The sequence below is a fragment of the Fibrella arboris genome (assembly GCF_041321095.1).
GTDB lineage: Bacteria > Bacteroidota > Bacteroidia > Cytophagales > Spirosomataceae > Fibrella > Fibrella arboris.
Genome location: NZ_JBGGWE010000007.1, coordinates 57,672 through 115,342, shown reverse-complemented (window position 1 = coordinate 115,342; position 57,671 = coordinate 57,672). Strand labels below are relative to the sequence as shown.

The window sequence follows — 57,671 nt, the reverse complement described above, 5'->3', positions numbered from 1 at the left end:
AGGACGTGTAATCTGCGTTTTCTACCGTTTCGAGCGCCTTTTTGATCAAGGTGTTCTTCACTACTACGTATTCGATACCCCGTTCGAAGCACTGACGACGCAAATTGTTCGTCTCGGCTACTGACATGCCACTGGCATCGGTAATATAGAAATACGGAATAGACTGGAACTTCTGACTCAGGTCGTCAATGATCGCGCCTTTTTCTTCTCTTGTCATCGTTTACAGTCCGGCAACGGTTCCTTTATCAATACTAACACTAGGACTCATGGTGCTCGACAGATAAATCGTCTGCACATAGGTTCCTTTCGATGAAGATGGTTTCAGACGTATCAGCGTAGAAATTACTTCCTGCGCATTCTCAGCCAGTTTCTCAGGGCTAAACGACACTTTTCCAATGCTGGTGTGAATGATACCGGTCTTGTCAACTTTAAAGTCGATTTTACCAGCTTTCACTTCCTTCACGGCTTTACCTACTTCCAACGTAACCGTACCCGACTTAGGGTTCGGCATCAGACCACGTGGCCCCAGAACACGACCCAAACGACCAACTTTAGCCATCACTGTCGGCATCGTGATAATCACGTCTACGTCGGTCCAGCCTTGTTCAATCTTCTGAATGTAATCGTCTAAGCCTACGTAATCTGCACCAGCTTCCTTCGCTTCTGCTTCCTTATCAGGAGAGCAAAGCACCAGAACCCGTACCGTTTTGCCTGTACCGTGGGGCAGTGTTGCTACACCGCGAACCATTTGATCAGCTTTACGCGGATCAACGCCCAGACGTACGTCAATGTCTACAGAAGCGTCGAATTTGGTGTACGAAATCTCTTTCAGGATTTCGGCAGCCTTTTCGAGTGAATACACCTGCGTAGCATCATACTTCGCCTGCGCTTCTTTTTGTTTCTTTGTCAACTTTGCCATGATGTCGTTAAGATGCCTAAGGCAAGTTTGCTAATTATCCCAAGGGGCTACACCTGAAACCGTAATACCCATGCTGCGAGCCGTACCAGCGATCATCTTCATAGCTGATTCAACTGTGAAGCAATTTAGATCGGGCATCTTGGTCTCGGCGATGGTTTTTACTTGATCCCAGCTAACTGAACCAACTTTGTTCCGGTTAGGCTGTGCTGATCCACCTTTCAGTTTAGCAGCTTCCATCAGCATAATTGGAGCAGGCGGGGTCTTGATGACAAAGTCGAAAGACTTGTCTTTGTAGTACGTAATCAGTACCGGCAAGACCATGCCCATCTTATCCTGCGTACGGCCATTAAACTGCTTGCAGAATTCCATGATATTCAAACCCTTGGAACCCAGCGCAGGACCGATTGGAGGAGATGGGTTGGCCTGGCCACCCTTTACCTGCAACTTAACGTAGCCAGCTACTTCTTTTGCCATTGTTAATACTTATTTACAAGTCATTTGCAGCAACCTCTCAATCTATCAGTGTCATACCTGACATACTGTTCATCTACTGCCAGCGGACTGGTTGGTTGCCCGGTGTCTCGATGGGAAGCATCGACCCATGGGCATGAGCGTCAACGATTTGTTAACTCTCTTTATCTACTTGTGCGTAACTCAATTCAACGGGTGTACTCCGACCGAAGATCTTAACAACTACATTAAGCTTCTTCCTATCATCGAACACTTCCTCCACTGTGCCAATGAAACCACTAAATGGCCCATCGACTACTTTTACTGACTCACCTTTCAAGTAGGCTATAGTAGGCGTTGCAGCTTCCTGCGTTTCTTCCTCTACCTTACCCAGAATACGGTTTACTTCAGCTTCCCGCAGCGGAACGGGAATTTTTGAGTTTCCTGAACCTGTGTTGCCCAAAAAACCAATTACGCCAGGCATCGTAGTGATGAGTGCCAGAGCGCGTGCATTAGACAAATCAGCCGATATCAAAATGTAGCCAGGGAAAAAGGATTTCTCACGAATTCGTTTCTTCCCGTTTCGCATCTCGTACACCTTTTCTGACGGAATTAATACTTGAGGTATTATCTCTGTCAGTTGCTGGCGATGAATTTCATTATCCAGATACGACTTGACTTTCTTTTCCTGCCCAGAGACGGCCCGGATAACGTACCAATTGATACCGTTGACCATACGTAAAAGTTGCTTGTCTGTTTGCTTATTTGTTTATTCAACCTGACAACAAACAAACGGCCAAACAACGTGTTAGAATGACTGGTAGAACAAATTCAGGCCGTTTTCAAACAAATAGTCGATCAGACCGACCATCAGCGCAAAAATCAGTGAAGCGATCAGCACCAGTGATGAGCTAGCCTGTAAATCATTGAATTTAGGCCAGGTTACATTATGCTGAACTTCTTCCCAAGAATGTTTGAGGAAGGTGGTTACCTTTTCCATCGTTTGTCAAGATTGGCACGGGTGGAGAGATTCGAACTCCCATCAACGGTTTTGGAGACCGCTATTCTACCCTTGAACTACACCCGTATTGAAACTGATTTTGTACCCTTTTACTATACTCCCGCTGAAACGGACTGCAAAGATCGCAAAAACAGATCAAAAAACAAGTGCATCCCTTCACAGAGATGCACTTGTTTCAAAATCAATCAATTAGTCGAGGATTTCAGTCACCTGACCAGCACCTACGGTACGGCCACCTTCACGGATAGCGAAGCGGAGACCTTTCTCCATAGCGATCTTATTGATCAGCGTTACTTCGATAGTGATGTTATCACCTGGCATTACCATTTCAACACCAGCGGGCAGGATGATCTCACCTGTTACGTCAGTGGTGCGGAAATAGAACTGAGGACGGTACTTGTTAAAGAATGGCGTGTGACGGCCACCTTCTTCTTTCGACAGTACATACACCTCGGCCTTGAACTTAGCGTGTGGGGTTACTGAACCTGGCTTGCAAATAACCATACCACGACGGATATCAGTTTTTTCAATACCACGCAACAGCAGACCTACGTTGTCACCGGCTTCACCACGGTCCAGAATTTTCCGGAACATTTCAACACCAGTTACAACTGATTTCAGGTTTTCAGCACCCATACCCAGGATCTCAACAGGCTCACCTGAGTTGATCACACCGCGCTCAATACGACCTGTAGCTACTGTACCACGACCCGTGATCGAGAATACGTCTTCTACGGGCATCAGGAATGGAAGATCTGTTTGACGTGGAGGCAGAGGAATGAATGAATCAACGGCATCCATCAATTCTTCGATCGTTCCAACCCATTTAGCGTCGCCGTTCAAGCCACCCAGAGCAGAACCCTGAATAACTGGAATGTTATCGCCGTCGAATTGATAGAAGCTCAACAACTCGCGGATTTCCATCTCAACGAGCTCAAGCAGTTCAGGGTCATCCACCATGTCGACTTTGTTCATGAAGACAACAAGTTGGGGTACACCTACCTGACGAGCCAGCAGGATGTGCTCACGCGTTTGTGGCATAGGACCATCAGTTGCAGCAACAACCAGGATGGCACCGTCCATCTGCGCAGCTCCCGTCACCATGTTTTTCACATAGTCGGCGTGACCTGGGCAGTCAACGTGTGCATAGTGACGGTTGGCCGTCGCATATTCTACGTGTGAGGTATTGATCGTGATACCACGCTCTTTTTCCTCTGGGGCATTATCAATCGACGAGAAATCCCGCATTGCAGCCAGACCTTTCCCGGCGAGTACTTTCGTAATGGCTGCCGTCAGCGTCGTCTTGCCGTGGTCAACGTGACCAATCGTACCGATGTTGACGTGCGGTTTCGAGCGGTCAAAATTCTCCTTTGCCATGTCTAAAAACGCTTTAGTTAACTATAGTTAGTGTTAGTTGATTTGCCCTTACGCAAAAAGTGCTCCTTGCAGAGCACCTTATCAAAGCCGCCTCAACAGAGCAACATCTGGCAGCTTAGAGCCTTCTATCGGATTTGAACCGACGACCTCTTCCTTACCAAGGAAGTGCTCTACCACTGAGCTAAGAAGGCAAGTACAGTGTAATCGAATAAGGATCAGCACAGGACCTATTACAAATCCTTGAACTATTCCCAGGTACGTCGTTGAGCGGGAGACGAGGTTCGAACTCGCGACCTATAGCTTGGAAGGCTATCGCTCTACCAGCTGAGCTACTCCCGCTTACTTTACATTACTGGTGGGGAGTGGAGGATTCGAACCTCCGAAGGCGTACGCCAGCAGATTTACAGTCTGATCCATTTGGCCACTCTGGAAACTCCCCAAGTCAATCTAAAAAGAACAATTCCCGCCCTGCTTCTGAGTTTGGAGTTGCAAAATTACAAGGTTTTTGCGCGTTGTCAACATTGGAGTTAAAAAATCTTTTTCTTCTTCGCATAAATTAGCCCTGCCAGCGCTTGCTGACAGGGCTAAGCTCAATCTAATTTTGAGTTAAATCGTTATGCCAAAGCTAAGTGGGTGTACCGAAGGCCCTCGTCCGTCCTGAAAGCTGCTGTTCAAATTATATTTCACGAAGAAGTTGAAATTTGCTAGTCCGATCGTTCCCTGTAAGCCATATTGGAGGTTATTCAGGTAGAAACCGGCATGGTCATGAAATTTGTCTCCGTTCTCTTGCTTGATCTTAGTGTAACTATCTACACGATAGCCTACGAATCCGCCAAATCCAATATTAAATGCCCGTTTACGGCTACTGTTATAGAAAGAGAATTGGGGCATTAGTGGCACCTCTACGTTACAAACCGTCAGTTTGCTTTTAGTCAGATGTGTTGGGTATGGGTTAAACTGGATACCATCCGGCCCTTTTTGTGCAACAACGCTCTCTTGAAACATAAAGTTGTTCCAGGCTACCTGAAGGCCATATCGGACACTCAACTTAAACTTGTTGGTCCTGACGATGGCCGGATTCTGAGTGGCGCTGATAGCAAAGTAGCGCGAGCCAAGGGGATCGAGTTCATAGGAGTTCCCGCCATATGTCTGCACGGTCGGTCCTCCAACCCATGTGTTGAGACCAAGGTGAAAATCAGTATTTACCTTCCAATTATTCCGGGTTGAGTTATTCGTTCGTTTGTTGGTCTGAACCCGCTTTTCGGATTGGTATGTTGTGTCTACATCATTGCCCTTTACGGTGACAGTAATGGTACCTTTCGATTTTTGTACCACTAGTACAGTGTCGCGCAAATAGCGTTGACCATCATTAACATCAATGGCAAAGACCTGCCCCTCTGGTACCGAATCCAACTTCGTAACCATCTCTTTGACAATACGATTGAGATCATATTTAGTAATCCCTTTCAATTGATCTTTTGTTGGTGCATAAACAGCAATTCGACCTTTAGCTCCAAAACGAATGATGAGCGAGTCTGCGGGTGCGCAAAGAGCACATAGCGCGCTCAGAAGCAGGCTAATAGATAAGATGAGCGTTTTCATTATTCAAGTGTCGTTTCATTTTTCAAACTCTCTTTTACTTCATTGAAGACTCGGCCAAATCGATTTTTATGATTCACCTGGCTGTCTTCAGTCAATGTGGCCTTAGCCAATACTTCACCGTTTTTTAACTGTTTCAGCTTACCAAACAAGCCTGACAAGCCTTTCTGATTTCCTTGCCTATTCATTTTTGAGGCATCATCATGAGCAGCTACATGTACAGCCGTCTGATTGTCTTCTATTGTGAGAATGATTGTTCTTTCAACTGCTTGGTTTGGTTTCATGCTGATCCGATCGACCTTATCAATAGTTGTTGAAGCCAAAGCCAATTGTGGCGTTGGGGTTCGTCTATCCTCTTGATCAACAGTCGCTGTAACTTCGGTTGCCCGTTCCTGCTGCCGTTCTGCTAGCTTATTACGCAGCATTGATTTTTCAGACTCGAGGGCTACAGTTACTTGGCTTCTGTCCTTTTTGTGTAGCATTCCTGATTGCAGAGCCAGGTACGTTGCTTTTTCTGCATTAGTTGTTGGTCGAGCCGATTCATTCTGTTTTTTGATCTGTTGCTGTTGACTTTTTGCCAGTTTACTCGTTGAACTGCGCGCTGTCTTATCACTGCTTGTTTGCACAATAGTATGACTTTGGCTGAGCTGGACGTCCGCTTTATTGAGGTTGTAAACAAGTCCTATAGCTAAGATCAGACAGGCTGCAGCAGCTATTTGCCACCACCCTACCACCTTCTTATGGACAGGAAGAGGCTTCACGCCCATTCGCTGCTCTAGCTGATTGAATACATCAGCACTGACTTTGGTCTCAGCGTCGCGTAGTTTGCGAGCGAAAAGATCATCAACTGGCTGCTTTTCCATATATCGTAGCCGACTTCATGTCGGTTTCAAGCGTTTTTATTTTTTGCTGTAATAATGCCCTGGCACGTGACAGCTGCGATTTCGATGTTCCTTCTGAAATACCAGTTAAAGCAGCTATTTCTGCGTGACTGTACCCTTCAATGGCGTACAAATTGAATATGGTTCGATATCCGTCTGGTAATTGAGCCACCAATCTCAGCAAGTCATCGACTTGTAATGTTTCATCAGCCCACTGATAATCTGGCGTTTCCAGTACATCATCCAGTGGTATTTCCTGACGGAGAGATTTGTGCTTTCTCAGGAACATCAATGACTCTGTTACCATAATTCTACGAATCCATCCCTCAAAGCTTCCCTCACCTCTAAACTGGCTGATCCGTTCAAACACTCGCAGAAACGCTTCGATCAATACGTCTTCGGCATCTGCCTGATTCGCTACGTACCTGATACAGACACTCATCATCTTACCAGCATATTTTTCGTAAGCAATTTTTTGAGCACGTGCTTCTCCCCGTTGCAATGCAACTACCAAGTGGCTTTCTGATAGGTAGTATGGTATAGACAGGGCCATTCCTTACATCATTTACTGGCAAGATGCAGATACGTTTTAGCTGGTTGCATTAAAAATAAAAAATCCCGACCTGGCAGGTCGGGATTAGTGTGTAGCAGTAGTCTTCTACACAGCAGGGTTGTATTGTATCCCTGCCACGTAATGTAGCCAAATGACCCTCGATAATCGATAGTTTATAGCTGATATCAGAATTACAGCGATTGATATAACCAGCGAATAAACCCAACCAGGTGGATTACCCGCTAAATAGAATAGGGCGAAGCCAAGAATAAGCGCCAGCCCACCAGAAAAGGCATAGCTTACATACATAGCCCCTATGAAATACCCTGGCTCTACTTCAAACCTCATTCCACAATGCGGACAAAACTCATTCATTTTGCCAAAACCTATTGGCGCGTAGAGTGGAGTTTTGAAAATTTTACCTTGCCTGCATTTGGGACATAGCCCCGCGGATACGGCTTGAAATTTTGATACGTTGGGCATGTTCTTTTTTACTAGTGCGATACCACAAATAGCTGATGGCAGCCACAATCAGATAAGGCGCCGCCAGTAAATAGAGAATTCCAAGGTTTAAATCAGACGCAACTACACTTCGTCCGTTACTTACTGTGCTTTCAACAGTTGCCCGACACATTGCGCATTGGGCTAGCGCTTCTGGTCCAGTACTTACGATTGCGACTAGTACAATCACACACATCCATTTCTTCATACGTTCGTTGATTAATGCGTATAATATGGCTTGATCAGTAAATACACAATTACCCCTGTGGTACTAACATATAACCAAATTGGTAAAGCCCAACGGGTCATTTTCTTATGCAGGGCAAACTGTTTGGTCAACGCGAAATAGACAGCTCGTAACACGAACCACAACACAACCACAGATAACGCAATATGCGAAATCAATAAAAAATAGTAGACAGGCCTGATCCAGCCCTGCCCACCAAAGGGAGTTGATTCATTCGATATGTGATAAAGTACATAGCTAACCAGAAACAAAGCCCCCAGCGTGAAGGCAGAAAGCATTGTTCTTCGATGCGCTTCCACGTTGCCCTGTCGTATGAAATAATAGCCTACTACCAACAACACAGAAGTTAGCGAATTAATTATGCCGTTGATGTGCGGTAAGTACATTGTCCAGGAGCCTATATCAAATTTTTGCCGTACTCCTAATATCAATGCTACGACAACTGGTATCACAATCGAAACGACATTGATAAGTCGATTAGCCTTTTTCTCTTTCCCAATAAGTGAAGTAGCTTCCATACGTTACGTTTGCTTACTATATATATCGAAGAGCACCCGAATTTCGGCAATTAGACGGTCAACATCTTTCTTGTCAGTTCCATCGTAAAACCCTCGGATAATCCCCTCTTTATCTACTAAAACCAACTTTTCACTGTGGATAAAAGTTTCGTCAGGTTTTCCATAGCTTACTCCATGATCCACCACAGGTAAGAAGTAGCCCCGTTGGGCAAGGTTATAAATTTGTGCCTTATCCCCCGTTAGCAGATACCACATTCCTGCTTTTGCCTTCATTTTGTCGGCATATGCTTTAAGCTGAGCAGGCTTATCGTTTTCCGGATCGACTGAATAAGATAGCAGGATCAGATCGTTTCGATCCTTGAATAGCTCCTGGACCCGACTTAAGCTAAGCTGAATTTTCGGGCAGATTGTACCACAACGAGTGAAGAAAAAGTCAGCTACATGAATTTTCCCTTTGGTTACCTTCTGCGTAGTTGCATTGCCATTCTGATCGATTAATGAAAAGCCAGGTACGTGCCTGAATAACGTATCAATTCGTTTATCGCCGTTTCGGTCAACTATCGTGTGCATTACTGGCTCTCCTTTTGTTGAGTCAATAACCGGAATATAACGTGGCAATGTGTAATGATTTTGCGTACAAGCTCTAAGCAGTATATACGCAAAAGCCGGGACTACCAATGTTAAAAGGAGAGTCCCGGCTTTTCGATATGTATTCATCTGTTATCTCAACTGGAAAATCGATCCGCCTTCATACATTAAAGCGAGTAGCAACCAGACAATAAAAATGATTGGCAATAAGATAGCCCAAATCAGGCTTTTCACTTCGTGGCGCAAGTGCATAAACTCTGCCACAATATAAAATGCTTTAACAATTGTCATGCCCACAAAGATGGCTACACGCAGGTGACCAGCGGCCATTGTAAAAGCAATGAAAAATTCGAAGGCCGTGATTACACATAAAATGATAAATGTGCGCCAGATAATTTTGGTATTGGCTGGCGGTGGAGCTACATCAGTGCCGCCGTGATTGTCGGTATATGGAGTATTTGCCATTATCGTAGAAGAGAAAGCAATTAAACGAGATAGAAGAACGTAAATACAAAGACCCAAACTAGATCCACAAAGTGCCAGTATAAACCTACTTTTTCAACCATCTCATAATGTCCGCGCTTTTCATACATTCCGGTGGCAGTCCGATAAAAGATCAACACGTTTAACACTACACCGGAGAACACGTGTGTGCCATGAAAACCTGTAATGAAGAAGAATAGATCAGCGAATGCGGGTGGACCATACTGATTTTCGGTCAGATTTGCCCCAAATATTGTGCGCTCAAGCCATTGGCCACCTACAAGCTCACGGATTGTATTTCCTTCTTCTGTACCATGAATAAAGTGTGACCACTCCCAAGCCTGACTGCTTAGGAAAGCTAATCCACCCAAGATCGTCCAGAGCATGTATTTCTCAACATCTTGCCGGTCACGACGATGACCAGCTTCTACAGCCAATACCATCGTTACCGACGAGAAGATGAGAATGAAGGTCATCAGACCTACGAAGATCAGCGGCAGGTTTGAACCATGAAAAAAGGGAAATGCATTAAATACATGGTCCGGGATCGGCCAGTAAATATTTGAGAAGTGGAAAGGTGTCCCATGAATAGCCGGATCATATGCAGGGTAACTGTAACGGATCAAACCATATGTTACAAGCAATGCCGAGAAGGTAAATGTATCTGAAATGAGGAAGAACCACATCATCAGTTTACCATAGCTGACATTCATGGGTTCTACGCCACCCATCCAGGCTTTCTTATCAAATACTACTGACTCGTCAGTTGTTGCTGTAGCCGCCATGCGTCCGTGAGCTGATTAATGAAAATAAAGTAAGAAGAAATACAGGTAAATCCAGAGCGCGTCCAGAAAATGCCAATATGTTGAAGCTACCTGAACCTGTTCAAGTGACTTCGCATGTATTCGTAAGTTAAAGGCCGCTACTAAAGCGAAAATCAATACTACCAATCCTGAAATCAAGTGGAACGCATGCATGCCCGTAAAGACATATATAAACGAACCTGCTGGGTTACCGACAAAGAATACATTATTTCGGACCAACTCAATCCAGCCCTGAAACTGCATGTACAGGAAAACCATCCCAAGCGCAAAAGTAATAGATATAGCTATCCTTAGCGCGTTGAAATTGTCTTTTTTAGCAGCCAGGTAAGCCCAGTGCATAGTTAGACTACTTACTACTAAAACGACTGTACTATAGCCAAATATAGCTGGCACTGTGAATTCCAGCCAGTTTCCCTCAGCCCGCCTGACTAAATAAGCGCTTGTAAATGAGGCAAACAACATTAGAATACTTACAATGAACAGCCATAATATGAATTTCCGCGGATTCACGGAAAGGGTCTCTTCTGGCTCTTCTTCGAGCCATTTTATTTCTTCCGTTTCATCTTTCATGTTAAACACGATCTAAAACAAACGCGATTTGAACAATTGGTAAATAGGCAAACGCAGCAAACATGAGACGCTTTGCGTTGGCGATATCGGGCTTTCTGACTAGGCCTACATTTAACCATAACAGTATAAACGCAGCAAAAACTGAAATACAAGTTGCTATCACACCGATATATCCCCAATAGTAGGGCATAACACCAAGTGGTATTAGCCACATGGTAAAACTTAAAATGACAAGTGCTGTTTGGGCGCCTGCCGGCCGTCTCAGAGGCAGTAACTTAAATCCTGCTTTGGCATAATCTTCATCAAGAACCCACGCCACAGCCCAGAAATGAGTGAACTGCCAAATGAATTGAATGGCAAAAAGCCATATCGCTTCGTTTTCAATCGTACCTGTAAATGCAACCCAACCAATGAGTGGAGGTAAGCCACCAGGAATAGCACCAACATAGACAGCTATCGAACCAACTCGTTTAAGTGGCGTATAAACGAACCCGTAGAGCAAAAACGATATAAACGATATACCTGCGGTTAACGGATTAAAATATAGAGTTTGAATGAACAGTCCGATAAAGAGCAGTACTGCTACAAAAGCTATTGCCCGCTCTTTGCTTATACGTCCTGTAGGAAGCGGACGACTATCGGTTCTTTTCATTAACCGATCAAATTCTACTTCGAGAACTTGATTAACCGCATTGGCTGCACCAGTTATCAGCAACCCGCTCACAGCAAACAATAGAATCTGTATTACTGACAATGGGGCTGTAGCAGCTAGGAGATAGCCTAATACTGCCGAAAAACCAACCAGTGTCGACAACCTTAGCTTAGTAAGAGCAAGGTAATCCCGCCAGTTAACCCTACTAGGCTTATTTGTGGAGGGCACAGTAGGTTGCTCTATGGATGAATTCATAACGTGGTCACTGATCCAGATTCTTCACGGGGAATTGATGTCGAATCTGTCATTCTGTTTGGAAGTAGCCTTTCGAAGGAGAACAGAACTACAACAAATTGCATTCCTAATGCAACCACAGCTAACGTCAAATGGATAGGTTGAGCCCAAGCTGGAATTGCCAAATAGGCCATTATCACGCCTGTTAGTATTTCAACAACCAGCAAAATCCCTGTTACAGTAGCCAGCTTCTTTATAACTGACTCAGCTGCTAAACTTCTGATACTGGGAATAATCCATAAGAGCTGACTAGCCAAGACAATTAAGGAGAAGCTTCTATGGATGTAAAAGCGAATATCAAGCTCACTGACCCAACGAAAACGCTGCAGTTCGCCTAATCGTCCAGCTACTTCATCAACGGTCTCTCTGACTTGAGTGCCTAATAAAATCTGTAGCAGTAGAAGACAAGAACTAATCACTAACCAGCGATTATTTGCAGTTGAACGAGTTCTCTCTTTTTTAACTCTTAGCGTAATCTGGGTACGTGCCACTACATACAGCAATACGCCAACAATGATTATGGCTACTAACATATGTAGTGTTATTAGCCATGTATCAAGAACGCTAGAGACAACTTTTGCGCCTAACCAGCCTTGAAAGCCAACTAGAAACAAGGCTAAAAAACTATAGCCTACAATGGCGCGGTCACGCTGCCAGTAGGCTATAGCAGATGCTATACACGTACAGAAAATTAGTACCCCGATTAAAGCCCCCAATAATCTATTCAAATACTCGGTCCAAGTTTTAACTACGTTGAACTCTGTATTTGCATACCCCCGATGGCTATAAATTTCCTGATAATTGGCGGGTAGTTGTGCTATTTCTGTCGGCGGAACCCATTGACCAAAGCATTTCGGCCAGTCTGGGCAGCCCATCCCAGCCCCAGTGCTTCTGACTACGCCACCTACCAGTATTAATAGAAAAACGGCTACTACAGTCAGAAGCGCCAGGCGCCGAAATGAATTATCATTAATGAGGTTGTTTGAACTGATCATTGAAGTTCTGGGCTTCAATCGCCTGCTCCAAAGAAATCAATTCTTTCTCATGCGGAAGGTTTGACTCAGGAGTTTGCGAGTATGGTACGTTTTGAGGGATAAAATCATCCTTCGCACCAGGTTTGCTATAATCATATGGCCACCGATAAACGGCTGGGATCTCGCCGGGCCAGTTGCCATGACCTGGAACAATAGGTGTAGTCCATTCCAGTGTATTCGACTTCCAAGGGTTTTGCGTGGCCCGCTTTCCTTTAATCAAACTATACACAAAATTATATAAGAATATAAACTGTGCAGAGAATGTGACAATCGCAGCCAAGCTTATGAAAGCGTTCATATCCTGGAAGATATTGCTGGTAAAGTCATTACTCGTAAAACTGTAATAACGACGGGGGAAGCCTGCAATACCAATGTAGTGCATTGGGAAAAACACACAGTATATACCTATGAATGTGAGCCAGAAATGAACGTACCCGAGCTTCTCATTCATCATCCTCCCAAACATTTTGGGGAACCAGTGGTATACACCAGCCAGTAAGCCAAATGCCGAAGAAGCACCCATCACAAGGTGAAAGTGAGCGACAACAAAGTATGTGTCGTGAAGCTGAATATCGAGTGCTGAGTTACCTAGAATAAGACCAGTCACTCCCCCTGAGATAAAGAACGATACTAAGCCTATTGAGAATAGCATAGCCGGAGTAAACCGAATATTACCACGCCACAGCGTTGTAATATAGTTAAATGCTTTAACGGCTGAGGGCACAGCAATAATCAGCGTAAGGAACATAAATACCGATCCAAGGAAGGGATTCATTCCTGTAACAAACATGTGGTGAGCCCATACAATAAACGCCAGGAAGGCAATGCCCATCATTGATGCAATCATAGCTCGGTAACCGAAGATCGGCTTCCGTGAGTTAGTTGCAATAATCTCTGATGTTATTCCAAGTGCAGGAAGCATAACGATGTATACTTCAGGATGCCCCAGGAACCAGAATAAATGCTGAAACAAAATTGGACTTCCACCTACATTTGGTAAAGCTTCTCCAGCAATATAAATATCAGACAGGTAAAAGCTTGTACCGAAACTACGATCAAATATCAGTAACAGTGCCGCTGACAAAAGCACGGGAAACGAGATCAGACCAAGTACTGCCGTTAGGAAGAATGCCCAAATAGTAAGTGGTAGTTTACTAAATGACATACCACGTGTACGAAGATTGATAACCGTAGTAATATAGTTAATGCCCCCGAGCAATTGTGATACAATAAAGAGAGCCATACTCCCCAGCCATAACGTCATGCCCATCTCTGAGCCTTTATGTGCCTGGGGTAGTGCACTTAGAGGTGGGTATACAACCCATCCACCAGCAGCTGGACCTGTTTCTAGAAAAATTGATGCGAACATCAATAAACTGGCCGTAAAGAAGAACCAGTATGATAGCATATTCAGGAAACCCGATGCCATGTCACGTGCACCCACTTGAAGCGGAATCAAGAAGTTACTAAACGTGCCACTCAATCCAGCTGTCAATACAAAGAATACCATAATGGTACCATGCATAGTCACAAGTGCTAGATAAAAATCTGGGCTTAGTTTGCCGCTCTCCTCAATCCAGTTACCAATTATTGGTCGTAACCATTCAAGCTTCATCTGAGGAAAACCCAGTTGAAGACGAAAAATGACAGAGAAGCTAATACCAATAATCGCCCAGAAAATTCCGGTGATCAGGTATTGTTTAGCAATCGTTTTATGATCTTCAGCGAAAACGTATTTACGCCAAAAATTCAATTCATGCTCGTGATGCTCATGTTCAGCCACATGAACACTGGCAGTTGAAGTTGCGTCTGTAGTTGCCATTATTAGCGATTTGTTGATCTAAAGGATTAACGTAATGAAGCACTACCCGAACTAGCCGCACCACCAATAGATGCAGTTGACGTAGTATCTGCACCAACTGTCGGCAAATACTTAGCAGCTTTAGCTTTTAAATTAGCTGGAATGCGTGAAGCGTATTCAGGAAACGATGACAAAAGAGGTTTCTGCTCTGCACACCACTTAGTCCATGATTCTTGATCTTCTACAACTAGATTCATTTTCATTGAAAAGTGGCCACGTCCGCAAATTTCAGTACAAGCAATCTCGTATTTGAAATTTTGATTACCTGTTTCATTACGCATTTGCTCAGTCGTCTTGTCAGGATGAAACCAAAAACGAGTTGGCATCCCCGGAACAGCATCCATCTTCACACGCATGTGCGGAATAAATACGCTGTGCAGCACATCCCGAGCTCTGATTCGGATCAAAACCGGCTTACCTACAGGAATGTGCAGTTCTGGAGCAGTAAAATCATCAAATGCGGTTTCGTCGGAGAAATCAATTCCAACTTCGTTATTATTATCGATCAATTTGTAATTGAAAGCCCCCAGCTTGTTGTTGTCTACGCCTGGGTAACGAGCGATCCAGTTGAACTGCTTGCCTACTAGCTCAACTTCCTGTGCCCCTTCTGGCGCTTCTGACATGATATCCCTCCACGCCTTCCAGCCAGTGAATACCATAATCGCCATAACGACAGCCGGTACAACAGTCCAGATCAACTCTAACTTATGGTTTTCAGGATAATAAGATGCTCTTTTACCATCTTTATACTGGTACCGGTAAGCAAAGTAGAAGAGTAGAATGTTTGTTAACAGCGCAGAAGCTGTAACGATCGCCATAGAACCCCAAAACAATCCATCAGTCCGACGTCCGTGAATAGAGGATGCTTCTGGCAAGAAATATTGAGTTGAATGAATAAACGACCAAGTTGCGGCAATTGTACCAGTAACCAGGAATACCATAAACATGGCTCCGTTGATCTTATTACTGGTGCCTCCATACGTCTCTTCACCTGAAGACGTACCTACGCTTTTCATTACGCTGGTCAGTCGACCAAAAACCATAAAGGCGAGCGCAAGAAAAACGAGCGACAATAATCCTACGATGTAAACCATACTTGTGTGATTTAGATAAAGTCTAAATGTCGTGATGCAAAGCTTCTTCTAATAATGGATGATTTTTAGCAATCAGATTTGCCTTCGTCAACTGGGCCGATACTGACCAGATGAACGCACAGGCAAAAATCAAAATCATGCCAAATTCAATCGGGCCGAATCCAGCATGTTCACCAACTGTACCAGGCATGATATTCATGTAAAAATCAAAGTAATGCCCTATCAGCACTCCCCAACAAGCAACTTTTAATAAGATATTCGTCCGCTTTGCATCCCTTGTCATTAGAACCAAGAATGGAAAAACAAAGTTTAGCACAACGTTAACCCAAAATGGAGCTAGATAAATACCACCATAACCACTGAAACGCTCGCGATAGTAGATCGTTTCTTCAGGAAGGTTAGCGTAATAAATCAACATAAACTGCGCAAACCATACATATGTCCAGAAGATACTGAAGGCAAAAACAAATTTACCCAAGTCATGCAAATGGCTTTGATTAACAGCTTTCAGATAACCTTGCTCCTTTAACATCACAACAGTTAATGTCATTGTAGCAAGACCAGCTACATGCCAACTAGCCAATGTGTACCAGCCAAACATGGTGCTGAACCAATGCGTATCTATTGACATTATCAAATCCCAGGCGGCTGTTGAAGAAGTCACGGCAAAGACAACCAAGAAAGCCGTACCATACTTCATGCTCTTATAGTAGTATTCTGTACCACCGTATAAGTCTTCTTGTAGCGAAAGATTACGCAGCACACGCCATAGCATATACCAGGATATGAAATAGAAAGCCATTCGGACCAGGAAGAACGGTGTATTCAAAAAACCGTGTTTTCCTGCAATAATAGGGTCATACTCTTCGCTAGCCTTATCATACAGCCCTTCATGGGTCCAATGAAAAATATCATGCCTAGCAATTAAAAAGACGCCCAAAAGAATGATACCGGTCACTGGTAAAAAGGCTGGCATTGCTTCTGGTACACGTTTGATCACTGAGGACCAGCCAGCTTGAGCCAGGTAGTTATATGACATGAAGAACATACCTGCCACGGCTATACCGGTGAAGTAAATGCTGTTCACCCAAATGTTAGCCCATAAGCGGGTAGTCCACTTATAATGCCCGTGAGCACCTTCATGTCCCTCACTCAGGCCATGGCCCTGAACTGCTTCATGTGCGTGTTCGCCCACACCCGATGATAACAGGACTGCGCCAAGAACGACTAACGCTACGCCAACGGCTCCGCCGATTAGCAAACGCCGTTTCGACTCTGCAGTAAATTCAAACTGCTCATCCAGGGAAGGTATTGCGTGTACTGATGCCATTATTAACTCTATTGATTGTATAACCACTATACCTGTTGATTAGCATAGCAGTCTAGCTGATTCAGAATTATCTATCCTTGCTGAAGTTTGTGAACGTACATGACGATCTTCCACCGCTCTTCAGGTGTCATTTGTGAGCCATGTGGCCACATACGACCTTTACCATGCGTTATGACATGAAAGATGTGCCCATCATTCATCTCTTTATACGCACCTGATGAATAGTTAGGTACGCCTTTATATTCTTTACCAACCAGACCATCACCTTTACCACCTTCACCATGACAATGTAGGCAGTAACGACCGTACAAGATTTCTCCTTCTTTCAGCGTAGCGTCTGTGCTTGGAATAGGGTTTGTCAATGTCCGCTCGGCAATGGCAATGCTATCCTTTGGTATATTGTATACCATTAAATCTGTGACCGCGCTATCGCCTTTACCAAACGTAGTATGGTAGTTTCGCCGCGATACGGTTCCCCTGGCAGGGTCACGCATATTTAGACCGTTGGCAGTAAACGGGTTAGCTTTTGTTTGCTTGTAAGGCTCATATCCAACTGGCTCATACATCTGCGGTGCAAACTGAGTACCTGTATCATTTCGGCTGTCGCCACAAGAACTCATAAAAAGCACAGATGCTAAGCCAATTGATGAAAGCACTATATGCTTGAATTTCATAATCGGTCTATTAGAACTGCTTAACGTTTACTTCAGCTGCCCCTGATTTTTTCAGGATAGCCTCAATCTCTGCCTCTTGAAGTTTATTATTCTCCATGTCGATAGCCATAGCAAACTTATTGTCAGTCGTGCGCAGGTCAAACATGAGCGGCTTTACTGTTGGGCCTAATCCATTAGATATAATGAACGTAGCAACCATGCCCAAGGCTGTGAAAAGCACTGTTAACTCAAAGGCAATGGGGACGTAAATCGGATAAGAAAACGAGTCTTTACCTCCCACGATCATTGGCCAGTCAAACTTCTCCGTGTACGACATGAGTGAAGCAGCTGTCAGAAGACCAGTTAAACCAAACATGAAGGCCGCAATACCTAACCTAGACCGTGGATGTCCCAACGCAATGTCAAGGCCATGAACGGGGAAGGGCGTGTAGACTTCGTGAATGCGTACACCTGACTCACGGACTTCTTTTACGGCTTTCATCACGACATCATCGTCGTCAAAGATGCCTACTAAAAATCGACTGTTAACTGGCGAAGCCATACAGATACTTATAAAGGTGAATTAGTCAGCGTTCTTATTAAAGGTAGGCGCAGTTACACGCTCCCCTTTTGCAACGCCAGAAACTGATTTTGGCAACTCAGCCGAGGATGACTTGATGATCGCTTTTACTTCGGCCATGTTCACAACCGGCAGGAATTTAGCAAACAGCAGAAATAGCGTGAAGAATAAACCAAACGAGAACAAGTAATCGCTTATGTCAAACAGCGTTGGGTGAAACATTGCCCAGCTCGATGGGAGATAATCTCGGTGCAATGACGTAACAATGATTACAAACCGCTCGAACCACATACCGATGTTCACAATTACTGACAACACAAATGTCCAAACAACCGAGGTACGCACAGTCCGCGACCAGAACAATTGCGGAGAAATTACATTACAAGTCATCATTGCCCAGTATGCCCACCAGTAAGGACCTGTCCCCCGGTTAATAAAGGCATAGCTTTCGAACTCGACACCTGAATACCAAGCAATAAAGAATTCCGTAATGTAAGCTACCCCTACTATAGACCCGGTGAGTGTGATGATTTTATTCATCGACTCAATGTGTTCAACAGTGATGTAGTCTTCCAGCTTGAATACCACGCGGATGATCAGCATCAGGTTTTGCACCATAGCAAAACCAGAGAAGATAGCCCCTGCTACGAAATAAGGGGGAAAGATAGTTGTGTGCCAGCCTGGAATAACCGATGTGGCAAAGTCCATACTTACAATGGTATGCACCGAAAGTACCAGTGGTGTAGAGATACCGGCTAAAATAAGGCTCATATATTCATAACGAGCCCAGGTTTTTGCAGAACCGTTCCAGCCCAGAGAGAAGGCCCCATATACGTACCGACTTACTTTACTACGAGCACGATCCCGAATGGTAGCCAGGTCAGGAACCAGACCCATATACCAGAATACTAGCGATACGGTAAAATAGGTACTGATGGCAAATACGTCCCACACGAGAGGCGACTTAAAGTTTACCCAAAGCGAGCCGAATGTATTTGGCAATGGTAAAGCCCAATATGCCAACCATGGACGGCCCATGTGCATGAAAATGAAGGTAGCAGCACAGATCACGGCGAAGATTGTCATGGCCTCGGCAGCTCTGTTAATTGACGTCCGCCATTTTTGACGGAACAGTAACAAAATCGCAGAGATCAACGTACCGGCGTGGCCAATACCTACCCACCACACAAAGTTGGTGATATCCCAGGCCCACCCTACCGTTTTATTTAGCCCCCAAACACCGAGGCCTTCCCACCATGTGTAGAATACACAGGCTGTTCCGTATACGAGGACTAAGGCAGAGATTGTAAATGCAATCGTCCACTCACGGGTTGGACGGCCTTCTACCTGCTTACAAACGTCTTCTGTGACGTCTGCGTAGGTTTTCCCATTAGATACTAATGGCGTGCGTACGGCTGAAGTGATATGCATCGTTTTTAAATTTTCAATTAGTACGTTGACCTACGCTTGTGATTCCTGTGTAGTTTCTTGCTTTGGACCTTCCTCTTTGTTGCGGATTTTGGTCAGATAAGCAATCTGCGGGCGAACGTTAATTTCTTCCAGAACGTGGAAAGCGCGTTCATTCAATTCGGTCTCCAACACCTTTGAAATTGTGCTTTCAGGATTGTTCATATCCCCAAAGATGATTGCATCTGTTGGGCAAGCCTGGGCACATGCTGATTGGATTTCGTCTGGTAATGGACGGCGGCGTTCTTTCTTGGCAGTTAGCTTACCCTCTTGGATACGCTGTACGCAGAATGAACACTTTTCGATAACCCCACGAGCGCGAACTGTCACATCGGGGTTAATGACCATTTTACCAAGGTCGTTGTTAAACTGGTAGTCGAACTTGTCTTCGTCGTGGTATTTGAACCAGTTAAAGCGACGTACCTTATAAGGACAGTTGTTTGCACAGTAGCGAGTGCCAATACAACGGTTATACGTCATCTGGTTCAGGCCTTCTGTGCTATGAGTCGTAGCCAATACTGGGCAGACTGTTTCACAAGGTGCATTGCTGCAATGCTGGCAGAGCATCGGCTGGAATGTCACTTCAGGGTTAGCCGAAGCTATTTCCAGAGCACGATACCCTTCGATTGCGCCCATGTTTTCAAAATCGGCATCACTGCTGTAATAGCGGTCGATCCGCATCCAGTGCATTTCGCGTCGGGCAAGTACCTCGTCGCGCCCAACTGTAGGTGTATTGTTTTCAGAAATACAGCCAACTACACAGGCGCCGCAACCGATACATGAGTTGAGGTCGATGACCATACCCCATGAATGGTTTGGCTTACCGTAACCATGCCAGAGCGTGATGTCTGTTGGCGTTACAGGGCCTTCCGATGTTTCTACTTTCGGCTCATAGCGCCCCTCTTTATGATTTTTCTTGTAACGGGCAAGAATACCTTCCTGTAACACAGCCCGACGGCCCATTACAGTCTCGTGTGTCTGCGTTTGGGCAATCTCATGACGGCCACCAGCTACGCCTACTGTAGCGCTTACAGCCGCCATACTTACCGTACCGCCAACGATTGAGGCAAGCGGATAAGCGTTTTGCCCAACACCATTAGCGCACTTTCCAGACTTCGACCGACCATAACCAATGGCAATAGCAACTGTCTGATCTGCCTGACCTGGCTGAATTAATACTGGAAGTTCAATTGATTTACCAGCAACGTCAACTTTGAGCATTTCATTCTGCTCAACCTTTAATTCAGACGCTGTTTTTTGCGAAATCGCAGCATAGTTGTCCCAGCAGGCTTTTGACACTGGATCAGGAAATTCCTGGATCCAAGGGTTATTAGCTTGAGAGCCATTTCCCATACCTACCTTTTCATACAGAGCTACCTCTATACCAGTAGTTGGCTTGTAGCGCTGATTCACAGCTGCTGCTGCTGCCACTATATTGCCAGCGAATGTTGCTCCGGCCGCTGCTACTGCCGAAGCGGGCTCAAATACGCCATCATGTAATGACTTGATCCAGAACTCATCAAACGTAGCAAAGCCAGTTGTTTTTGGAAAGATATTAGCCCGCCAATAATTGCGAACGTATGTTTGAAAATCGTTACTCTTACCGGCCCACGTCAACAAGCTCGACTGCATCTGACGTGTCTTAAAAATATACGTGATTGCAGGCTGAGTAAGACTGTAATAACCAGCTTTAGGTTCCGTATCATTCCAGCACTCCAAGAAGTGAGGAGCCGGTGTCATATACTTTACGAGCGAACCAGTCTCATCGGCTCGGTCGCTAAATGAGAGAGACAAACCAACTTTAGGCAATGCGTCGGCAATCTCAGCACCACGAGGATGATCGTATACGGGATTAGCCATGTAGAACATAGCAGCCTGTACCCGCCCCCCTTTTAGCTCGTCAACGAAAGCATTCATCTGTTGATCATTCCCCTGACGGTAATTCACCGGCACATTGAGATTGATCGTCGATGAATAGCTACCTAACAAACTATTCAGCGCATTCACCAGGATTTGAACGTTCGGGTCATTTGAACCGGCAACAACAACCGCAGCTCCCCGTGACGCGATCAGGTCAGCAGCTGCCTTATCAAGATACTGAACTGTAACAGGCGTAGCATTAACTGCTGTTCCTCCTAGTTTGGCGGCTACTTTATTGTATAGATTGGCAACAACCAATCCTTCCTGAGACGGTTTATACGTACCCCGGTAGTCAGCGTTAGCGCCGGTCATGGAGAGAATTGTCTCAAACTGATAATGTCGAGACATCTCTTTATTTCCACCGCCTACAGCACCAATCTTACGGGTTTTAGCATAAGGCATGGCATGATCCAGCGGGGCGATCCACGTACCCAGGAAGTCTGCACCAATACTGACAATTGTCTTGGCCTTGCTGAAATCGTAAGAAGGCACTACTGCTTTACCGAACGACGCCTGGTTAGCCTGAATGATACCTGATGCCGAATTAGCATCATACATTATATGGCGCGCTGTAGGGTATTTAGCCACAAAATCAGCAATAACGGCCTTCGTTGACGGGCTGGCAATTGTTGATGTAACGATCCGAATTGCACCACCCCGTGCGGCTATGGTGGTCAATTGGTTGATAATTTCTTTATCTGCTGTTGCCCAGTCAATATCAGTTTCACCACGTTTTGGCCCTTTCAGCTTTTCGTTATCATACAAAGACAACAGTGAAGCTTGCACACGGGCAGTAGTACCTCCTTTTGAAAGGCTCGACATCGGGTTACCCTCAATCTTGATTGGTCGACCTTCACGCGTCTCAACTAAAATGCTGGCATGATCACCACCGTCGGTAAAAGTTGATGCATAATAGTCGGAAATAGTAGGGAATGTGCCTTCAGGTTTGTTCAAGTACGGAATCGCTTTCCGTACCGGAGCTTCACAGGCAGCAAGCGATACTGCTGCCATACCAAAACCTAACGTTTTCAAAAAGTCCCGGCGGGGGGCATTGGTACCATCAAGCAGGTTTTGCAGATCGTTTCCTGAAGGCTCAGCAAACTCAGATTGTGCGTTTTTGACGTATATAGCGTCATTACGCAATTCCTCAACACCCTTCCAATACCGTTTGGTTACTTGTTCCATATACTTAATCCAGTCAGAGATACTCTGTTTGGCTGAGTTGAGAAATTAATAGTGGCACTTTGAGCATTCCAGACCGCCAATATTAGCGACCTTAAGCGGCTCTTTAGTCTCTTTCCGGTGTAATGCAACCAACTTATCGTAGTAGGCATTATCCTTGGTATTTACTTCCGTCTTCCGGTGACAATCGATACACCAGCCCATGGTTAATGAGGAGCGCTGTTCAACGACTTCCATCTTCTGGATTTCACCGTGACAAGTCTGGCACTGAACATTACCCACGTTTACGTGTTGAGCGTGGTTGAAGTAAGCCAGATCAGGCAGGTTATGCACCCGAATCCATTCGATGGGTTTATTTTGCTCAATAGCAGCGTAAATCTTCTGGATTTCCGGTGATTCTTTCTTGATAACACCGTGACAATTCATACAGATGTTAGCCGAAGGAATATGCGCTGATTTGCCTTTGTTTACGCCTGTATGGCAGTAATTACAATCGATCTTATACTGACCAGCATGCAATTTGTGTGAGTAAGCAATAGGCTGCTTAGGCGCATAACCTTGTTGGATACCAATTGAATAGAGACCGTCAATTGACATCTTGGTCGCTACGAACAAAAACAACCAGATAGCCACCGACCGTACTGTTGAATTGTTAACAGCGCCGACTAATCCATTGCGCAAACGCTGGACAAGTGGTGTAGCCTGCATGCCAACAGCATCGCCTGTTTGAGGCGTAACAGCTTTAGACAGGATTGTTACGATAACCAGTAGTACGCCCAGCACAAGTAGCATGACTACTAGGAGCGCAACCAATACAAATGTGAATAGTTCTGATGGACCCGACGAAGAATCGCCTTGTGCAAGCGTTCCCGGAACAGTTCCATTACCACCTACATTTGTTTTATTCGCGTCCGACTGACCTTGGCCTTTTGGCGTATTTTCAGAATCAATGTAATCCAAAATGCTCTTGATATCACCATCTGAAAAGTTGGTGAACGAAGTCATTTGGGTCTTATTGAATTGATTGAAGATCTTAACGGCGTAGGCATCACCTGTTGCAATCAACGCCGATGAATTCCTAATCCATTTCTGTAACCAGGCATCACCAGGGGTACGTTGCCGAACACCAGCTAGGCCAGGGCCAACTAATGCTTCGGCATTCACATTGTGGCAGGTTTTACAGTTGTTCTCAAACAACTCTTTGCCTTTGGCAACATCTCCACCTCCACCAGCACCGGCTGCGGGTGCCGCTGCTGCAGGACCGCCGCCCCCTTGAGCTGCTGTAGAGTCCTGCGCGTTCATCTGCCCACCTTGCAATAGCAGGAGAGCTGCCAGTGTTAACGCTCCGCAAAACCTAGATAAACGGCTCATAACGACTAATTTATAATCAAATTTCACCTTCATAATTGACCTATGTACCTCATCGGCCCACAAAAGTAAGCCACGATTGCCAGAATACAAAAGTCCATTCCAAGCTATTTAAGGCCACTTTTTTCTACTTAGATTCAATCTATTCTAGCCTTGTTCAAAGTCTACTTTTCCTGTAGTGTTAACAGCGAACTTAAAAACAGCTACAAAAAAATTAGCCGCTAAGTACTAGCTACTTAGCGGCTAAATCAGATGGAGGTTCCGAGCGGATTCGAACCGCTGTACGAGGTTTTGCAGACCTCTGCCTAGCCACTCGGCCACGGAACCCTATCGGTTTGGGATTGCAAACGTACGGGTTTTACCCTCAAAAACAAAAGGCGTCTTTCAACATTTCTGTGAAAGACGCCTTTTAACAAGTCATCGCTCAACTTATAAAGCGATTAGTTTTTGCTTTCCATTTGCTCTTTCAGAGCGGCTAGTGAACTAAGATCACCCAGCGTGGCTCCGCGTTCTGGCTGAGCTGACGTTGACTGGGCAGCTTTAGCCGCTTTTGGCTTAGCCTCCTTAGCTGGCTCGCTCTTGTCCTGCCATGTACGAGTATGCGACAGCATAATACGCTTGTCCTCTTTCGAGAACTCTGTTACCCGGAAATCGAGAGACTCACCTACTTCAGCGATTGTACCGTCTTCTTTTGCCAGGTTACGTAGTGTACAGAAGCCCTCAATCCCGTATGGAAGTTCGAGCGTCGCCATCTTATCGTTTTTAGAGAGGATCGTGCACCGGTGAACAGAACCTACAGTAAACGTATCTTCAAACGTGTCCCATGGGTTTTCTTCAAGTTGCTTGTGGCCTAGAGCCAAACGGCGATTATCAACGTCAAGCTCAAGCACTACTACATCAAGGCTCTCACCTGCTTTGGTGAAATCAGACGGGTGTTTGATCTTTTTAGTCCACGACAGATCTGATACGTGCACCAGACCGTCGATTCCCTCTTCCAATTCCAGGAAGAGACCGAAATTAGTCAGGTTACGGACTACACCTGTGTGGCGAGTACCAACCGCGTACTTCGCAGTCAGATCTGGGCGAGTCCATGGGTCAGCAGTGAGTTGTTTGATACCAAGTGACATTTTACGGTCCTGGCGATCAAGCGTCAATACGACAGCCTCCACTTCATCGTTCACTTTCAGGAATTCCTGTGGGTTGCGCAGATGCTGCGACCAAGACATTTCTGAAACGTGGATCAGGCCTTCTACGCCTGGCATGATTTCGAGGAAAGCACCGTAATCGGCAACATTCACAATCCGGCCTTTTACTTTCGAACCAACCTGAATGTCTTCGGTCAAAGCGTCCCAAGGGTGAGCCTGGAGCTGCTTCATACCAAGTGAAATACGCTTCTTCTCCTCGTCGAAATCGAGAACGACTACGTTCACGCGCTGATCAAGCGTAAGTACTTCCGATGGGTGGCTGATACGGCCCCACGAGATATCGGTGATGTGCAACAGACCATCAACACCGCCGAGATCGATGAACACACCGAAGTTAGTCATGTTTTTGATCACGCCTTCCAGTACCTGACCTTTCTCGAGGTTATTCAGGATTTGGGCACGCTGCGCTTCCAGATCTTTCTCGATCAGGACTTTGTGTGAAACAACTACGTTATCATTGGCGTAATTAATTTTCACCACTTTCACTTCCATCTTCTTGCCGACATAAATGTCGAAGTCACGAATCGGCTTAACGTCGATTTGTGAACCGGGCAGGAAGGCTTCAATGCTATAAATATCTACGATCAAACCACCTTTAGTACGGCGTTTTACGAAACCATCAATGATAAGGTCCTCGTCAAGCGCTTTCTGAATGTTTTTCCAGGCGGTGATTACTTTGGCTTTCTTACGCGACAAGACCAGCTGACCGTTTGTGTCTTCCTGGTTTTCGATGTACACGTCGATCTGATCGCCAACTTTCAGGTCAGGCAGATCCCGGAATTCGGACGATGGCACCAGCCCATCCGACTTAAAACCGATGTTCAACAAGATTTCCCGGTCAGTAATCCCTACGACCGTACCCGTTACAACATCTTTCTCGTTTACTTCGGTGAGTGTATTTCCATACATCTCCTCCATACGTGACCGCTCGTCGGCGGAATAACCGCTACCGAATCCTTTGTTGTCTGCCCGATCCCAATCAAATTCGGGCAAGTTTGCAGTTTGCTGCGATTTGCTCATACAACTAGTTTAACGCGACCCAATGTTACGTCAGCCGATAGGGTCAACAAAGGCTGAATTTTGATTAAACATTTTTCTACACGTACCTGCCTGTCTGAATTAAGCAAGCGTGCCTTTTTTGAAAAGGACTGCAAAGATAGCAAGTCTATATCAGAAAAGGTTCGACAATTGATAGTTAATCAGTCAATTAATCGGCAACAAAAAACCCGGCTCTAGGCCGGGTTCGTCAACTAATCATATATACGTTCTCGCTTATTACTTAAGAAGGGCATCCAACTATCATCCAACACGCCGGAAAACTCACGCAGAAAGACAATAAACGACGGTTTGAAAGGTTTGTGCCGCATTCGCATGTTTGCCTCTTCTGGTGTGAAATCACCTTTTCGGGAATTACATCGCTTGCAGGCTGTCAATAAATTATCCCAGTTTGTTTTGCCTCCTCTTGATTTTGGAATGACGTGATCTAATGTCAGATCATCGGTGGTTCCGCAGTACTGACATAGGTGCCCGTCACGTCTAAAAATATTCTGCCGGGTCAACATCACTCCCTTGTAGGGAAGGTGCACGTAACGGTGAAGGCGAATGACTGTTGGCATAGGGAACTCCTTATCAACAGTTCGGAGAAATAAAGCCTCCGATTCAGCGACTAATTCGGCTTTGCTTAAGTAGACCAGCAAAAATGCTTTAGGAACGGAACAAATGCTAAGTGCACTGTAATCTTGGTTTAAGACTAAAACTTTCCTGCCCATGTGTCGGTTGTAAGTCCTCTGTTTCGTAGCAATTTACATACTTATCCACATTTCCCCAAGCTCAATAGTCTGTTAAATTTTAGCTGACCAAGGGTCCCGTTTATTCATCATACTGACCACGCTGTATGTTTCGCGTAACGTCGCGCTCTTTGATGCTATCGCGCTTATCGTACATCTTCTTTCCTTTGGCCAGAGCAATATCAAGTTTGGCAAATCCTCTTGGATTGGTATACAAGCGTACTGGAACAATTGTTAACCCTTGGTCCTTCAATTTTTCGGATAACTTTCGTAATTCCCGTTTCGTCAGTAACAGCTTACGGTCTCGAAGCGGGTCGTGATTGTTATAGGTCCCCTCCGTATAGGCCGAGATGCTCATCTGCCTAGCGTACAATTCGTCGCCCAAAAATAGACAGTAAGCATCCTGCAGGTTTACTTTTCCCTGGCGAACAGACTTGATCTCTGTGCCGGTGAGCACTAAACCCGCCGTGTAAGTCTCAATAAACGCGTATTCAAAAGAAGCCCTTCGATTTCGGATATCAACTTGTTTAACAATCGATGTGCTGGCCATTCAGGATAATCATTAAGTGATTGCAGGGCATCAAAGCTAATTAGTAGTGCTTGTGGACCCACAACAATAGTTTATAAACAAAAGAACCCCGGTCGAATGACCAGGGTTCGGAAAGTTTACCAAATGCTCGTAAAACCGTTAGAAAGTCGCCCGGCTGGCCAACGTTTCATGCATAAACTTGCGCTTATACATGGCATTGAAGCCACAGCCTCAGGACCCAATACGGCATCGACCAGCCAGAGCGATGTAGACGTTGCCCTTTTCAGGTGCCAACGTGAGGCACCTAGGATAAGGCAAAAACAATGCCGGACTGGCTAAAAGCCGGCCAAATTTTAATGTCAGCGGGGATAAATGGCCCTTTCGATATAAAAAAAAGAACTGCTTACCTTTTTTACCCTAATCAGTAACATACCGCAAAATGTGTGCCACAAAAAAGCCAACCTACGAGTAAGCTGGCTTTTTTGTGTTTATGAAAAACACTACTTTTTAGTGGTGGCCTGTTTGTCTTTATATTCTTTGTTCAAGCCATCGATAATGCGCTTGGTTGCGTCGCTACCACCATCTGCAAACAGAATGTTGCCTCCTTTCTGATAACCCAGTACCATTTCGTACTTGTTCTGGCTATTCACTTTTTTGAGGTAGTCGAATATCTGGTTGTACAGTTCTTCGTCTTTTTTAGCTTTCTCCAGAGCCAATCCCTGAGCGGCCTGTTCGCGGTAGGCCATCAAATCCTGATTTTTCTTTTCGAGCGATGCCTGTGCAGCACGGCCTTGTTCCTGCGTCATAGTCTGTGCCCGTTGCTGAAAGAAAGCTACTTCGTTTTGCAATGACCGACCACGGCTCTGAATATCATTCTCTAACTGATACTGCTTGCTTTCGAGAACCTTCCGAGTGTCTTTGAAATAGTCGTAGTTAGTCGCTAATGAATCGATGTTTACGTACACGATTTTACGACCCTCTACAACCTTGGGGGTATCCTTTACTTCGGTATCCGACTTGTGTTCCTTGAAATGGAGATAATACAGTACGGCTACGGCGATGGCGAGCACAACGTTGATCGCCAGAGATGCATTCTTCACGAGCTAAATGATTATGAAATGGTTTGTATTTACAAAGCTACGATTTTACAGCTACGCTCGGTAATACCGCCTGCCGAACCCAATAGCCTGCCAGACCAGCTAAACCAGCTAGTAAACCGCCGATAACCGGCGTGATTAGTAACAGATAGATAGGGTTGGCTGGCAGTTTCATCACTTCGCTCATTCGGCTGGTCAATACACCTCCCGACTGTAGATGTTGCATCGCTGCATAGCCAAGCCAAACAAGACCTACACCCAGAAAGCTGTACAGGAAGGCACGTCTCCAGCCTAAGGGCCGACCGAAGCAAAAGGCAAACGTAACTAGAGCAACACTCCACCAAGGCAAAATAAGCTGCGCCAATACGCTCAACAGCGCAATCAAAAGAATCGGTATCATACTCTGAATTAGTTTAGTTGCCAGCGAACAGACGTACCTGTGGCTTTCGGGGTAGACAAGAATTGGAGCGGTGTGAGTTTGCCGAGTCGCCAGGGCTCAAGCATGTTCAGGTAATAATGACTGCCTGGGTTCCCCGACTGCCCTCCCGGCAAGGCAGCATATCCCTGCGGAGTTGGACCAAGCGCTACAACCAAACGCCAGGAAGGACCTGTTCGTGTGGTCGTTGCATTGACCACAGAAGCGCCACCGCCAACTTGTACATTCATGGCGCTTAGTGCATCGAGCCGGGCCAAATGGGCAATACGGGTAGCTTTAGTGGTCGCCCATTGCCATTTATCACCCTGCGGGCCATGCCGTTTGGTCAGTGTGTCTACTGTCGCCACAAAACTCCGGGTAACAATATCAGACAACGACTCGCGAGTTGGGGTGCGTGTGTCATCGATCCAGCGGGCGGTTGGCTCTTCATCCAGCAGGCGCATAGTCCGGTCAGCTGAGGGAAACTTGGTGGGTAGAGTATCTGCACTGGGCATATCGTCGGCCCAAATTGCCTCCATAAATCGCTTTTCCCATTCCGTGAAAATAGTGGCTCCTGTTTCAGTCACGTCATTATTGAAGCGCCACTGTCGCACTGTTTTCAACGCCTGTTGCTGTGGGCCCGATAACGTACCTGAACGTACCTGCGCCAACAACTTCGGTAAAAGCGCAGCAGCCCGCAAATTATAATTATCATACTGGAGCTTCGCCATACTATCGACGGTAGCCTTCGTCATTGCCTTCAGGCGCTGATTTATGCGTGTTCCTCGTTCAGGTGGAGCAAACTGCCAGTTTAAATAATACGGGTACGTTGGATCTGTCGATGATTGATTGGCTGATGACACAAAACCGCGCGGTGGGTTCTTCACGTGCGGGTTGTGAGTTGCAGGGATGTAGGCCAGCCAGTCATCGGCTGGATTAGAACCATCGAGAAGGAACTTGCCCTGTTCCTTTTTTTTCAGCGGAAAGCGACCGTTTGGCGAAATGGCGATGTCTTTATTGACGTCGGCGAAGACGAAGTTCTGGGCTGGTGCGCCGTATGGTATCAGTGCTTCCCGGTAATCGTCATGGTTTTTAGCCCGGTTTAACAAGTAAAAACAGAGGAGTTCGTTGGCCGGATCGTGAGCGACCCAACGGATAGCATAACCAACCGGAAAATTTGTAGCAAACGACTTCTGCCCCTGCGTATACATGACAGGCCCATGATGCGTATATAACACGGTATCGATCACATCGGGCTTGCCCTTCACCTTTACCGTCTCAATCCGACGGGTGACGGGCTTCCACTTATCATCATGCCAGTATTCCTGGCGACTATTGTCTTTAAACTTGATCTTGTAAAAATCGAGCACATCTGACCCAACGTTGGTTTCGCCCCAGGCAATGTGCTCGTTGAACCCGCCAATAATGCCCGGTGACCCTGGCATCGACGCGCCCATGACGTTCATCGTGGGTGTATGTATCTGGATCAGGTACCAGATCGACGGAAGACTTAGGGATAAGTGGGGATCATTGGCCAGGATAGGATAGCCGGTAGCCGAGCGTTCGGCACTTATAGCCCAGTTATTAGAGCCAATGGCCGGATCGTGACGTGGCCAGGCGAAACCCGGCCAATTCAGGGCGAAATCACCTTTACCCGGTTTGGGATTCATTGGCGATTTCAGGTAATATACTGGTAAGAAGTCCCATTTAGTCCCAACCGGAATGATTGGGTCTTCTTTATGTGGATAGTCTGGAAACAGGTCGCGGGTAACATCAGGCCCGAATCTGGCCAGAATATTGGTCATGGCCACATCATCGGCACCCAACGCCAACACCCCCGACATATATTTCAGGAAGTAAGCACATTTTATCGGCTGCCATTGCTCTGGCGCGTACCCGAGCAGTTTGTATTCGAGCGGGAAATCAGCGGGTTTTAGCTGGGCAATGTAAGCGTTTATACCAGCTGTGTAGGCCTCGACAGCCTCTTTCGTGCGCGGATCTTCCAGCATGAAAGCAATCGACTTTTCGGCGGCGAAGCCCATACCAAGGCGACGGTTGTACCGGTCGAGCTCCAGCGCCCGGTCACCGACAATCTCGCTGAGTCGACCAGCGGCGGCATGCGTCTGGAATTCCATTTGCCAGAGCCGGTCACGCGCCGTCAGGTAGCCCTGAGCAAAGTAGGCGTCGTGGTCATTTTTGGCAAAAATATGAGGAATATGTAGGCTGTCGAATACGACTTCAACCGTCTCCCGGGTTCCGTCCAGGTCCATTTCTTTGGCCTGAAGCTGATCAGGTTTTTCGGCATTTTGCCAGAAACCGGTAAATGGACTAAGTAATGGCCCAACGGCTGGAACAGCCCCCCAGCTTCGGTTGAGCGCGTAAATAAGCGTGGCGGCAAGTGCGGTAAATAGAAGTGCTTTCAGAATACGCATAAATAGTTGACCGATTTCGGTCAAAATTGCGCAATTCCAATCAATTATCAGTGATCAATGAGCAGTGGCTTTGCCTACGACTGTACCTAAGCAACCTTGGTGACCATACTAGGCCGTTTGTATTTGCCCGGCATGCTGCGATCGGCCAGTTTTTTCGGGATTAGCTACCCTATTCAACGAAGCCAGGAACAGACCGCTCACCCGGCTTTGCCACTGCCGAAAGCGCTTATTGGCTTTAGGGTCATGCTGAGGAACGTACCCAATCAGGCGATCCAAGTCAAACGAGTCAGAAGCCACTCCAGCCCCGGCTCGCTGGCCATCGAGCGCATTACAAGCTTGCTCATAATGATTAGGCTGCGGCATCATCAGCACGGGCTTCCCCAGGTACATGGCTTCGCAAACAGACTCGAACCCGGCCGTAGAAATAACAGCTTTACACCGGGCCATATCCGTCAGGTAGCGCTGACCATCAAGTCGGCATTCAGTGAGTGTATCATCAACCTGCTCTTCCTGATTAATGATACCTGCATGGTAATAACGCAGTGCCTGTCCTGGCTGCTGGTGGTGAGCTCCGTATACGACCGAGCGCAGACCAGGTTGGGTTGTATAAGCCAGGAAAAACGAATCGGTCGTTGGTTTCAACCCAGCTATTTCGGCCCGTAACAGGGGCGGCACCACCCGTAACCGCCGTTCAGGTACGTCGCGCTGCTGATCGAAAGACAAACCCAGCAACTCCGTTGAACCAATGGCGTTCATCCGAACCAGCGCCAGAAACGATAGCTTGTCGAGCCATTTTTTGGCCGGAAATGGAAAATCGGGATGCAACGCCATAAACTGATGCGCGACACTCACCACCGGTACAGAGGGCTTATGGAAGGCGTAGGTTAACCCACATAACAACTCGAAAAAATTGACCACCACATCAGGCCGTTCACGCTCAATGATCTTATGCAATTGTCGCATACTACTACGGAACGTACCCAACTGCCTGATGGCCTGACCGATGGTAGCGCCAACATTCAGTCGATTTGTATTGGGGCAATAGATCAGCTCGGGTGTTGTTAATGGCGTATGCGGAGCCGGGAATTGTTCGGCGAAAAAAGCGGGGATCGGGCGTCGTTCCGCTAAACCAACTATCGCCTCAACTACTTCGTGGCCCGCAGCCTGAAGAATCTGAGCCAGCGAGATTGCCTGGGTTAAATGCCCCCGGCCTTCGCCCTGAATAACAAATAAGAATCGCATAGTTGGTTAGCGTTTCGTGAATACTTCACCGAGAATGACGTGTTGAATGGGCTCTTCATCAGGAATCAGAATGTCTTTTTCGGCGTCATCAGCTTCTGCTGAAGGGGTATTTCCTGTCATCTCCGATGAGTAATACAGCAAGTTCCAGTTGCCTTCATGATCTTCCACCAGCGCACTGAGCGACTCCACCCAGTCGCCTGAATTCATGTAGGTCAGGCCGTTTATTTGCCGGATGGCTGGCTGGTGAATGTGGCCGCAGATAATGCCGTCGCAGTGACGGGCACGGGCCAGTTCGGTCAACTTCTCTTCAAAATCAGAGATATAGCTCACCGCCGACTTGATGCGCTGTTTGACGGTTTGCGACAGCGAGTAATAGGTTAACCCCCGCCAGGCGCGATACTGATTATATAGCTTATTGACCCAGAGCAGGAAGGTATAGCCCATATCACCGAGATAGGCCAGCCATTTCATGTGCGACGTGATCGAATCGAACACATCGCCGTGGGTGACATAGAAGCTTCGTTCGCCAGCCTGACCGGTCGACTTCAACAGGTAGTCGCGCTGGATACGGAAATTGCGGCCTACCTGTAGCGGAAGCACCTGATCGAGAAAGTCATCGTGGTTACCCCGCAGGTAGATGACTTTGGTATCGTGATGAACGATTTGTTTTAAAACGACCTTAAAAAAAGCGGTGTGTTTTTTCTTCCAGACGCCCTGCTGACGAAGCTGCCAGCCATCGATGATATCGCCGTTAAGGATAAGCTTCTGACAGGAATGGACTTTAAGAAAGTCCGTTGCCTCTTTAGCCTTCGATCCGGCAGTGCCGAGATGCAGGTCGGATAACACAATGGTCCTGAACAGCGTTGCCTGTTTCATGACCCAAACTTACCCGCTACATATGAACTGGTTTTTATCGGTCGGTTACCAAATCAAAACGATATAAGCCTCAATATTTCCTACTTATTACGAATGGAAAATCCCGTTTTGATTTTTGGTGCAGGCACCCTCGGCCTCACCGTTTTAGACATCTTTCAGCGCAATTCCGTAGTTGTCTATGGCCTGCTCGACGACGATAAAGCGCTTCACGGTCAGGAGTTTGGCGTAGTACCCGTTCTTGGCGATACCGACGATGAGGGTTATCTGAAACTGATAGGCCAGAAAACCGAAGCGTTTGTGGCGATTGGCGATGGCCGGGTACGAAAGAAGTTGGTGAAGCTGCTGAATGAACGGCGCAAAACCCAGCCCGTCAATGCGATTCACGATACGGCGGTGATCTCGTCGCTGGCAACTATTGGCCATGGTAATCTGATCGCGGCCCGTGTTGTGGTAAACCCGATGGCTACCGTTGGGCAGCATTGCCTGATTCTCTCCGGAGCGATCATCGATACCCGAGCCAATGTTGGTGACTTTGTACAGGTTGGGGCCGGAGCTGTTATCAACAGTGGCGTTACGCTGGAAGAAGGTGCTTTTATTGGTACCGGAGCGGTACTGGTTGCCGGCCTAACAGTTGGCAAGAATGCCCGCGTTGGTGCTGGCTCTGTCGTTGTAGAGAACGTACCTGCCAATACTACGGTATTTGGTAACCCGGCGAAAGGGCTTTAACCCCGAGAAACCTACAAAATGAATACCCCGGATGACGCTATTCCTTTGGCGTCGTCCAGGGTATTGTCATTCATTGAACAGCGTACAAAAATGGCTTAGCTTACGTACACCTCTTCATTCTTAAGAAAGTCCTGATACGTCTGTTTGAGACCTTCAGGAAGATCAATCTTGTGTTTGTAGCCCATGGCATGCAGGCGCGACACATCCATGAGTTTGCGGGGCGTTCCATCGGGCTTGTCGGTGTTCCAGCGAAGTTCGCCGTCAAAGCCGACTACCTCTTTTACCATTTCAGCCAGGTTGCGGATGGTCAAGTCTTCGCCAGTACCAACGTTCACAAACTGTTCGCCATCGTACGCATTCATCAGGAACACACAGGCCTCGGCTACGTCATCGGCGTGCATGAATTCACGCAAGGGAGAACCTGTTCCCCACACCTCAACAAACGGCTGACCGTTCACCTTTGCTTCGTGAAACTTACGAATCAGCGCAGGCAACACGTGTGAACCCTGTAGATCGTAATTATCATTCGGCCCGTACAGGTTGGTTGGCATGGCTGAGATGAAGTTGGCTCCGTACTGGCTGCGGTAAGATTCACAAAGCTTGATACCCGCGATTTTGGCAATGGCATACGGCTCGTTGGTCGACTCCAGGAAGCCGCTCAGCAATGAATCTTCTTTCAACGGCTGTGGCGCCATCTTAGGATAGATGCACGACGACCCCAGGAACAACAACTTCGTTACGCCATGCTGATACGCGCTATGGATAATGTTGGCCTCGATCATCAGGTTCTCATACAGAAAATCGGCCCGGTATATGTTGTTGGCTAAAATGCCGCCTACTTTAGCCGCTGCCAGAAATACGTATTCGGGTTTTTGTTCCGCAAAGAAGTCGGCAACAGCTGCCTGATTCCGCAAATCTAACTCCGACGAAGTACGTGAAATGATGTTGGTATAACCGCTGGCTGTGAGGTGCCGAACAATAGCCGAGCCTACCATCCCACGGTGACCAGCAACGTAAATTTTAGCCTGTTTTTCCACTTTGAATGAATCCCTGGCCTGTTCTGTGTAGTTAGGCCTTTTTTTGTGAAATATTCGTTACGATAGCACGTTGCAACCGTAACGGCGCAAAGTTAACAGCCATTATGTACCAAGGATTCCCGCCTGCTCATAAACCGGGCATTCAGGACTGTATTCATATAGATTAGTCTCCATGTTTCGTTATTTTCTTTTTTCTCTAGGGCTATTTGCTACGTATACCACGCTGGCACAAACAGCCCCTTCGGCGCTGACAACCGCAGGAGGCCCGCCTGTGGCGGTACCGAAAAAGCAAAAAGGCAGTTTTCTTAAAAAAGTAGCCGAGCAGGCGGGCGTCCCGGCCGCTGTAGCTGCTAACCCTCTCTCCACTACGGCCTATGGCTTGCCGGGCAGTATTCCGAATAAAGATTCGGTGGGCAGTATGCTGAGCGATATGCTGGGCAGCAGTATTCCCGATCTTGGCTTGAAGATCAACTCATTCAAGAAAAACAAAGGCGACAAACGGGAAAAGAAAAAAGTATCCAAGACCGACTACGAAGGCCTACCCATGATTCGCCAATTCATCAAGATCGGTTCTGGCGACCGCACGATCGTTGAAGAATTCAACGTCTTGAAAACATGGCAGGATCCTAATCCTTACGTTCGCGAAACCTTCGGTTACAGCCCCAAAGAAGCGCGAATCAAGCCCCTGACCAAAGACATGACCGGCGTTTACCTGATGCACGGCCCCTATAAACGCTACCAGAATGGTGATTTGGTCGAAGAGGGATTTTATTACCTCGGCGCCAAAGATGGCCGATGGGAAAAATACGATGCCAAGTTTATGCTGACCGACAAAGTACGGTATTATCATGGTTTCCCGGCCGATTCGCGAATCACCTACTATGATTCGGCGCACACGAAGGTTAAAGAAGTGTTTCCCTACGAATACGGCCGGCTCAAAGGAACGTACCTGGCCTTTCACGCAAACGGGCAGCTTGCCGAAGAAGGCAAATACGACAACGGCGTAAAGGTGGGGCGCTGGACAGAGTATTACGCCACGGGAACACGCCGTTTCCGCCGTCGGGTTACTCAGTACGCAAAGGATCGGTGGGAAGCCGATGTTGAACCGGTTGTTCTTTCCGAATGGGATGAAAAAGGCAAACTGACCTACGAGCGCCCGAAAGAGAAAACCAGCAGCGCGGAAGAAGAGGAAGAAGCGCAGTAAATCCTTTGCCTTATACGTTCTTTCGCTATAAGTGGCTTCGCAAGCTAGGCCCTTACAACGAAAACAACGCTTCATATTATACCAGAAAGCCCCGTGAAGTTAACTTCACGGGGCTTTCTGGTTAAAAACAGGTACGTTCCTATTTAAACACTCCCAGTGGGTCGGGCTGTTTGGCCAGCAACTCCTGTAGGTACGTTAGATCGAGACTCGAAATCTCAATTTTATAGGCTTTATGCAGATACATCCAGGCAGATCGGTAATCGGCCTGCAGGTAACTGGCAATCGATAGCTTGGTATACGCCAGGGCATGGTCAGGGCGCAGGAATAGGGCCTTCTGCAGATGTTCACGGGCGTCTTCCAGACTAGCCGTATCTGCTTTGGCCTGATACTGTTCCAATTCTACCGTGGCCAGATCGGTCATCATCACGGCATTTGTGTCTGCTAACGAAACGCCTCGCTTCAACATCCGTACCGCCTCTGTAAGCTGGTTTCGCTGATAGGACACTACACCCAATCCCCAGTACACATCCGGGTTTTTATCATTGAGAATGTAGGCCAGATTGAATCGGTAGGCGGCAGTGTCTAGTTGCGCTTCGCCTATATACTCCCAACCCCGCGAGGCAAAGAACTGACTGGCTTCTTCCCGCGACGTAAAGTTCTGATCGCAGTCGTTTAGAAAGCGAATCTCCTCTTCAATCTGGCTGGGCGACTTCGACCGTTCGCCGAAAAGCGGCAAAATACGGGCGTCGATGACCCGTTCAGCCACTATTGCCTTCTTTGGTTCTGAGTTAGCCGAAGCAATTTCCCGTGCTGTTGATAAGTCGGCGGTATGACTATCTGGCGCATGTACGTCCGACTGTTTCGTTGGTGCCTGCTTCGTTGCCTTAACCATAACCGGCGTTCGAGCCTGACCTAGGGCCAGTCCGGGTAGTAGCAATAACAACAGGGCAGTTGCTTCCCAGGCACGTAACGACGTACCTAGGACGTAGGGCTGGTAGACTGATCCTGACTGTTTACGATGAGTTTGCATAGCAACCGTAGAACGACGGGGCATTGAAGTTAGTACATACTTGCTGATTACCGGCGACCGGCCCGCGGTTTTTTTGGTCCTTTTGACGCTGATCCTGAGCGGCCTACGGGTTTACCGCCTGGTCGTGCACTCGATTTTTTTAATCCATTACTGCTTTTTGCGGTTGTAATCCGGCTTTTCGATCCGCTTCCTGCCCTCGCCTGCCGGTCACGGCCGGGGTGTTCTTTTTTCTCGTGGAAAGCCCCCTTAAAAGTAGGATCTTCTTTCTTACGCTGTTCATCAACCTCACGTAACAGGGCCTGCTGCTCGTCAAACGGCGTTTCCGTCTGCACTACAGCGTCTGGAATTGACCGGCGAGGCACTTTCATTTTGATGATCTTTTCGATCTTCTCAACGTGATACAGCTCGGCCATTGTCACAAAGGTGATGGCTTCACCCGTGTGGTTGGCCCGCCCGGTACGGCCAATTCGGTGCACATAGTCTTCGTAGATGATTGGCACGTCGAAGTTGATCACGTGCGATACCTCAGCCACGTCGATCCCCCGTGCGGCCACATCCGTTGCTACCAGCACCCGCACATTCCCTTCTTTGAACGCCTCCATTGAATTGATGCGCGTATTCTGCCCTTTATTGGCGTGAATGACACGAACTTCTCCTGCCTCAAACACTTTTCGGGCCAGAAATTTATAGATGTTTTCGGCGTTGGTTTTCGTACGGGCAAACACAATAACCCGCTGAAATGTATCCTGCGTGATCAGGTAATTCAATAGGTTGATCTTCGTCCGGAAATTGGGCACCTCGTAGATCACCTGATCAACCATTTTCGCCGTCATGGTTTCCGGCGTCACTTCCAGCCGAACAGGGGCCTCGAGGAATTCAGACGATAACCGCTCAACCCGATCAGGGAAAGTAGCCGAAAAGAGCAGATTTTGCCGCTTGCGGGGAATGACCTCCAGAATAGCCCGAATCTGAGGCATAAACCCCATGTCCATCATTTTATCGGCTTCGTCGAGGATCATCGTTTTCAGGTCTTTCGTCACCACTTCACCCGCCCGATACAGGTCGTTGAAGCGCCCCGGTGTGGCCACGATGATATCGACGCCAGCCTGTAGCTGTTCTATTTGTTTCTTCGGCCCCAGCCCACCGTATAAAGCTACGTGGCGGATGTCGGTATATTTGGCCAGTTCGCTGATCGCCTGATCAATCTGCATGGCCAGTTCTCTGGTAGGGGCCAGAATCAGTACCCGTGGGTTCACACCCTGGGCAAACTTGATCCGCATCAACACGGGTAACAGGTAAGCGGCCGTTTTGCCTGTCCCGGTTTGCGCAATACCCAGCACATCGTGGTTCCCCAGGATGGTTGGAATTGCTTTTTGCTGGATAGGCGTAGGTTCAGTATAGCCGGCTTCGGCTACAGCGTTGAGTAACTGACGATTGAGCGCAAAGTCATCAAACGACGGCGTTTTCTCTGGCGTTGGCTCAGTTGGTGATGCATTCATACCACAAAGGTACGAAAGTCACGTCTCTGCTTTCTCCAAAGCAGTGAAGTAGTGCGTTGTACACGCCAGGTACGTTCCTTAGAATTTGAACCCTAGCTCGATAGCGACCGTGTTATTACGCGATTCGAGCCCATTATCGCGGAAAACATTTAAGAGGCCCCGTTGGTAACTTAAGCCTGCATTCACGGCATTGACCGCGTTTAGTTTATACTGAACACCTGCACTGAGTAACACACCAACGTCGGCAAACCCGTATTGCCGACGGTAATCCCCACCCGACGAGGCATACTTGTACAAGGGGTTGGTAACCTGATCAAGCGCTTTTTCGGCCAGTTTGATATCGAGCAACCCACCGCATTGGATATAGCCACGCAGGCTCGGACTGATTTCGTTGGCGTACATCTTTACCGTCAATGGAATTTGCAGGTATTGCAAATTATAAACCGACTCGCCCGGCGCCTGACCCGGACGGAACACATCCTGCCCAAAGGAACCCGGAATTACAAAGGATGACCGCTTGATGGTGTACCACAGACCAGAGCTGAAGGCATACCGGTCTTTGAAAAAGAAGTAGTCGAGCGTTGGACCAACACTCATTCGCACGCCTATCCCGTTTGGCTGAAACTGACTATAGGCTCCCACTCCTTCGGCCGTGTTGTACGAAAAGCTGGGCGCGAATCGGAAGCTCATTTCGATCAGGTGAGTAGGCCGGGCGAAATCATCGAGCTTATTGGCGCGCCGTTCATCTCGTTCGAACTGATAATCACGCGAAACCGCGGTAGCAGGACGTTGTGTTGGTGACGTACCCGCTCGACGCAGTTGCGCTAAAACAGGCGATACGCTCAGCAGGACAGCCAGGGCCCCAAGAAGCAGGCCGGGGGCTGCAACTTTTTCCATAATTTTGCACGTTTCAAAGACAGCTAAAAATGCCATCACACATGGGAGTTAAGGGTAACCCACGCCGGTTTGTCTATTTACTGACAGCCTGCCTGAGCCTTCTTTTGTCTATATTAATCAATTCTTGTACTAAACCTGAATCTGTCACTATCGAGCGGCTCGATCAGGCACTCTTTTCCAGTAAGTCGCCCGCCGATGTTAGCGCTTTTTTGACAAAACATCGTAGCGAAGCGCAATTGTACTTTAACGTGACCAACCAGCCTGGCGACCCTGCTTCGGATACGGCACTCGTTGCCGAGCTCATGGCACGGGTCAGCAACGCGGAACTCAACACGCTCTATAAACAGACTCAAGCCGAATTTGGCGATGCCAACCAGCTGGCTGGTGAACTCGCCGAAGCCTTCGCCAATATTGAGCGTGATTTCCCGGCTTTCAAAAAACCACGCGTAGCCACCTTCATTACGGGCTTTATGGGCCCTGATCTGGTCGTTACGGATAGTCTTATCCTGATTGGCCTAGACTACTTTGCCGGGCCAACCGCCAAATATCGCCCTCGCGGCGACGAGTTTCCGCAGTATATACTCCGTCGTTACGCTCCGCCCTATATCGTGCCTACCATTGTGCGCCTACTTTCTGACCGGTTCAACGCGCAGGACCATACCGATCAGTCATTGCTAGCCGACATGGTCTATAACGGTAAAAGTCTGGTTTTCACGCGTACCATGCTACCAGAAGTTCCTGACAGCCTCATTATTGGTTATTCAGACCGCCAACTGACCGAAACGTTTAATTCGCAGGACCAGGTTTGGGCACATTTCATCGATAATCAGTTGTTATACCAGACCAACGCCGACATTAAGAAACGCTACATGGGCGAGCGACCCTTTACGGCCGAGATTGGCAACCGCTGTCCTGGCCGTATTGGCGACTGGCTAGGCTGGCGCATTGCCAGCCGTTACTACGACGAAAAGAAAGTATCGATTCAGGCGTTAATGAAAACTGCCAATGCCCGGCAAATTTTTCAGGAGTCGGGTTATAAAGGGCAAAAAGATGAATTATAAAACGTTATTAGCTGTGCGGTCATTAAATGCGAAAATGAATAATGACCACTTAATGACCGCACAGCTAATGACATTTCTAAAAAATGGCAAAACGAGGTAGAAATTTCGGAGAAGAAGCCCCCGAAGAAGACAAAAAAAAGGTAAATGGCGCCAGCCTGCGTCGGGCAGCACGCCTGTTTTCGTTCGTCAAACCCTATCGCAATCAATACATAGTTGGGTTTATATTCCTGCTTCTGTCTACGGCCACAACGCTCAGCTTTAGCCTGATCATCCGTGAAGTAACCAACGTACTCGACGGTAAATCAGCGTTTACCCTCAACCAGATCATTCTGTTTTTCATCGCCGTTCTGATTGGGCAGGCTGTTTTTTCGTTTTTCCGCATCTATTTTTTCGCCCAGGTAAGCGAACGAACGATGGCCGATATCCGAAAAGCAGTCTACAACCGAATGGTCACACTGCCTATCCCGTTTTTCGAGCAGCGGCGCGTTGGTGAGCTAACCAGCCGCCTCTCCTCCGATGTATCGCAGTTGCAGGATGTATTGTCGCTGACACTGGCTGAATTTTTCCGTCAGATCGCCACGCTCATTTTCGGCACGGTGGCCATCCTGTATCTTTCCTGGAAGCTGACGCTGTTTATGCTGGCCACGTTTCCACTATTGATCATTGCGGCTATGTTCTTCGGGCGGTTCATCCGGAAAATGTCGAAGCAGGCGCAGGATGAGCTGGCTAAAGCCAGTGTCATTGTCGAAGAAACCTTGCAGGCCATTAATGTAGTAAAAGCCTTCACGAATGAACGCTACGAAGCCCAGCGGTATAGCTCGGCGCTCAGTCGGGTGGTCGGTATTGCGTTGCGGTCAGCCCGGTATCGGGGCGCGTTTGTCTCGTTTGTGATCTCGGCGCTATTTGGCAGTATCGTGGGGGTGCTCTGGTATGGCGGCAATCTGGTCATCAGCCACGAAATGGTACTGGCCGACTTGATCACGTTTCTGTTCCTGATGGCCTTTATCGGCGGGTCAGTTGCCGGTATGGGCGACCTATACGCCCAAATCCAGCGAATGATTGGGGCCTCGGAGCGCATTCTCGATCTACTGCATGAAAATCCGGAGGTAGATATTGTTTCGCCACCAGCAACACTCGCCAAACCGATAGCTGGTGATGTGGCTTTTACTAACGTCCGGTTCTCGTATCCGTCCCGCCCGGATATCGAAGTGCTCAAGGGTATTTCCATCAAGGCTGAAGCAGGTCAGAAAATTGCGCTGGTTGGGCAAAGTGGCGCGGGCAAATCAACCATTGCTCAGCTCCTGATGCGCTATTATCCGCTGGTTAGTGGTCAGATTTCCGTAGATGGCTTGTCAATCACCGACTATGACGTAACGAACCTCCGGCAGCATATCGCTATTGTTCCGCAGGAAGTGATGCTGTTTGGCGGTACCATCGAAGAAAACATCCGGTATGGTAAGCCAGAAGCTACCGCCGACGAGATCAAAGAAGCAGCCCGCCGGGCTAACGCGATTGGCTTTATTGACTCTTTTCCCGAAGGACTGCAAACGATTGTCGGAGAGCGGGGCGTCAAATTATCGGGTGGTCAGCGTCAGCGCATCGCAATTGCCCGTGCCATTCTGAAAGATCCGGCCATTCTGATCCTTGATGAAGCTACTTCGTCACTGGACGCCGAATCGGAACGACTGGTGCAGGAAGCGCTGGATGAACTGATGCAGAACCGGACAACGCTGATCATTGCGCACCGCCTGGCCACCATCAGAAAAGTAGACCAGATTTATGTGCTGCGCGATGGACTTATAGCCGAACAGGGTACCCATGATGAACTCGCCCTGCTCAACGATGGTCTGTACGCCAATCTGGTTAAATTGCAATTCGAAACCACTGAGCATATACAATGAGTAAGGCCCACTAGCGCTGCTGGCCTTTTGCTGGCCCTTGGCAGAGTTAGTGTGGACTAGTCCAACGGTCATTGTCTATTAAAATCTTCTCCATGAACTCCGCACAGACGTTAAAAGATCATGATCTGAGGCACACCAGCAACCGCCTGGAAATGCTCGATTTGTTTCTGCAGACCGACCATGCGCTGGCGCATGGTGATATCGAGTCACGGCTAGGCCCCGATCATGACCGGGTAACCATCTACCGAACATTACGTACATTCCTCGATAAAGGCATTGTGCATAAAGTGCTCGATGATGCGGGCGACCCCAAATATGCCCTCTGCCGAACCACCTGTGGCAAAGGCGATCATCATCACGACCATGTTCATTTCAAGTGCCAGCAGTGTGGCCAGACCACCTGCCTGGATGATGTTCAGATCCCCGCCATCTCACTGCCCGATGGCTACAGTCGGCAGGAAACAAACCTGCTCATTCAGGGGACCTGCCCTGAGTGCGTGTAGCCCTGTACCTCCACACGAATGACCATTTTTTCTGACCGTCAACGCGGTTTCCAGCAACAGGCCGATGCCGATCAGCAGCGGTACAATCAACTAGCTATCTGGCGTTTACTCTGGTTCGGGCTGTCTGTGGCGACGGTCTGGCTATTGCTGGCTAATAAACAGACAAGTTGGGCCCTTATATCAGGTTTCGTTGCCCTGGTGGTTTTCGCCCGAATGATGAGCTGGCACCGGGCCATACGTCGGCACCGCGATATAAACCGTCATCTGGTGGCAATCAATAAGGATGAGCAGCAACGACTTAACCGGCATTTCGTCCGGCCAGAAACGGGCCTCTCTTTCGCACCTAACGATCATGCCTATGCCCATGATCTGGATGTATTTGGAAAGCACTCTTTATTCCGGCTCCTTAACCGGACACATACACACGATGGGGCCGTACGGCTGGCCCAGTACCTGTTACAACCGGCTCAACCACACATCGTTTTTCTACGCCAGCAGGCAGTAGCCGCACTGACACTTCACATCAACTGGCGGCAGGACATAGAGGCTACGGCTATGCTGAATGAGCAGATTGGCCTTTCTACGGCTGGCCTACGTACCTGGGCAACCAGCACAACGTACCTGCCGGCCTGGATCAACGTTGCCCGGTTTATCTTACCGGTGCTGACACTCGGCCTACTGGTGAGTTGGGGACTAGGGTACGTACCTGGCTTTGCCGTATTGCTGGCGCTGGCTTTGCACGGGGCTGTTTTAAGTCCACTCCAGGCAACAACCAAACAGGTTAGCGAACAAACGCACGATATTGCTCAGTCGTTGTCTGACTTTGCTGATCTTTTCCGCTTTGTTGAGCGCGCGCCCGGCGAATCTATTTTACTGGCCGATCTACGTAACCAATTACAATCAGGACGAGCGACAGCCTCTGAATCCATTCATCAACTAGCTCAGTTAACTGAGAATTTCAATTTTCGCCGAAATCCTTATTTCTACCTTTTCATAGGCCTGCCCTCTCTTTGGGACGCCCATTACCTGATAGCGCTAAATCGCTGGCGCGCTCAACATGGTCCAGCATTGGCCGATTGGTTTGCAGCCCTTGCCGAAACAGAGGCGCTGAACAGCCTGGCGGGTTTTGCGGCGGCACATCCTGAATACACACAGCCTGATTTGTTAGAAGATACCACCGTGCATATTGCTGCCCAGCAGGTAGTTCATCCACTGATTCCTCCGGGCCGGGCGATAGCCAATACACTATCTTTTGAGGGGGGCGGCAAAACGATACTGATCACCGGCTCTAACATGTCGGGCAAGAGCACCTTTCTACGCACCATAGCTCTGAACACGGTATTGGCACAGGCAGGAGCAGTAGTAGCCGCACAACGCTTTGTTTGTTCACCCGTTCAGATATACACCAGCATGCGGACGCAGGATTCGCTCGAAGAAAACACCTCTTCGTTTTATGCGGAGTTGAAGCGATTACGCACGCTGATTCAACTTACCCAAAACGACAACAGAGAGGTTGCTGAAGGCACTGTGTATCATTCACTGCCAATCCTGTACTTTCTGGACGAAATTCTGAAAGGAACCAATTCGGCAGACCGTCACAAAGGAGCCGAGGCTTTGATACGCCAACTTCACCGAACGAGTGCGTCAGGCTTTGTGTCAACGCATGATCTGGAATTAGGTCAATTGGGTGAAACCGTTGATTTCGTTCAGAACTACCACTTCCAGTCCGACATTCTTGCCGGTAAAGTGACCTTCGATTATCAACTCCGCGCTGGTATTTGTCAGCGTTTCAACGCCAGCGAATTGATGAAAGCGATTGGTATTGAGCTTTAGTTTCAGGCTTTAGAACACCCTGAAGCCTGACGTTACTTCTTAAACTCCCCTTTATAGGTATCGAATACAAGGGCATTTATCCAATAGGCATCACGGGTGAAATAGAACGTCTTAGTGTTCTGATTCCCGATTTCCCGAAACACCTGCTGGGCTAGCAACGTACCTGCCAAACAGCCTTCCCGGTTATAGACCCGCTTGGTAGCCTTAGCATGATCGCGTTCAACCAGTTCGCGAAGCTTCGGATCTTCGATCGTTGCGAATGAGCGCCCCTGCCAGTCGATCCAGCCGGTGGGTGAGTATAGCATCTCAACGAACTGGCCAAAATCGTCCATCGTGAATTCAACGATTTCCTCCTGCACTTTTTCGGGATAACGCCAGGTAATAAACTGGTATGCGGCCCCTCCTGTCAGATAAATGGCCGATCGGTTTATATCTCTAATGCCCGGATTGTCATTCAACGACATGCGAATTATGGGTGCAATCGAATCTTCAACCATGGCCTTCAATTGGCTGGCGTACTCAGTTGAATTAGGATTACGCAGCAGAATCCGTTCGGCCAGCCGACGGGCACCAAACTCGATCGTGTATGATTTGAATGTATAGCGTGTGGCGCCAGATGCGCTAATGTAAGGCTGGAGAATACCGCCTTTCAGATTGCCGCCGCCCACATCGACCAGTGCTGCCCTGTCGAAGTCTTCACGGGCCAACCCAGCCCGGACACTATACGTCGCTTCAACTTTTGTAGGCATATCGACAACGGTAGGCATCCCGATTAACTTCTGCGTCTGGGCATTTACTTCCGCCACATTGGAAGCCATATTAACCCCGGAAGATGTATAGATAATAAAGTCGCGGTTGGTTAAGTTATACGTCTCGCTGGCGTCTTTCATCATCTCCTGCACAGTGGCCACAGCTTCCTGAATATCGGTAGGGCGTAGCTTACCGTTATTGAGCTCCATGCCTTTCACCAGGCCAACCGTTTCCTGCCGGTCATACACCAGCTTATACTTCAGCTTGCCATTCTGATGATAAAAACCAATCACCGATAATTTAACCCCCTGCGAGCCAATATCGAAGCCTGCCCTGTATCCATCATAATTAATGGGTGAAGGAACCTCCTGGGCAAAAATGCTGCCAATCGTTGCCACTATAGCCAACACCGACAGACAGATAGGACGATAAAGGTGGGGGTATTTCATTAGAGGATGGTTCTTATCCGAATAGAACGCAGGTAGGCTGTTTCAATCCGACTTTTAATAGACCACTACTAGTTTCTACAAAAATAATAATGTCCCAATACATGCCCAGTGATTAATAGGGTAAGTATATCGGATAAATACCGGACAAAGCTCGTGCCAATTAAGTATTGTTACGTGCTGTTTATTACTTAAACTTTTTTAACATACAGAAACGGCCCTGGAATATAGCCAGGGCCGTTTCTGCAAACAACAGTAGCTTCACCTGTTAAAGATGGATCGCCTCGCCATAGGCTGCTTCGGTAGCATCTTTAACGGCTTCCGACATAGTTGGGTGAGGGTGTACGGCCTTTAATATTTCGTGCCCTGTTGTTTCAAGACGACGGGCGGCCACCACTTCGGCAATCATTTCTGTTACGTTATTACCGATGAAGTGAGCACCAAGGAATTCGCCGTATTTAGCATCGAATATCACCTTTACAAAGCCTTCGGGCGTACCTGAGGCCTTGGCTTTGCCCGACGCTGAAAAGGGGAATTTGCCTACTTTCAATTCATAACCCGCTTCACGGGCGGCTTTTTCGGTATAGCCAACCGACGCGATTTCGGGCGTGCAATACGTACACCCTGGAATGTTGTTGTAATTCAGCGGCTCCACGTGTGGTAACCCCGCAATCTTTTCAACACAGATGATGGCTTCGGCCGACGCCACGTGAGCCAGTGCCTGCCCTTTCGTTACATCACCGATAGCGTAAAAACCATCCACATTAGTTTTGTAATAATCGTCGGTTACGATCTTACCCCGGTCTGTTTTAATACCTGTCTCTTCCAGACCAATGTTCTCGATATTAGCGACTACCCCGGCCGCCGACAGAACCACATCGGCATCGAATGACTTTTCACCATCGGGTGTTTTCACCGTCACTTTACAGCCTTTACCGCTCGTATCTACCTTTGTTACTTCAGAGCTGGTGTAAATGTCGACGCCCATTTTTTTGTACTGGCGGAGCAGCTCTTTCGAGATGTCTTCATCTTCAACCGGTACGATAGTAGGCAAAAACTCAATGATGGTCACCTTGGTCCCCATGCTTGCATACACGTAGGCAAACTCAACGCCGATAGCGCCCGACCCAATGACAAGCATGGTATCCGGGCGTTTTTCGAGCGACATTGCCTTGCGGTACTCGATCACTTTTACGCCGTCGAGGGGTACGTTTGGCAGCTGGCGTGCCCGACCACCCGTAGCAATAATGATGTGCTTAGCTTCATACTCCGTGGTTTTGCCATCCTGCGCGGTTACTTCCACTTTCTTACCGGGCTTGACTTTGCCGTTGCCATTGATGATGTCGATCTTGTTTTTCTTCATCAGAAACGCAACGCCCTTGCTCATGCTATCGGCAACCCCCCGGCTTCGCTTGATGACCGCACTAAAATCGGCCGACGAATCGCCAACGGTAATACCGTAGTCTTTCGAATGTTTGATATATTCAAAAACCTGCGCGCTCTTAAGCAGGGCTTTGGTGGGAATACATCCCCAGTTCAGGCAGATCCCGCCCAGGCTTTCGCGTTCAACAACGGCTGTTTTCAAGCCCAATTGCGAAGCCCGTATAGCTGCTACATAGCCGCCGGGTCCGCTTCCTACCACGATTACATCGTACTGTGAAGCCATTATAAAACTTGTTCGAAGTTGAGGTCAGACGTTACAATAAACGCCCGTTTCAAAACGCAAAGGTAGGTTGAAAAGTTGACCACTCATGACCCCATACCAAAACCAAACCCGCCCAATGGTTTGTTGTATCTTTGACAAACCATAAGGAACGTAGATCAGGCAGATTCACCCAGTCTAGGCTGGCATACAGAGCGAGCAACGATCGTCATGCATCAGAGTCATCCGTGTAAGCTGCGTTCCGATCTCTTACCCGCTAGCGCGGGCTATTTGCCGATATGACTACCGAACAAGTGCAGGAACTCCGGGGCCGGGTTGAAGCCCTGAGAGGGTATCTAGATTACGACAATAAAAAACAACAGCTTGCCGAGTTAGAGCAGCAAACATTTCAGCCCGAGTTTTGGACTGAAGCTGCCCGCGCAGAGGGCGTCATGAAACAGGTACGTAGTCTGAAAGGCTGGATCAGCGGTTACGAAAAACTGCTGAGCGAATTTGGCGACCTCGAGACGCTGTACGAATTCTACGAAGCAGGCGACGTACCTGAGGAAGAAGTCGATGAAGAAGGCCGTAAACTCCAGGTGACACTCGACGAGCTGGAGCTGAAGAAAATGCTTAGCAATGAGGAAGATCAGCTCTCGGCCGTACTGGAAATAAACTCGGGGGCGGGTGGCACTGAAAGTCAGGACTGGGCCGATATGCTGTACCGGATGTATATGCGCTGGGCTGAAAAACACGGCTATGGCGTGAAACAGGTCGACTATCAGGATGGTGATACTGCTGGTATAAAATCGGCAACGATCGAAATTGATGGACCACTGGCTTATGGCTATCTGAAATCAGAAAACGGGGTCCATCGGCTGGTACGCATTTCCCCGTTCGACTCAAATGCACGTCGGCATACGTCATTTGCATCCGTGTATGCCTACCCACTCGTTGACGACAGCATTGAGATCGACGTAAACCCTGCCGATATTGACTGGGACACCTTCCGGTCGGGCGGTGCTGGTGGACAAAATGTGAACAAAGTGGAAACTGCCGTTCGCCTGCGCCACCGTCCGTCCGGCTTAATCATTGAATGTCAGCAGGAGCGCAGTCAGTTACAGAATAAAGAAGTTGCCATGCGGCTGCTCAAATCAAAGCTGTATCAGATTGAGGTTGAGAAGCGTAACGCAGCCCGGGCTGAAATAGAAGCCAGCAAGAAGAAGATCGAGTGGGGGTCACAGATTCGCTCCTACGTGCTGGACGATCGCCGCGTGAAAGATCACCGCACGGGTTTCCAGACGTCGAATACAGAAGCCGTGCTGGATGGTGACCTCGACGGCTTTATCAAGGCCTATCTGCTGGAGCAGTAACGTACCTGAAGAGCAAATGCGTCCTGTTTGACAAATGGCTGCTTTTTTCGAGAGCCATTTGCCAAACAGGACGCATTCTTAGTATCAGATCACCCAACAGCTGAGTATTTTATCACTATCCAGCAGAATGATTGGCGATGAATGTTAAGTAATTGTTTCCTTATGTCTTCTGCCTTGTGTACGCTTCAGGTCCCAAATACATTTGCCTGCTACCGTATTTGATTAACCTGGATAGGAACCATGAGAAAAAACAGTTACCTATTTTTTTACTTCTCTATGCTCGTGTTGCCCTTTAGTAGCCCAGCTCAAGCACCTGTATCGGCAACAGATTATTTTGAGGAAGGTGTACAGCTGAAGAAAAACAAAAATTTCATCGGGGCCGTGCGGGCCTTTTCAGCCAGCATTGATCTGGCTCCCCAATCGAGCAGTTATTATCAGCGCGCTTTAGTAAAGACTAGTCTAAACGACATCCAGGGTGCGCTGACGGATCTGGATCAGGCCATCGAGCTGAATCCACAGTCGGCTGATTCATATATCCAACGAGGCATCATTCGTAGCCAGGAGGAGAACCCAACAGGGGCCATTCGGGATTTCAATCGGGCCCTTGAATTAGACTTGACTAATCCACAAACCTTTTATCAGCGGGGCTTGTGCCGACTCAAAATGAACTCGCTGACTATGGCTTTAGCTGACTTCAACAAAGCAGATGGGTTGGCTCCAAACGATGCAGCTACCCTGGCAGCACGGGGCCTGTGTAAAAGTGCTTTAGCTGACTTCAAAGGAGCAATCGCTGATTTTTCGGCCGCATTGATGAAGCAACCCAATAAAGCTGATGCGCTAACCGGGCGCGGCTATGCGTACTACCGCTTGAAAAACAACAGGAATGCCTTGGCCGACTTCAACCAGAGTCTGTCGATGACTGCCGGCAATGCAGAAGCCTTTTACAGGCGTGGTCTCGTGAACATGCGCCTCAGTGCATTTGACGATGCCTTGGCTGATTTTAATAAAGCCATACAGCTAAACCCGGCCCACTACCAAGCTTTATTCAGTCGGGGTTATTGCCGTAGCCGTACCGAAGGGCGAGCCACGAGTATGGCTGATCTGGACAAATCCATTGAGCTAAGTACACCCGTAACCAAAAGCAAATTGTATTACAGCGAATTTATCGTCCAGACAATCATGCCCTTGTTAGGCTACATCATGCGCGATCGCTACCAGATGAATGAAATAGCCGACGACCGCTCTGATATGTTCATTCTTCGTGGGCTGTTTAAAAATTCGTCGGGCGACGTAAAGGGCGCATTAACTGATCTTAACCAGGCAATTGAAATGAACCCTGCTAACAGTGAATCGTATTTCGTCCGTGGCATCATCAAATCGTCGACTGGCGATCAGAAAGGAGCCATGGTTGACTGCAATAATGCACTAAAACTAAATGCAACTCATGCCGAGGCTTATTACCTGCGAGGCATTATTCGGTATGATGGAGGCGACGAGCAGGCCGGTTGCGCAGATATGGGTCGGGCAGGCGAACTGGGGTATACACAGGCCTATACACTAATGGGTGCTAAATGCGGCAGCATCACCAGGCGCCGGTAATTGTGGGCCAGGCTGCAGTTTAAACGACAATCAACACCTTCCCCATCACCCGACGGCCAAGCATGTCGTTCAGCGCCGTAGCTGCCTGTTCGAGCGGATAGGTAGCGTGGATGTGTGGCATGAGTTTTCCCTCTTGCCAGAACTGGAGTAATTCCCGCACATTTTGCTGATTGTCTTTCGGCTGGCGCTCGGCAAAAGCGCCCCAAAATACGCCGACAACCGAGCAGCCTTTCAGCAGGGGTAAATTCAGCGGTAGGCGTGGTATCTCACCGGCGGCAAAGCCAACCACCAGGTACCGCCCGCCCCAGGCCATTGCGCGCAATGCAGGCTCGGCCAACTCGCCACCCACGGGATCGTAAACGATATCGACGCCTTTCTTGCCAACCAGTTCCTGGAGGCGGTCACGCAGGTTATGGGTGGTGTAGTTGATGGTTTCGTCGGCGCCGTATTGCGTGCATAAGGCTGTTTTTTCGTCGGTAGAAGCGGCAGCAATCACCCGCGCTCCCATAAGTTTGCCAAGCGTTACGGCGGCCAGTCCTACACCACCTGCCGCGCCTAATACAAGCAGAGTCTCGCCGGAACGTACCTGAGCGCGTTGTTTCAGGGCGTGGTACGATGTACCGTAGGTATACATGAGCGAGGCCGCCGTGTTGTACTCCATCCCGGCAGGCATGGGAAATGTCTTGAAGGCGTCGGCCAGTACACCTTCGGCAAAGCCACCCCATCCAGTCAGTGCAAAGACATGATCGCCCGGTTTCACGTGGGTTACTCCCGCTCCTACCGCCCGCACGATACCGGCGACCTCACCACCGGGCGAAAACGGGAAAGCAGGCTTGAACTGATAATTCCCTTCAATGATCAGGGTATCGGGGAAATTTACGCCACAGGCTTTTACTTCGATAACCACTTTTCCAGGCTCCGCAACTGGCCAGGCCATCTCATCAATAGTCAGGGATTCGGGTGGGCCAAACTGATGGCAGAGAACAGCTTTCATAAGTTAAACAGTAGAAAAGGCAGAAAGTCCAGCGTCTGGAAAGGCATTGATCCTATTACGGCTACTCAGGAATTACCCCAGTGTAAGTAACACAATCAACGCCTTTCCAGACGCTGGACTTTCTGCCCTCTTCAGACCCTATTTACGCGTACATCAGTACATCGTCGAGCGTGATGGCATCACCACACATAATGACCAGCCGCTCGATAACGTTGCGCAGTTCACGCACATTACCGGTCCACGGCATGGATTGGAGCTGCGTCATAGCCGCCGGTTCAATCTCTTTTGCCGGTGCATTGTATTCGCTGCTGATGTCCTGCAAAAACTTGTCAGACAGCAGCGGAATGTCTTCTTTCCGGTCGGCCAGCGCAGGTACGTGAATAACGATTACACTGAGCCGGTGAAATAAGTCTTCCCGGAAGTTACCATCGGCAATTTCGCGGCGTAAGTCTTTATTCGTTGCCGCAATCACACGAACGTTGACCTTTATTTCCTTATCGCCGCCCACCCGCGTTATCTTGCTTTCCTGCAATGCACGCAGCACCTTAGCCTGTGCTGACAGGCTCATATCACCAATCTCGTCGAGAAACAACGTACCGCCGTCAGCTTGCTCAAACTTGCCGATACGCTTGGAGGCTGCGCCCGTAAACGCGCCACGCTCATGCCCAAACAACTCACTCTCAATGAGTTCGCCAGGAATAGCGGCGCAGTTAACCTCGATCAGCGGCATACCGGCCCGGTTCCCCTTTTCGTGAATGCCTTTGGCAACCATTTCCTTCCCAGACCCATTGGGGCCGGTAATCAATACCCGGGCTTCTGTTGCAGCCACCCGGTTGATGGTTTCCTTTACTTTCCGGATTGGGTCAGAATCGCCAACGATCTCGTTGATCTTGTAGATCCGTTTCTTCAGCGTTTTGGTTTCGGCAACCAGCTTCGATTTCTCGATCGCATTGCGAACGGTTACCAAAAGCCGGTTCAAATCAGGCGGTTTCGTGATAAAATCAAAGGCACCACGTTTGGTCGCCTCTACGGCATTCTCAACGTTGCCAAAAGCCGAAATCATGATGAACTGAGTTCCCCGTTCAGCTTCGGTTGCCTTCAGAAGCATCTCCAGCCCATCCATTTTAGGCATTTTAATGTCACAAAGCGCAACGTCATACCGCGATTTAAGAATCATTTCGAGGCCTTCTTCGCCGTCTTTGGCCTCATCGACCTCGTAGCCCTCATACTCTAGGATGTCGCGCAGGGCTGCCCGGATGCTCTTTTCGTCATCAATAATGATGAGTTTGGCCATAAAGTGTATAAAAAAACTGGTACGACAGGTTCGTGCGTTTGTCGACCGACTGATTTAGTCAGCTTAAACACAACGGTTGCTTTAACAAATCGAAATAAGGTCATTACGCACAAGGAAACAACAACCATTTATTATTTATACCCTTCTGTACTAAATCTTCACGCCTCTATGAACGAATAGCGAGGACTATAAACAAAAAAAGCCAACTGGTGAAGTTGGCTTTTCCTGTAGCGAAGACGTCGTTTTATTGACCACTGTTCATTGAATTCCCGCTTTTCAGCTTTGCATTCAGTTCACGGGCTACTTTCAAGTGTGTCTTAACGAGTGGGTGAGCGGCTTTTGCCACGGCCATCAGAGCGGCATCCTGGCCTTTACTTTCCACCTTCGCCATGGTCTTGTCGAGCACTTCGTGGCCTTTTACCGCGTGTTCCTGCACATAATGACGATCAAGCTCGATGCCCGCCATTCCCTGCATTTTTGAGACCATATCCTGCGTTTTCGCATCTGGTGTGGCTGGTAAGGTTATGCCTTTTGCCGAGGCAATCTCAGCCAGTTTAGCCGACAGGCCAGTTTGCTCATCTACTTCGGCCTGAGCCATCTCACGAACTTCAGGATTAGTTGACTTTTGAACGGCCACCTTACTGGTTTCCAGTTGCATCATGCCACCCAGGGCAACCTGCCTCATCAGATCTTCATCTGCTTTCGACAGTTTCGAACCTGAAGGCGTTATAGCAGCTACCGCAGCGGCACCCTCCTTGTTCATACGATCAAACTCCATTTTGCTGGTCCGTCCAACCAGGTCACTATCCATCCGACTGGTTTGGGCGACAGCGGCTTCTGTGATGAGCAGCGAGGCTATCAAGCCCATGCTCGCAATAAGTACCTTTTTCATAATACGTTGTGATCTGTTGTTTATCGAATCAACTAGATAACGACGCAACCAGGCCAGGGTTTTACTTTTTCAGGAATAGTCAGCTTATGAAAGGATCTGGCTCTGATTGCCCAACCGCAGCCCCTTTGCCTCACAACGCCACCAACAAATTGCAGCCACGTACATCAGCGTTATCGAAGCGCCCCATAATCCGAAACGTACCCGGATCGGTGTCGTACTGGCCCAGGTCCTGGGTTTCGATAAAGGCACATGAATCCAGATTGGCCAGATCGATGACATTAACCCCTCCCGTCTGCTTACCAAGTAGGTTGCCGGGTACGTAGCTATGAAAAGGGTCATTGAGGTCCCGAAGACGTACCTGGATGGTGGCGCCGGGCCTGAAAACACCATGACCACTAGAGTACGCCTGCGATAACAACTCGGTCATGCCATATTCCGAGTGAATGGCCGACACCCCCAGTTTGTCGATCAGTTCGGCGTGTACTTCTTCGCGAAGCATCTCACGACGACGCCCTTTCATGCCCCCGGTCTCCATCACGATCAGGTCAGGATGATCGCCCACCCACTCCAACGATTCGGGCGTTTGGTCAATCCAGTCGAGCAAACCGAACGTTACGCCAATGAGGAGTACTTTTTTTGGGTCATCGGACGAGTCATCCTGGGTACGCTGGTTAGCACGCTCGGTTAGCTGGCGCAGTCGGGTAGTCAGTTCGGCGTGGTTATTCAGGAAAAAACCAGACTGATCAGCGCCTGATAGCGTCATAAATCGCTGAACCATATATACCAGCGACGAGTTATTTCGTTCCAGATACGACGGCAGCAAACCCAGAATATGGAACTGACTGAGTGGCCCGTACTGCTCCTCAAACAGGCGCTGACAAACAGCATCATAGAGCGGTAGATCAGGGACTACATGTCGGCTGGTAGTGGCCCCCGTAGTTCCACTGCTGGCAAATTCAGTGGCCTCGGGTACGTCTGGAATCAACACACGGTGTGTCTTGAAAAAGCTGATGGGCAAAAAAGGTATCTCGGCGATCGAGCGCACCGTACCAGGTTTACAGCGCAAATGGCCTAAATAGTCGGCATACACGTTGTTGTACCGGGCCTGGTACTGAAACAACTCAAGGGCCAGTGCATCAAAATCAGTGGCCGTTACGTTGAGAATACGTTGCCGAAGCGATGACCGCCAGTCGGATTGGGATAAAAACACAGTAGCTTGCAAAAATTCAGTACGTTAACAGCATGCGCAGACAACTAATTCATCAGGGGCTATTGGCATTGGTCCTTTCAGCAACCCTGGCAGCCTGTTTTACGGAGCCAAACTATAGCGATACACCTGAAATTCGTCTGGTTGGTCCGCCTGTAAAGGTGACGCTGGCAGCGGGTTCCGGCGTTGGCCAGGCCGCACGCGACTCAGTTATTTTAACGATTCGTTTGCAGGACGGTACGGGTGATATCGGCGAAGACACCCGCGATACAACAAGGCAGCGGGTTGTATTTGGTAAGGAAACCTGGGGCAACTATGAAGTCAAGACGTTTGAGTATGTTAATGGAACGTATAAAGAGCTACCGGCGGGCGACAACAGAAAATTATTTTTCCCCCGGTCGCCGCTAGGCTCACCCAAGGGGGCAGTAGAAGGCGATATCGATTTCAGCCAGGTCTTCTTCTACCAGCGCCCTTACCGGCTGGCACCCGTTCGTTTCCAGGTACGTATCCGGGACCGGGCATTGAATGTCAGCAACACAATCATTACCGACACGATCTCCGTGCCGCTGAATGGGCGATAACCGGACCCCTCAACGCTTAAAGACTAACTTACCTTTTTTGGCCCTCGCAATGAGCTGATGGATAGCTTTTTCCTGCGCACAGCGGGTATTTCAGTCAGCGTACCCGGCTCACGATTCAATACGATCCGAAACGTGGTGCCTTTGCCTACCTCCGATGATTTTACAAACAGGCGTCCTTTGTGGTATTCTTCCACGATTCGCTTAGCGAGTGTCAGGCCTAGCCCCCAGCCGCGCTTTTTGGTGCTGTAGCCCGGCGAAAAAACTTTTACCATACTGGATTTGCTCATCCCCTTACCGGTATCGGTTATGTCGATCCCTACCTCATCATTAGGTAACGGTAACAGCCTGATCCGCAACTCGCCTACACCCGCCATGGCGTCGACGGCGTTCTTGCAGATATTCTCAATTACCCACTCAAACAGCAGCCGGTTGATCCGCACCATCAGGCTGGCAGGCAGGTTGCTTTCAACGGTCATTTTCACTTTGGTAGAAATTCGACGGGCCAGGTAACTGGCAAACTGCGTAACCACCTCATCCAGGTTTTCGTCTTTTAGCGTGGGAATAGAGCCAATACTGGAGAAACGCGCCGTGATGGTTTCCAGCCGCTGCACATCTTTTTCGATCTCGTCGGTCACTTCGGCTTCGTAATGATCGGGATCGGTCCGCATATAATCGACCCAGGCCAGCAATGACGAAAGCGGGGTGCCCAACTGGTGCGCCGTTTCTTTGGCCAGCCCAACCCACACCCGGTTCTGTTCGGCCCGTCGCGATGAACTAAACGAGAGATAGGCCAGGACCGCCAGAGCGGATAGGATAGCCAGTAATGCGAAAGGAAAATAATTCAGTTGCTTCAGAAGCAGGGAATTGTTGTAATAAATAAGTCCCTTCTCCCCGTCTTTCAAGTCAACTACGATTGGCGGATGGTTTTTACGCATCTCCTGCATCTGTTCTTTCAGATATTGGTGCTTTTCTTCATCGGTCAGATTATCAGGAAACTCCACATTCCGACACTGAGCAGGTTCCAGATGCGCATCTGCATAGATCGCCGGTATAGCGTTATTTTCGTTTGTCTCAATAATACCGGTAACTATAAAATTCAGGTTCTCCTGATTATCAGCCGTTTCTATGGCATAGGCCAGTGCTTTGGCGTAGAGCCGCATGTACTGTTCTTCGCGGGCTTCGAGTTTATTAATAATTCGATTGGTAAATAATGCGGAGCCCGTCCCTACCAACAGCAGGTTCAACGCCACAATTATTTTCATTACGTTGTTTTGACTATATATATCAAATGACTTCAACATCTACCACTGTCTTTATCCTGACAAGGTAACGAATCAAAGAACCTGAACGTACATGGATGTGTTTCTTCACTAACCAGTCAAGTTGGATTTTAGTAAGAACCTGGTCTACTTATTTATATAAATTCTAAATAGCAAGCCGGACTAATTCTCCGGCTAAGTAGACTGTTTTGTACTGTAATTTTGTCCCTCGTTTAGCTGTTGACTAAGCGTAATCGCTATGTTTGACGTTTTTAAATCAATCAGTTTATCCCACAAAACGGCTCCTTTAGCCGTTCGTGAGTTAATTGCACTCAACGAAGACGAAGCCAAACGGCTGATGCTTCGTTTACGCGATATTTTAGGGCTTTCTGAG

Annotated in this window: 55 protein-coding genes and 5 tRNA genes (2 of these 60 cut by a window edge); 10 read left to right on the top strand and 50 right to left on the bottom strand. The window is 48.1% G+C overall.

Going from position 1 to position 57,671, the window contains the following annotated elements:
• The 39 genes from rplJ to ACAW75_RS13970 form a co-directional block, all read right to left on the bottom strand.
• Positions 1-217 carry the 5' portion of a 50S ribosomal protein L10 gene (gene rplJ, locus ACAW75_RS14160; protein WP_370729381.1) on the bottom strand. Its footprint begins 314 nt before the window's first position, so 217 of the gene's 531 nt are visible here — the first part of the coding sequence; it begins with the start codon at positions 215-217; the stop codon falls past the left edge of the window.
• Between the two features lie 3 nt (positions 218-220).
• Positions 221-919 (bottom strand): 50S ribosomal protein L1, encoded by a 699-nt coding sequence (gene rplA, locus ACAW75_RS14155; RefSeq protein WP_370729380.1) that lies wholly within the window; start codon positions 917-919, stop codon positions 221-223.
• A gap of 30 nt (positions 920-949) precedes the next feature.
• The gene (gene rplK, locus ACAW75_RS14150; RefSeq protein ID WP_085410814.1) at positions 950-1,393 is read right to left on the bottom strand and encodes a 50S ribosomal protein L11; all 444 of its coding nucleotides are present in this window, start codon (positions 1,391-1,393) and stop codon (positions 950-952) included.
• 151 nt (positions 1,394-1,544) lie between these two features.
• Positions 1,545-2,105: a transcription termination/antitermination protein NusG gene (gene nusG / locus ACAW75_RS14145; protein ID WP_370729379.1), complete on the bottom strand. Its 561-nt coding sequence runs from the start codon at positions 2,103-2,105 to the stop codon at positions 1,545-1,547.
• A 72-nt stretch (positions 2,106-2,177) separates the two neighbouring features.
• Positions 2,178-2,369, bottom strand: coding sequence for a preprotein translocase subunit SecE (gene secE / locus ACAW75_RS14140; RefSeq protein ID WP_370729378.1), 192 nt, complete (start codon positions 2,367-2,369; stop codon positions 2,178-2,180).
• Positions 2,370-2,382: 13 nt separating this feature from the next.
• Positions 2,383-2,456, bottom strand: a tRNA-Trp gene (locus tag ACAW75_RS14135).
• A 123-nt stretch (positions 2,457-2,579) separates the two neighbouring features.
• Positions 2,580-3,767 carry an elongation factor Tu gene (gene tuf / locus ACAW75_RS14130; protein WP_370729377.1) on the bottom strand — a complete coding sequence of 396 codons (1,188 nt, stop codon included), beginning with the start codon at positions 3,765-3,767 and terminating at the stop codon, positions 2,580-2,582.
• Positions 3,768-3,886: 119 nt separating this feature from the next.
• Positions 3,887-3,958, bottom strand: a tRNA-Thr gene (locus tag ACAW75_RS14125).
• 75 nt (positions 3,959-4,033) lie between these two features.
• Positions 4,034-4,106: transfer RNA gene (locus ACAW75_RS14120), tRNA-Gly, on the bottom strand.
• Positions 4,107-4,120: 14 nt separating this feature from the next.
• A tRNA-Tyr gene (locus ACAW75_RS14115) sits at positions 4,121-4,206 on the bottom strand.
• 167 nt (positions 4,207-4,373) lie between these two features.
• Complete coding sequence (locus ACAW75_RS14110; protein ID WP_370729376.1) at positions 4,374-5,369, bottom strand: hypothetical protein; 996 nt, start codon at positions 5,367-5,369, stop codon at positions 4,374-4,376.
• Positions 5,369-6,229 carry a hypothetical protein gene (locus tag ACAW75_RS14105; protein WP_370729375.1) on the bottom strand — a complete coding sequence of 287 codons (861 nt, stop codon included), beginning with the start codon at positions 6,227-6,229 and terminating at the stop codon, positions 5,369-5,371. Before ACAW75_RS14105 ends, ACAW75_RS14110 begins: the two co-directional genes overlap by 1 nt.
• The gene (locus ACAW75_RS14100; RefSeq protein ID WP_370729374.1) at positions 6,210-6,800 is read right to left on the bottom strand and encodes an RNA polymerase sigma factor; all 591 of its coding nucleotides are present in this window, start codon (positions 6,798-6,800) and stop codon (positions 6,210-6,212) included. Before ACAW75_RS14100 ends, ACAW75_RS14105 begins: the two co-directional genes overlap by 20 nt.
• Before the next feature lie 105 nt (positions 6,801-6,905).
• Complete coding sequence (locus ACAW75_RS14095; RefSeq protein ID WP_370729373.1) at positions 6,906-7,175, bottom strand: DUF983 domain-containing protein; 270 nt, start codon at positions 7,173-7,175, stop codon at positions 6,906-6,908.
• Positions 7,176-7,218: 43 nt separating this feature from the next.
• A complete protein-coding gene (locus tag ACAW75_RS14090; RefSeq protein WP_370729372.1) occupies positions 7,219-7,509 on the bottom strand; it encodes a CAMCR motif-containing small membrane protein in 291 nt (96 codons plus the stop codon).
• Positions 7,510-7,520: 11 nt separating this feature from the next.
• The gene (locus tag ACAW75_RS14085) at positions 7,521-8,066 is read right to left on the bottom strand and encodes a DUF420 domain-containing protein (RefSeq protein ID WP_370729371.1); all 546 of its coding nucleotides are present in this window, start codon (positions 8,064-8,066) and stop codon (positions 7,521-7,523) included.
• 3 nt (positions 8,067-8,069) lie between these two features.
• On the bottom strand, positions 8,070-8,783 hold the full coding sequence (locus ACAW75_RS14080; RefSeq protein WP_370729370.1) for an SCO family protein: 714 nt from the start codon (positions 8,781-8,783) through the stop codon (positions 8,070-8,072).
• Between the two features lie 3 nt (positions 8,784-8,786).
• On the bottom strand, positions 8,787-9,119 hold the full coding sequence (locus ACAW75_RS14075) for a cytochrome C oxidase subunit IV family protein (RefSeq protein ID WP_370729369.1): 333 nt from the start codon (positions 9,117-9,119) through the stop codon (positions 8,787-8,789).
• Between the two features lie 20 nt (positions 9,120-9,139).
• Positions 9,140-9,922, bottom strand: a complete 783-nt coding sequence (locus tag ACAW75_RS14070; RefSeq protein ID WP_370729368.1) for a cytochrome c oxidase subunit 3 — start codon at positions 9,920-9,922, stop codon at positions 9,140-9,142.
• Between the two features lie 15 nt (positions 9,923-9,937).
• Positions 9,938-10,531, bottom strand: a complete 594-nt coding sequence (locus ACAW75_RS14065; protein WP_370729367.1) for a cytochrome c oxidase subunit 3 — start codon at positions 10,529-10,531, stop codon at positions 9,938-9,940.
• Between the two features lies 1 nt (position 10,532).
• Positions 10,533-11,438, bottom strand: coding sequence for a heme o synthase (gene cyoE, locus ACAW75_RS14060; protein ID WP_370729366.1), 906 nt, complete (start codon positions 11,436-11,438; stop codon positions 10,533-10,535).
• Complete coding sequence (locus ACAW75_RS14055) at positions 11,435-12,472, bottom strand: COX15/CtaA family protein (protein ID WP_370729365.1); 1,038 nt, start codon at positions 12,470-12,472, stop codon at positions 11,435-11,437. The genes cyoE and ACAW75_RS14055 overlap by 4 nt, the downstream gene beginning before the upstream one ends.
• On the bottom strand, positions 12,447-14,333 hold the full coding sequence (locus tag ACAW75_RS14050) for a cytochrome c oxidase subunit I (RefSeq protein WP_370729364.1): 1,887 nt from the start codon (positions 14,331-14,333) through the stop codon (positions 12,447-12,449). The genes ACAW75_RS14055 and ACAW75_RS14050 overlap by 26 nt, the downstream gene beginning before the upstream one ends.
• Positions 14,334-14,359: 26 nt before the next feature.
• A complete protein-coding gene (locus ACAW75_RS14045) occupies positions 14,360-15,466 on the bottom strand; it encodes a cytochrome c oxidase subunit II (protein ID WP_370729363.1) in 1,107 nt (368 codons plus the stop codon).
• 22 nt (positions 15,467-15,488) lie between these two features.
• The gene (locus tag ACAW75_RS14040; RefSeq protein ID WP_370729362.1) at positions 15,489-16,796 is read right to left on the bottom strand and encodes a quinol:cytochrome C oxidoreductase; all 1,308 of its coding nucleotides are present in this window, start codon (positions 16,794-16,796) and stop codon (positions 15,489-15,491) included.
• A gap of 71 nt (positions 16,797-16,867) precedes the next feature.
• Positions 16,868-17,470 carry a c-type cytochrome gene (locus ACAW75_RS14035; RefSeq protein WP_370729361.1) on the bottom strand — a complete coding sequence of 201 codons (603 nt, stop codon included), beginning with the start codon at positions 17,468-17,470 and terminating at the stop codon, positions 16,868-16,870.
• A gap of 10 nt (positions 17,471-17,480) precedes the next feature.
• Positions 17,481-18,011 (bottom strand): DUF3341 domain-containing protein, encoded by a 531-nt coding sequence (locus ACAW75_RS14030; RefSeq protein ID WP_370729360.1) that lies wholly within the window; start codon positions 18,009-18,011, stop codon positions 17,481-17,483.
• A gap of 21 nt (positions 18,012-18,032) precedes the next feature.
• On the bottom strand, positions 18,033-19,460 hold the full coding sequence (gene nrfD / locus ACAW75_RS14025) for an NrfD/PsrC family molybdoenzyme membrane anchor subunit (RefSeq protein WP_370729359.1): 1,428 nt from the start codon (positions 19,458-19,460) through the stop codon (positions 18,033-18,035).
• A gap of 30 nt (positions 19,461-19,490) precedes the next feature.
• Entirely contained in the window at positions 19,491-22,601 is a 3,111-nt protein-coding gene (locus tag ACAW75_RS14020; protein ID WP_370729358.1) for a TAT-variant-translocated molybdopterin oxidoreductase, read from the bottom strand.
• 45 nt (positions 22,602-22,646) lie between these two features.
• Positions 22,647-23,969, bottom strand: a complete 1,323-nt coding sequence (locus ACAW75_RS14015) for a c-type cytochrome (protein WP_370729357.1) — start codon at positions 23,967-23,969, stop codon at positions 22,647-22,649.
• Positions 23,970-24,219: 250 nt separating this feature from the next.
• Positions 24,220-24,293: transfer RNA gene (locus tag ACAW75_RS14010), tRNA-Cys, on the bottom strand.
• A 113-nt stretch (positions 24,294-24,406) separates the two neighbouring features.
• Entirely contained in the window at positions 24,407-26,191 is a 1,785-nt protein-coding gene (gene rpsA, locus ACAW75_RS14005) for a 30S ribosomal protein S1 (protein ID WP_370729356.1), read from the bottom strand.
• Between the two features lie 230 nt (positions 26,192-26,421).
• Positions 26,422-26,940 carry an HNH endonuclease gene (locus tag ACAW75_RS14000; protein ID WP_370729355.1) on the bottom strand — a complete coding sequence of 173 codons (519 nt, stop codon included), beginning with the start codon at positions 26,938-26,940 and terminating at the stop codon, positions 26,422-26,424.
• 100 nt (positions 26,941-27,040) lie between these two features.
• The gene (smpB, locus tag ACAW75_RS13995) at positions 27,041-27,508 is read right to left on the bottom strand and encodes an SsrA-binding protein SmpB (RefSeq protein ID WP_370729354.1); all 468 of its coding nucleotides are present in this window, start codon (positions 27,506-27,508) and stop codon (positions 27,041-27,043) included.
• A gap of 479 nt (positions 27,509-27,987) precedes the next feature.
• Complete coding sequence (locus tag ACAW75_RS13990; RefSeq protein ID WP_370729353.1) at positions 27,988-28,587, bottom strand: OmpH/Skp family outer membrane protein; 600 nt, start codon at positions 28,585-28,587, stop codon at positions 27,988-27,990.
• A 37-nt stretch (positions 28,588-28,624) separates the two neighbouring features.
• Positions 28,625-28,984, bottom strand: coding sequence for a hypothetical protein (locus tag ACAW75_RS13985; RefSeq protein ID WP_370729352.1), 360 nt, complete (start codon positions 28,982-28,984; stop codon positions 28,625-28,627).
• 8 nt (positions 28,985-28,992) lie between these two features.
• The gene (locus ACAW75_RS13980; protein WP_370729351.1) at positions 28,993-31,431 is read right to left on the bottom strand and encodes a penicillin acylase family protein; all 2,439 of its coding nucleotides are present in this window, start codon (positions 31,429-31,431) and stop codon (positions 28,993-28,995) included.
• Positions 31,432-31,539: 108 nt separating this feature from the next.
• Positions 31,540-32,673 (bottom strand): glycosyltransferase family protein, encoded by a 1,134-nt coding sequence (locus ACAW75_RS13975; protein ID WP_370729350.1) that lies wholly within the window; start codon positions 32,671-32,673, stop codon positions 31,540-31,542.
• A gap of 6 nt (positions 32,674-32,679) precedes the next feature.
• Complete coding sequence (locus tag ACAW75_RS13970; RefSeq protein ID WP_370729349.1) at positions 32,680-33,549, bottom strand: UDP-2,3-diacylglucosamine diphosphatase; 870 nt, start codon at positions 33,547-33,549, stop codon at positions 32,680-32,682.
• A 93-nt stretch (positions 33,550-33,642) separates the two neighbouring features.
• Between ACAW75_RS13970 and ACAW75_RS13965 the strand changes: the two genes are divergently transcribed.
• Positions 33,643-34,275, top strand: a complete 633-nt coding sequence (locus ACAW75_RS13965) for an acetyltransferase (protein WP_370729348.1) — start codon at positions 33,643-33,645, stop codon at positions 34,273-34,275.
• A gap of 95 nt (positions 34,276-34,370) precedes the next feature.
• On the opposite strand, the gene fcl is transcribed toward ACAW75_RS13965, so the two are convergent.
• Positions 34,371-35,312: a GDP-L-fucose synthase gene (fcl, locus tag ACAW75_RS13960; RefSeq protein WP_370729347.1), complete on the bottom strand. Its 942-nt coding sequence runs from the start codon at positions 35,310-35,312 to the stop codon at positions 34,371-34,373.
• 172 nt (positions 35,313-35,484) lie between these two features.
• On the opposite strand from fcl, the gene ACAW75_RS13955 reads away from it, so the two are divergent.
• Positions 35,485-36,516, top strand: coding sequence for a toxin-antitoxin system YwqK family antitoxin (locus ACAW75_RS13955; protein WP_370729346.1), 1,032 nt, complete (start codon positions 35,485-35,487; stop codon positions 36,514-36,516).
• Positions 36,517-36,655: 139 nt separating this feature from the next.
• Here ACAW75_RS13955 and ACAW75_RS13950 read toward each other — a convergent pair whose 3' ends face one another.
• The 3 genes from ACAW75_RS13950 to ACAW75_RS13940 form a co-directional block, all read right to left on the bottom strand.
• Entirely contained in the window at positions 36,656-37,546 is an 891-nt protein-coding gene (locus ACAW75_RS13950; RefSeq protein ID WP_370729345.1) for a tetratricopeptide repeat protein, read from the bottom strand.
• 47 nt (positions 37,547-37,593) lie between these two features.
• Complete coding sequence (locus tag ACAW75_RS13945; RefSeq protein WP_370729344.1) at positions 37,594-39,045, bottom strand: DEAD/DEAH box helicase; 1,452 nt, start codon at positions 39,043-39,045, stop codon at positions 37,594-37,596.
• A gap of 78 nt (positions 39,046-39,123) precedes the next feature.
• Positions 39,124-39,942, bottom strand: a complete 819-nt coding sequence (locus tag ACAW75_RS13940) for an outer membrane beta-barrel protein (RefSeq protein WP_370729343.1) — start codon at positions 39,940-39,942, stop codon at positions 39,124-39,126.
• A gap of 41 nt (positions 39,943-39,983) precedes the next feature.
• Here ACAW75_RS13940 and gldB point away from each other — a divergent pair, with 41 nt between their 5' ends.
• The 4 genes from gldB to ACAW75_RS13920 all read left to right on the top strand — a co-directional run bounded on the left by gldB (position 39,984) and on the right by ACAW75_RS13920 (position 45,240).
• A complete protein-coding gene (gldB, locus tag ACAW75_RS13935) occupies positions 39,984-41,003 on the top strand; it encodes a gliding motility lipoprotein GldB (protein ID WP_370729342.1) in 1,020 nt (339 codons plus the stop codon).
• Positions 41,004-41,086: 83 nt separating this feature from the next.
• Complete coding sequence (locus ACAW75_RS13930; protein ID WP_370729341.1) at positions 41,087-42,904, top strand: ABC transporter ATP-binding protein; 1,818 nt, start codon at positions 41,087-41,089, stop codon at positions 42,902-42,904.
• Between the two features lie 92 nt (positions 42,905-42,996).
• Complete coding sequence (locus ACAW75_RS13925) at positions 42,997-43,407, top strand: Fur family transcriptional regulator (RefSeq protein WP_370729340.1); 411 nt, start codon at positions 42,997-42,999, stop codon at positions 43,405-43,407.
• 18 nt (positions 43,408-43,425) lie between these two features.
• On the top strand, positions 43,426-45,240 hold the full coding sequence (locus tag ACAW75_RS13920) for a MutS-related protein (protein ID WP_370729339.1): 1,815 nt from the start codon (positions 43,426-43,428) through the stop codon (positions 45,238-45,240).
• A 32-nt stretch (positions 45,241-45,272) separates the two neighbouring features.
• Here the strand turns inward: ACAW75_RS13920 and ACAW75_RS13915 are convergent, their stop codons facing one another.
• Positions 45,273-46,439: a hypothetical protein gene (locus ACAW75_RS13915; protein WP_370729338.1), complete on the bottom strand. Its 1,167-nt coding sequence runs from the start codon at positions 46,437-46,439 to the stop codon at positions 45,273-45,275.
• 265 nt (positions 46,440-46,704) lie between these two features.
• A complete protein-coding gene (gene lpdA / locus ACAW75_RS13910; RefSeq protein WP_370729337.1) occupies positions 46,705-48,102 on the bottom strand; it encodes a dihydrolipoyl dehydrogenase in 1,398 nt (465 codons plus the stop codon).
• A gap of 275 nt (positions 48,103-48,377) precedes the next feature.
• On the opposite strand from lpdA, the gene prfB reads away from it, so the two are divergent.
• Both prfB and ACAW75_RS13900 read left to right on the top strand, forming a co-directional pair.
• Positions 48,378-49,451, top strand: coding sequence for a peptide chain release factor 2 (prfB, locus tag ACAW75_RS13905; RefSeq protein WP_370729336.1), 1,074 nt, complete (start codon positions 48,378-48,380; stop codon positions 49,449-49,451).
• A gap of 276 nt (positions 49,452-49,727) precedes the next feature.
• Positions 49,728-51,050 carry a tetratricopeptide repeat protein gene (locus ACAW75_RS13900; RefSeq protein ID WP_370729335.1) on the top strand — a complete coding sequence of 441 codons (1,323 nt, stop codon included), beginning with the start codon at positions 49,728-49,730 and terminating at the stop codon, positions 51,048-51,050.
• A gap of 19 nt (positions 51,051-51,069) precedes the next feature.
• Here the strand turns inward: ACAW75_RS13900 and ACAW75_RS13895 are convergent, their stop codons facing one another.
• The 4 genes from ACAW75_RS13895 to ACAW75_RS13880 form a co-directional block, all read right to left on the bottom strand.
• Positions 51,070-52,044, bottom strand: a complete 975-nt coding sequence (locus ACAW75_RS13895) for an NADPH:quinone oxidoreductase family protein (protein ID WP_370729334.1) — start codon at positions 52,042-52,044, stop codon at positions 51,070-51,072.
• Between the two features lie 142 nt (positions 52,045-52,186).
• Entirely contained in the window at positions 52,187-53,338 is a 1,152-nt protein-coding gene (locus ACAW75_RS13890) for a sigma-54-dependent transcriptional regulator (protein WP_370729333.1), read from the bottom strand.
• A 244-nt stretch (positions 53,339-53,582) separates the two neighbouring features.
• Positions 53,583-54,230 (bottom strand): DUF4142 domain-containing protein, encoded by a 648-nt coding sequence (locus ACAW75_RS13885; protein WP_370729332.1) that lies wholly within the window; start codon positions 54,228-54,230, stop codon positions 53,583-53,585.
• Between the two features lie 130 nt (positions 54,231-54,360).
• A complete protein-coding gene (locus ACAW75_RS13880) occupies positions 54,361-55,452 on the bottom strand; it encodes a LuxE/PaaK family acyltransferase (protein WP_370729331.1) in 1,092 nt (363 codons plus the stop codon).
• Between the two features lie 20 nt (positions 55,453-55,472).
• Here ACAW75_RS13880 and ACAW75_RS13875 point away from each other — a divergent pair, with 20 nt between their 5' ends.
• Positions 55,473-56,018, top strand: a complete 546-nt coding sequence (locus ACAW75_RS13875) for a hypothetical protein (RefSeq protein WP_370729330.1) — start codon at positions 55,473-55,475, stop codon at positions 56,016-56,018.
• A gap of 23 nt (positions 56,019-56,041) precedes the next feature.
• Here ACAW75_RS13875 and ACAW75_RS13870 read toward each other — a convergent pair whose 3' ends face one another.
• Complete coding sequence (locus tag ACAW75_RS13870; protein ID WP_370729329.1) at positions 56,042-57,319, bottom strand: sensor histidine kinase; 1,278 nt, start codon at positions 57,317-57,319, stop codon at positions 56,042-56,044.
• Between the two features lie 217 nt (positions 57,320-57,536).
• On the opposite strand from ACAW75_RS13870, the gene hemA reads away from it, so the two are divergent.
• Positions 57,537-57,671 carry the beginning of a glutamyl-tRNA reductase gene (gene hemA, locus ACAW75_RS13865; protein WP_370729328.1) on the top strand. The gene runs 1,155 nt beyond the window's last position, so the window shows 135 of its 1,290 coding nt (coding positions 1-135); the start codon lies at positions 57,537-57,539; the stop codon falls past the right edge of the window.

Coding starts and splice junctions, on each gene's coding strand:
- rplA (WP_370729380.1), bottom strand. CDS start 919: ATGGCAAAGTTGACAAAGAAACAAAAAGAAGCGCAGGCGAAGTATGAT.
- rplK (WP_085410814.1), bottom strand. CDS start 1,393: ATGGCAAAAGAAGTAGCTGGCTACGTTAAGTTGCAGGTAAAGGGTGGC.
- nusG (WP_370729379.1), bottom strand. CDS start 2,105: ATGGTCAACGGTATCAATTGGTACGTTATCCGGGCCGTCTCTGGGCAG.
- secE (WP_370729378.1), bottom strand. CDS start 2,369: ATGGAAAAGGTAACCACCTTCCTCAAACATTCTTGGGAAGAAGTTCAG.
- tuf (WP_370729377.1), bottom strand. CDS start 3,767: ATGGCAAAGGAGAATTTTGACCGCTCGAAACCGCACGTCAACATCGGT.
- ACAW75_RS14110 (WP_370729376.1), bottom strand. CDS start 5,369: ATGAAAACGCTCATCTTATCTATTAGCCTGCTTCTGAGCGCGCTATGT.
- ACAW75_RS14105 (WP_370729375.1), bottom strand. CDS start 6,229: ATGGAAAAGCAGCCAGTTGATGATCTTTTCGCTCGCAAACTACGCGAC.
- ACAW75_RS14100 (WP_370729374.1), bottom strand. CDS start 6,800: ATGGCCCTGTCTATACCATACTACCTATCAGAAAGCCACTTGGTAGTT.
- ACAW75_RS14095 (WP_370729373.1), bottom strand. CDS start 7,175: ATGAATGAGTTTTGTCCGCATTGTGGAATGAGGTTTGAAGTAGAGCCA.
- ACAW75_RS14090 (WP_370729372.1), bottom strand. CDS start 7,509: ATGAAGAAATGGATGTGTGTGATTGTACTAGTCGCAATCGTAAGTACT.
- ACAW75_RS14085 (WP_370729371.1), bottom strand. CDS start 8,066: ATGGAAGCTACTTCACTTATTGGGAAAGAGAAAAAGGCTAATCGACTT.
- ACAW75_RS14080 (WP_370729370.1), bottom strand. CDS start 8,783: ATGAATACATATCGAAAAGCCGGGACTCTCCTTTTAACATTGGTAGTC.
- ACAW75_RS14075 (WP_370729369.1), bottom strand. CDS start 9,119: ATGGCAAATACTCCATATACCGACAATCACGGCGGCACTGATGTAGCT.
- ACAW75_RS14070 (WP_370729368.1), bottom strand. CDS start 9,922: ATGGCGGCTACAGCAACAACTGACGAGTCAGTAGTATTTGATAAGAAA.
- ACAW75_RS14065 (WP_370729367.1), bottom strand. CDS start 10,531: ATGAAAGATGAAACGGAAGAAATAAAATGGCTCGAAGAAGAGCCAGAA.
- cyoE (WP_370729366.1), bottom strand. CDS start 11,438: ATGAATTCATCCATAGAGCAACCTACTGTGCCCTCCACAAATAAGCCT.
- ACAW75_RS14055 (WP_370729365.1), bottom strand. CDS start 12,472: ATGATCAGTTCAAACAACCTCATTAATGATAATTCATTTCGGCGCCTG.
- ACAW75_RS14050 (WP_370729364.1), bottom strand. CDS start 14,333: ATGGCAACTACAGACGCAACTTCAACTGCCAGTGTTCATGTGGCTGAA.
- ACAW75_RS14045 (WP_370729363.1), bottom strand. CDS start 15,466: ATGGTTTACATCGTAGGATTATTGTCGCTCGTTTTTCTTGCGCTCGCC.
- ACAW75_RS14040 (WP_370729362.1), bottom strand. CDS start 16,796: ATGGCATCAGTACACGCAATACCTTCCCTGGATGAGCAGTTTGAATTT.
- ACAW75_RS14035 (WP_370729361.1), bottom strand. CDS start 17,470: ATGAAATTCAAGCATATAGTGCTTTCATCAATTGGCTTAGCATCTGTG.
- ACAW75_RS14030 (WP_370729360.1), bottom strand. CDS start 18,011: ATGGCTTCGCCAGTTAACAGTCGATTTTTAGTAGGCATCTTTGACGAC.
- nrfD (WP_370729359.1), bottom strand. CDS start 19,460: ATGCATATCACTTCAGCCGTACGCACGCCATTAGTATCTAATGGGAAA.
- ACAW75_RS14020 (WP_370729358.1), bottom strand. CDS start 22,601: ATGGAACAAGTAACCAAACGGTATTGGAAGGGTGTTGAGGAATTGCGT.
- ACAW75_RS14015 (WP_370729357.1), bottom strand. CDS start 23,969: ATGAGCCGTTTATCTAGGTTTTGCGGAGCGTTAACACTGGCAGCTCTC.
- rpsA (WP_370729356.1), bottom strand. CDS start 26,191: ATGAGCAAATCGCAGCAAACTGCAAACTTGCCCGAATTTGATTGGGAT.
- ACAW75_RS14000 (WP_370729355.1), bottom strand. CDS start 26,940: ATGGGCAGGAAAGTTTTAGTCTTAAACCAAGATTACAGTGCACTTAGC.
- smpB (WP_370729354.1), bottom strand. CDS start 27,508: ATGGCCAGCACATCGATTGTTAAACAAGTTGATATCCGAAATCGAAGG.
- ACAW75_RS13985 (WP_370729352.1), bottom strand. CDS start 28,984: ATGATACCGATTCTTTTGATTGCGCTGTTGAGCGTATTGGCGCAGCTT.
- ACAW75_RS13980 (WP_370729351.1), bottom strand. CDS start 31,431: ATGCGTATTCTGAAAGCACTTCTATTTACCGCACTTGCCGCCACGCTT.
- ACAW75_RS13975 (WP_370729350.1), bottom strand. CDS start 32,673: ATGCGATTCTTATTTGTTATTCAGGGCGAAGGCCGGGGGCATTTAACC.
- ACAW75_RS13970 (WP_370729349.1), bottom strand. CDS start 33,549: ATGAAACAGGCAACGCTGTTCAGGACCATTGTGTTATCCGACCTGCAT.
- ACAW75_RS13965 (WP_370729348.1), top strand. CDS start 33,643: ATGGAAAATCCCGTTTTGATTTTTGGTGCAGGCACCCTCGGCCTCACC.
- ACAW75_RS13955 (WP_370729346.1), top strand. CDS start 35,485: ATGTTTCGTTATTTTCTTTTTTCTCTAGGGCTATTTGCTACGTATACC.
- ACAW75_RS13950 (WP_370729345.1), bottom strand. CDS start 37,546: ATGCAAACTCATCGTAAACAGTCAGGATCAGTCTACCAGCCCTACGTC.
- ACAW75_RS13945 (WP_370729344.1), bottom strand. CDS start 39,045: ATGAATGCATCACCAACTGAGCCAACGCCAGAGAAAACGCCGTCGTTT.
- ACAW75_RS13940 (WP_370729343.1), bottom strand. CDS start 39,942: ATGGAAAAAGTTGCAGCCCCCGGCCTGCTTCTTGGGGCCCTGGCTGTC.
- gldB (WP_370729342.1), top strand. CDS start 39,984: ATGGGAGTTAAGGGTAACCCACGCCGGTTTGTCTATTTACTGACAGCC.
- ACAW75_RS13930 (WP_370729341.1), top strand. CDS start 41,087: ATGGCAAAACGAGGTAGAAATTTCGGAGAAGAAGCCCCCGAAGAAGAC.
- ACAW75_RS13925 (WP_370729340.1), top strand. CDS start 42,997: ATGAACTCCGCACAGACGTTAAAAGATCATGATCTGAGGCACACCAGC.
- ACAW75_RS13920 (WP_370729339.1), top strand. CDS start 43,426: ATGACCATTTTTTCTGACCGTCAACGCGGTTTCCAGCAACAGGCCGAT.
- ACAW75_RS13915 (WP_370729338.1), bottom strand. CDS start 46,439: ATGAAATACCCCCACCTTTATCGTCCTATCTGTCTGTCGGTGTTGGCT.
- lpdA (WP_370729337.1), bottom strand. CDS start 48,102: ATGGCTTCACAGTACGATGTAATCGTGGTAGGAAGCGGACCCGGCGGC.
- prfB (WP_370729336.1), top strand. CDS start 48,378: ATGACTACCGAACAAGTGCAGGAACTCCGGGGCCGGGTTGAAGCCCTG.
- ACAW75_RS13900 (WP_370729335.1), top strand. CDS start 49,728: ATGCTCGTGTTGCCCTTTAGTAGCCCAGCTCAAGCACCTGTATCGGCA.
- ACAW75_RS13895 (WP_370729334.1), bottom strand. CDS start 52,044: ATGAAAGCTGTTCTCTGCCATCAGTTTGGCCCACCCGAATCCCTGACT.
- ACAW75_RS13890 (WP_370729333.1), bottom strand. CDS start 53,338: ATGGCCAAACTCATCATTATTGATGACGAAAAGAGCATCCGGGCAGCC.
- ACAW75_RS13885 (WP_370729332.1), bottom strand. CDS start 54,230: ATGAAAAAGGTACTTATTGCGAGCATGGGCTTGATAGCCTCGCTGCTC.
- ACAW75_RS13875 (WP_370729330.1), top strand. CDS start 55,473: ATGCGCAGACAACTAATTCATCAGGGGCTATTGGCATTGGTCCTTTCA.
- ACAW75_RS13870 (WP_370729329.1), bottom strand. CDS start 57,319: ATGTTGAAGTCATTTGATATATATAGTCAAAACAACGTAATGAAAATA.